Raw genomic sequence first — 42,249 nt, forward strand, 5'->3', positions numbered from 1 at the left:
CCGCACGGTGTCGCGGTACCACAGCGCGCTGCGCTTGGGGGTGCGGCGCTGCGTGTCGTAGTCGACCCGGACGATGCCGAACCGCTTGTCGTAGCCGTACGCCCACTCGAAGTTGTCCAGCAGCGACCAGGCGAAGTAGCCGCGCACGTCGGCGCCTGCGGCCCGGGCCCGGGCCACCGCCCGCAGGTGCTCGGTGAGGTAGCCGACCCGGTCGTCGTCGTTCACGAACCCGTCGGCGTCCGGCTCGTCGTCGAACGCGGCGCCGTTCTCGGTGATGACCATGGGCGTGCCCGGGTAGTCGCGGTGCAGCCGCACCAGCAGGTCGGTGAAGGACTCCGGCACGATCTCCCAGTCCATCGCGGTACGCGGCAGGTCACGGCGGACCACCCGGCGTACCGGCTTGCCGTCGTCGTCGCGGTCCCGGCCCTGCTCGTCCACCCCGGAGTGCAGCTGCCCGAAGTAGTAGTTGACCCCGAGCACGTCGATCGGGGTGGCGATGACGTCGAGGTCACCGTCCTGCACGGGGATGCTCACCCCCTCGGCGGCCAGGTCCGCGATCACGTCCTGCGGGTACTCCCCGCGCAGCACCGGGTCGAGGTACAGCCGGTTGGCCAGCCCGTCGGCGGCCCGCGCCGCGTCCCGGTCCGCCGCGCTGTCGGTGGCCGGGTCGGCGGTGGACAGGTTCAGCGTCAGGCCCAGCTCGATCGGGGACCGGGCCGCCTCGCGCAGCCGCCGCGTCGCCAGCCCGTGCCCGAGCAGCAGGTGGTGCGCCGCGGCGATGCCGTCACCGAGGTTCCGCCGGCCCGGGGCGTGGTCGCCGTAGGCGTACCCGAGCATCGCCGAGCACCACGGCTCGTTGAGCGTGGTCCAGGTGCGGACCCGGTCACCGAGCGCGGCGAAGACCAGCTCCGCGTAGTCGGCGAACCGGTACGCGGTGTCCCGGTTCGGCCAGCCGCCCGCGTCCTCCAGCTCCTGCGGCAGGTCCCAGTGGTAGAGCGTCACCCACGGCTCGACGCCCCGGCCGAGCAGCTCGTCCACCAGCCGGTCGTAGAAGGCCAGCCCGGCCACGTTCGCCGGACCGCGCCCGCCCGGCTGCACCCGGGGCCAGGCCACCGAGAACCGGTACGTGTCCAGTCCCAGGTCCGCGATGAGCGCGACGTCCTGCGGCATCCGGTGGTAGTGGTCGCACGCCACGTCGCCGTTGTCGCCGTTCGCCACCGCGCCCGGCACCCGGCAGAACGTGTCCCAGATGGACGGGGCGCGGCCGTCGGAGGCCACCGCGCCCTCGATCTGGTACGACGACGTCGCCACCCCCCACCGGAAGGTCGGCGGCAGCGTGTCGATCGGGTCCGCGCCGGCGACCGACGACGGGCGGGTGAGATCGGTGTCCATGGTTCTCCTCGCGGGTAGCGGGTGGTGGTGTCGGGCGGGTCAGCGGGACAGGGGCGCGACGGCCGGGTGCAGCCGGCACGCGACGGCCCGCGCCGGGTCGTCGACGCGCGGTGCACCGAGCACCGGCACCTGCTCGTCGCACCCGTCGAACGCCTTCGGGCAGCGGGGATGGAACGCGCAGCCGGACGGCATGGCGCGCAGGTCCGGCGGGGAGCCGGGGATGCCGGTCAGTTCGCGGCGCGGTCCGTGCAGCGCCGGGAACGAGTGCAGCAACCCCTCGGTGTACGGGTGCAGCGGTTCGGCGTACAGCCGGGCGGCGGGCGCCTCCTCGACGATCCGCCCGCCGTACATGATCGCGATCCGGTCGGAGAACTCGACCAGCAGCGACAGGTCGTGGGTGATGAACAGGACCGCGAAGCCGAGGCGTTCGCGCAGCTCGGCGAGCTGGCCGAGGATCTGCCGCTGCATCACCACGTCCAGCGCGGTGGTCGGCTCGTCCATGATGACCACCTGCGGTTCCAGCGCCAGCGCCATCGCGATCATGACCCGTTGCCGCATGCCGCCGGAGAGCTGGTGCGGGTAGCTGTCCAGCCGGTCGGCGGAGATGCCGACCAGGCGCAGCAGATCCTTGGCCCGGGCCGACCGGCTCGCCGCCGTGCTCTTCGGCTCGTGTGCCCGGATCACGTCGAGCAGCTGGGTGGAGACCCGGTGCACCGGGTTCAGCGAGTTCATCGCGCCCTGGAACACGATCGACGTCTCCGCCCAGCGGAACTCGCGCAGCTTCGCCGGGCTGAGCGTGAGCACGTCGACCGGCGGGCCGTCGGCCGGGTGGTAGATCACCTGGCCGCCGCTGACCACGCCGGGCGGGGGCAGCAGCCGGGTCAGCCCGTACGCGAGCGTGGACTTGCCGCTGCCGCTCTCCCCGGCCAGGCCGAGCACCTCGCCGCGGTGCAGCGTCAGGTCGACGTCGCGGACCGCGCGGACCGCGTCCGCGCCGACGCCGTAGTCGACGCACAGCCCGCGGATCTCCAGCACCTGGTCGCTCATGAGGTCGCGTCCTCTCGGGTGGGGTCCGCCGGCCGCTGCATCGGGACCGGTGCCGGGTTCGGCGCGAGCACCGGGGTGAAGCCGACGCGCATCGCGACGACGCGGCCGTCGGCGGTACGGATGCGGGTCCGGCCGCCGGTGCGCAGCCGGGGGCTGACGAACTCGTCGATGCCGAAGTTGATCAGCGCGAGCGCGGTGCCGAGCAGCGCGATGGCCAGCCCGGCCGGCACGAACCACCACCAGGCGCCCTGCGCCAGGGCCTGCTGTCCCTGGGCCCAGAACAGGATGGTGCCCCAGTTCCACGACGTCATCGACGAGATGCCGATGAACGCCAGGGTGATCTCCGACATCACCGCGAAGATGACGGTGCCGACGAACCCGGAGGCGATGATCGCGGTCAGGTTGGGCAGGATCTCGAAACCGATGATCCGCCAGGTCCGCTCGCCGGTGGCGCGGGCGGCCTCGACGTAGTCGCGGCGGCGCAACGACAGCGTCTGGGCACGCAGCACCCGCGCGCCCCACGCCCACGAGGTGAGGCCGATGATGAGCGCCACGAGCATGTCGCCGGCCTGGTCGACCAGGGACGTGACGATGATGATCAGCGGCAGCGCCGGGATCACCAGGAACACGTTCGACACCGCCGACAGGCCCTCGTCGGCCGCGCCGCCCAGGTAGCCGGAGGTCACGCCGATGAGGATGGACAGGATCGTGGCGAGCACGCCGGCGATCAGGCCCACCACCATCACGCTGCGCGCGCCGACCAGGATCTGACTGAAGATGTCCTGCCCGAGGTGGGTGGTGCCGAACCAGTGCCGGGCCGAGGGCGCCTGGAGCACGTCGGCGCTGCGCGCGTCCGGGTCGTACGGCGCGATCCACGGCCCGATCACCGCCAGGAGCACGTACACCCCGAGGACGCTGAGGCCGGTCGCGGCCTTGGCGTTGGCGACGAAGCGGAACCGGCGGCGGCGGGCCCGGGCCGACGGCTGCGCCATCGCTCCCTGGCAGGGGATGACCTGCTCGATGCTGGACGGGGAGAGTGTCATCGCTCAGCTCTTTCGGGTCCGCGGGTCGAGGAGCAGGTACGCCACGTCGGCGAGCAGGTTCGCCACCAGCACCGAGATCGTGATGATCAGGAAGATGCCCTGCATCAGCGGATAGTCCTTCGCGCCGACGGCCTGGAAGAGCTGGAACCCCAGCCCCGGGTACGAGAAGACGATCTCCACGAGCAGCGTGCCGCCGACGATGAAACCGAGCGACAGCGCGAACCCGGACACGTTCGGCAGCAGCGCGTTGCGGGCGGCGTAGCTGAGCGCCACCCGGCGCTCGGAAAGCCCCTTGGCGTGCGCCACGGTGATGTAGTCCTCGCTGGCGACGGTGACCATCATGTTGCGCATGCTGAGGATCCAGCCGCTCATCGACGAGACCAGGATGGTCGCCGCGGGCAGGATGCTGTGCTGGATCGCGCTCGGCACGAAGTACGCGTCGAACGCCGGCACCAGGCCCGGCTCGTAGCCGCCGGAGGAGGGGAAGAAGCTGCCCGGCCCGGCGAACAGCGCGATCGCGACCAGGCCGAGCCAGAAGTACGGGATCGAGGACAGGAACGTGGTGGCCGGCAGCAGCCCGTCGATCCACGAACCGCGCCGCCAGCCCGCGCCGACGCCGAGCGCGGTGCCGAGCAGGAAGCTGACGATCGTGGTGACGCCGACCAGGCCGACCGTCCACGGCAGGCTGTCGCCGATCACCTGCGACACCGGGGCCGGGAAGAACGTGAACGACAGTCCCAGGTCGCCGTGCAGGAGCTGCCCCCAGTAGGCGACGTACTGCTCCCACAGCGAGCGGTCGGAGTCCAGCCCGAACAGCACCCGCAGCGACGCGATCGCGTCGGCGCTGATCCGGCCCTGGTTACGGGAGATCAGCGACTGGACGGGGTCGCCGGGCACCATCCGCGGGATGAAGAAGTTGAGCGTGATCGCCGCCCAGGCGGTGAACAGGTAGAAGGCCACGCGTTGCAGCAGGAACCTCACCGGGCCGCCTCCGTTCCGGCCTTCTGCGTCGCGACGGTCTCGGCGTCGAACAGCCAGCACGCGGCCCAGTGCCCGGGCGCGTCGTCGACCGGGATCGGCGGCGGCAGGTCGGTGGCGCAGCGCGGCATGGCCGCGGGGCAGCGCGGGTGGAACCGGCAGCCGGCCGGCGGGCGGATCAGGCTGGGCGGCTCGCCGTGGCCCCGCTCGCCCGCCGCCGCGCCGTCGCCGCCCGCGCCGGTGATCCGCTCCGGGTCCGGCGCCGATTCGATGAGCAACCGGGTGTACGGGTGGGCCGGGCGCTGGGTGACCGTCTCGCTGTCGCCGCCCTCGACCATCCGCCCGGCGTACATGACGATCGTCTCGTCGGCGAAGTAGCGGGCCGAGGCGATGTCGTGGGTGATGTAGAGGACGGCCAGGTCGAGCCGGTCCTTGAGGTCCTGGAGCAGGTTGAGCACGCCGAGGCGGATCGACACGTCGAGCATCGACACCGGCTCGTCGGCGAGCAGCACCTCCGGGTCGGCGCCGAGCGCCCGCGCGATAGCGACGCGCTGGCGCTGCCCGCCGGACAGCTCGTGCGGGAACGCGTCGAGGTAGCGCTCCGGCGGGGTGAGCGCGACCCGGGTCAGCAGGTCGGCGAGCGCCTTCTCCAGCCCGTCCGGCCCGGTCCCGGCGTTGCCGTGGATGCGCAGCGACCGGGTCAGGTGGTAGCGGACCGTGTGCACCGGGTTCAGGGACGCGAACGGGTCCTGCAGGATCAGCTGCACCCGGCGCACGTACGCCCGGAACCGCCGCCCGCCGCGTACCCGGGTCGAGCGGCCGTGCAGCCGGATGTCGCCGGCGGTGCGCGGGTAGAGCTGGGCCAGCAGCCGGGCGACTGTGGACTTGCCGGAGCCGGACTCGCCGACGAGCGCTGTCACCCGGCCACGGCGCAGCGCGATCGATACGTCGTCGACGGCGTGCACCACCGCCGGGGTGCGGGAGAGGAGGTCACGCAGCCGCCGGCGGACGGGGAAGTGCTTGGTCAGGCCGACGGCCTCCAGCACCACCTCGTCGGCCGGCGCCGGTGCGCTCTCGGTCAACGTCATGCCGCATTCCTGTCTCAGGGTTGCCGAAGAGAGGGGCGGGCGCCGCCGGCCCGGCCGGGGGATCGTGGCCGGGCCGGCGGCGCCGGGTCAGCCGGCGGCCGGCTTGAGGTGCAGCACCACGTCCACCGCGTTGGGCTGGGTGGGCTGGAGCGCGCCGTACGGGTTCGCGTCGTCCGGCCAGCCGGTCCAGTTCTTCGTGCTGTACGCGCCGCCGATGTTGTCCGCGCCGACCGGGATCATCGGCACCTGCTCGACGAAGATCTTCTGCAGGGTGGCCATGGCCGTGGTGCGGGTGGCGTCGTCGGTGGCGTTGGCGTACGACACCAGTGCGTCGGTGGCCTCCTTGCTCTGGAACCGGCCGAAGTTGCCCGCCGGGGAGGCGGTGCCGATCGGCTTGAGCACGCGGCCGTCCATGATGGTCCGGTAGATGTCGTACGGCGTGGCGCCGGACTCGGTCCACCGGAACGTGGCCTCGAAGTTGCCCTGCTCGACGTTGCGGAACCAGGCGTCCTGGTTGGCCTTGTCGATGGTGGCCGCGATGCCGATCTTCGCCAGGTTGCCCTTCACGATCTCCAGGCTGGTCTGGTAGTCGGACCAGCCGGCCGGGTCGGTGAGCCGGATGGTGACCGGCTTGCCGCTCTTGTCCTTGAGCGTGGTGCCGTCGAGCTTGTAGCCGGCGCCGGTGAGCAGCGCCTTGGCGCCCTCGACGTCGACCTTGTGCTCCTGGCCCCTGTACTCGGGCGCGATGAACGAGTCACCGGCCGGGCTGGGCAGGCCGGTGACGCTCTTGACCTCGGGGTGGAAGTAGCCGGCCTCGGCGGTGGTGAAGATGTCCGCCCGGTCGATCACCATGTTCATGGCCTTGCGCAGCGCCGGGTCGTCGAACGGCTTCTTCGTGGTGTTCACGTAGAGGCCGTGGATGCCCAGCACCGGCGGCGCCCACATCTTGTGGTTCTTCTGGTCCTTCGCCACGAACACGGTCTGGTAGTTCGGGATGAAGACGAAGCTCCACTCCGACTCGCCGTTGGCGAGCGCGGTGGTCTGCGCGCTGTTGTCGGTGTACGACGTGTACCGCAGCTCCTTGACCTTCGGCGGGTCCTGCCAGTAGCCGCTGTCGCGTACGGAGAGCGTCGTGGTCGCCGGGGTGAACGACTTCAGCGTGTACGGGCCGCTGCCGACCGGCTGCTTCACCGGGTCGGTGGCCGGGTCGGCGATCTTCTCCCAGAGGTGCTTCGGCACGATCGGCACCCGCCACAGCACCTTCTGCTGGTTGACGAACTGCGGGCTGGCCATCGAGATGGTGACCTCGTTGCCGCTGGCCACGGCGTCGGTGTACGGCACGCCCTGGTCGTTGAGGGCCGGGAACTTCTTCACCAGGTTGTAGGTGAACGCGACGTCCTCGGCGGTGACCTTCCGCCCGTCGGACCAGGTGGCGTTCTCCCGGACGGTCACCTTGACCGTCTTGTAGTCCGACGACCACTCGGCCTTGGTGGCCAGCCACGGCTTGAACGGCTCGGCCGGCTTGACCGGGTTCCACATCATCAGCGGCTCGTAGATCTGCCACCGGTAGCCGAGCGACGCGGCGGCCGAGGTGGTGAGGAACGGGTTGTTGTTCTCCGCCTGCGGGCCGTTGGGCATGCCGACGTTCAACACCGTCGCGGCCTGGCCGCTCGTCTTGTTCGCGTTCGGGCTGTCGCCGCAGGCTGCGGCGCCGGTGACCATCGCGCCGGCCAGCGCGAGGGCGAGGAGTTGCCGTCTTCTCATGGAGGTCTCCCTCGGTGGTCCCGCAGTCCTCGGGCGGGATGTGGTGGATGGAGGGTGTGCGGTGGTGCCACCGGCGGGCGGGCCCGCCGGCGTGGTCGCCGGGTTCGGCGGTGTGGGGGTCAGGTGACGCGGGCGCCCGTCGGCCCTCGCGTGTCTGTCGGGTCCGGTGCGGTCGGGTCGCTCGTGGTCGTCGAGTCGCGGGTGGTGAAGCCGGTGGGGATGACGGTCGGGGTGTCCGGCAGCGGCGTGCCGGCGAGGTGGCCGATGAGCAGGCGGGCGGCGGCCGTACCCATCTCCCGCAGCGGTTGGCGCACGGAGCTCAGCGGCGGGTGGGTGTGCCCGGCCAGCGGGAGGTCGTCGAAGCCGACCACCGCGACGTCCTGCGGGACGCGCCGCCCGGCGTCGCGCAGCGCCTGCAACGCCCCGGCCGCCGACAGGTCGTTGTGGGCGAAGACGGCGTCGAAGGGTACGCCGTCGGCGAGCAGCCGCCGCACCGCCGCGCGCCCGCACTCGAAGGTGAAGTCGCCCTCCACCACCCGGCCCGGCTCGACCGGTACGCCCGCGTCGGCGTAGGCGCCGGCGAACCCGGCGAGCCGTTCCCGGGTGCAGCCGAACCGGCGCAGGCCGGTGACGACGAGCGGCCGTCGCCGGCCGAGCGCCAGCAGGTGCGTGGCGGCGGCCCGCGCGCCCGCCTCGTTCGTGGTCCGCACCGACGGGAAGCCGGGCTGGTGACCCCGGTCGTCGATGAGGATCACCGGCAGGCCGCGCCGGTGCAGCTCGGTGATGTAGTCGAGCGTCCCCTCGGGCTCGACCACGAGCAGGCCGTCGAACGACTTGGCCGAGACCTGGGAGGCGAACCGGCGCATCGACTCGTCGCCGTGGGTGCAGGTGAACAGCAGCATGCCGTACCCGGCGTCTTCGACCACGTCGGCCGCGCCCTGGAGCACCTCGCCCATCCAGGGCCAGGTCAGTGCCGGTACCAGCATCCCGACCACCCGGGTACGGCCCCGGGCCAGCCCGACTGCGCGGGCGCTCGGCACGTACCCGAGGTCGCTGATCACGGCGCGGACCCGGTCGGCGGTACGCACGTGCACCTCGCCCTTGCCGTTCAGCACCCGGGAGACCGTCGTCTTGCTCACCCCGGCGCGGGTGGCGACGTCGGCGATGGTGATCGGCACGTGACGCTCCCGGGTCGCAGGGATGAGCGGGGTGTTTCGGAACCGGTTGCGGAAGCGGTTCCGTGGCAGTCAACCCAAGTGGTGTCTGTCACGTCAATCACAGACGGATAACGATGTATGACTAAGTTCGAGCCTTGAAAAAAGCATTTGGGCTGCGACTCCGCCGATCACGGCGATGAGCAGGGTCGATGCCTCGCGCTCCCGTCCGGGAGATCCGAAATGGACGATCAGGGGCGGGCGTACACGTCCCCGGAGTTGGCCTCGTCCGGCAGCGTGCGCAGGTACGCGGCCACAGCGGCCGCCGGACGCCAGCCGGGCAGCGCGAACTCCATCTCGTCACCGATCGCCACGGTGAACCGGGTGAAGCCGAGCGCGGTGAGCCGGTCCAGGCAGCGCGCCGCCGCCACCCGGGCGATGGTGGTGAACTCGAACGACAGCGCGAGGACCGGCCGGCTCAGCCCGGACAGCACGGCGTCCTCGAAGCCCTCCACGTCGATCTTCACGAACGCCGGTACGCCGTACGCGGCCACGAGCGCGTCGAGCGTGGTGCCGGGCACCTCGATCTGCGCGTCCCAGGTCTCGCCCGCCCAGCCGGGCGCGCCGTCGGCGGCGCGGACGAACCCGGGGGAGGCGGTGGAGACCGTCGGGTTGGCCGAGTTCACGTGCAGTCGCACCGGCCCGGCGGTACGGCCGCACGCGGCCTCCACCACTGTCACGCCGTCGTCGCCCGCGTACATCTCGCGCAGCACCCGCGCGCACAGCGGCTGCGGCTCGACCGCCACCACGCGCGCGCCGAGGCGGCGGAAGCTGCCCAGCCGGTCGCCCACGTGCGCGCCCACGTCGAAGACCAGGTCACCGGCGCCGACCAGCGGGGCGTAGAACGCGTCGAGGGCGGCCTCGCGCGCCGGGTCACCGTGGTAGAAGTCCAGCGAGCGGCGCAGACCGGACATCGCCGGGTCCGCCTTGAGCGTCTCGATCACCCCGTCCCGCACCCCTCCGACGCTAGCCAGCGCCGCAGTGGCGCGAGCCGCATTCGCATCCTTCCCGCCGCCGACGTTGCGCGATCACCCCACCCTCCTAGGATGCTCTAGAGGTGGTGAGGCCTCTCGCGCGGGTGGCAACGCCGATCGCCCGCCGCGAACGGGCAACTGGCCGCTGTGGGGGCTGGCCGCTGCCGTGAGGTGCCGGTCTCGCGGCGGCTGGGCCCTCATGGCAGTGCGCCGCCGGCGTTCGCCGGTTCAGACGCGCGCCTTCGGCTCGCGGTCGGGGGCCCGCGAGATCTTGGTAGGAAACGGCCCTCAGAGGGGCCACTTCGTACCAAGATCTACATGCTGTCTCGTATCGCGGGACACGGATCCTGGTTGCCGAGATGCTCGCGAGTGGTCCTCGACCGCGAACGTCACGTCGCCGCGCGACTGTGGTGTGAGTGGAACGCCATGGGTGTCAAACAGGGCGGGAGACACCCATGGCGTTCCAGTGGCCGGCGAATTCCCCGTGGCTGGGAAGGGTGGACGGCCGGGGCAGGGGATCGGCGGGCCGATCCGTCAGCCGCGCCGACCGGCGGCGACACCGCCGCCTGCCTGCAACTGGCGGTCGGCCATCCAGCCGTGCCGGCCTACGCTGGTCAGTCGGCACGGCCCGCCGCTGCGGTTACGGCGTTTCGACGACCTCCTGGCCGAGCGGCCACAGCGCCGCCGGGACCAGCTTGAAGTTGGCCACCCCGAACGGGATGCCGATGATCGTCACGCAGAGCGCGATGCCGGCGAGGATGTGCGACAGGGCCAGCCACCAGCCGGCCAGCACCAGCCAGAGCACGTTCGCCAGTCCGGAGGGGAGCCCCGCACCCGGCTTCGACACGAGGGTGCGGCCGAACGGCCACAGCGAGTAGGAGGCGAGCCGCAGCGAGGCGACGCCGAAGGGGATGGTGACGACGAGGACGAAGCAGATCAGGGCGGCGATGCCGTAGCCGAGGGCCAGGACGAAGCCGCCGCCGAAGACGAGCCACAGGAGGTTCAGCAGAAAGCGGATCACCACTCCATGGTCGCTCGCGCGGGCAAACCCGCCAACGCCGCCCGTGCGCGAGCAGCGCCGCCACCAGGTACACCGACGTCGCTCAGTCCGCCAGCAGCGCCGCCACCGCGTGCGCCGTCGCCGGGTGCGCGGCGACCAGCACCGACTCCGCGTCCACCGATGCCGCCTCGCCCGGCGCCGAGCCGACGTCGGGCTGCCAGTCGCCGGCGCAGCCGAGCAGCGCCGCCATCGCGTCGACCGCCTCCGGATGGGCGACCAGCAGACCGTGTACCGGACCGGTTCCCGGGGACGGCGCGAGCGGCGTGGACGGGGTGGACGCGGCCGCCCACGGCGGTGACCAGGCGTCCAGCGCGGGCAGCGTGGCGGGGAACGTGCGTTCCGCCTCGCGGACCAGCAGCGGCACCAGCTCCGGCCCGTGCTCGCGCAGTGTGGTGATCAGCATCGGCAGCCAGGGCAGCAGCACCGGGTCGGGCAGTCCGGCGAAGGCGGACGACATGGTCTCCACCACGAACGGCGCGAGCCCCGGCACCGGTTCGAGCGCGTGCACGAAGCCGGAGAGGTACTGCGGGAACGCGGGCACCACGAGCGGATTGGCGAGCAGCTCGGCGCACTGTTCGCGCAGGCGTGCCAGCGGCAGCAGGCCGAGCTGGTGGCGGGCGGCCCAGAGCAGCGCGACCTTGGCCGGGGCCTCCGGGTGGGCCTGCGCGACAGCCAGTTCGAGCTGGGAGCGGTCGCACCCGAGCGACAACGCGAGACTCTCCATGCTGAACAGGAAGCCGAGCATCGCGCCGACCTGCCGTACGCCGGTGGACTCGTCCACGAACGCGGTGGGCAGCAGCGTGCAGTAGTGGGCGTACCCGGTGGTGACGAACGTCCGGCACCAGGCGGGCAGCGCCGGTGCGGTGGTGCGGTGGTGGGCGAGCAGCCGCCGGATGCGGCGCAGCACCTCCGGTGCGTCGTCCACTGTGCGTTCGGCGGCGAGCAGCTCCACCGCCCGCGCGCCGAGTTCGTCGACGAGGCGCGGGCTGTCCAGCAGCCGGATGGCGTCCTCGACGGCGGCGAGAGCGCGGGCGGCTGTCGCGTCGGGGCCGCGTACCGCCCGGCGCAGCCGCTGCTCCAGCACCTGCTCGACGGTGACGCCCTCGTATCCCAGCTCGATCAGGGCGCGCTGGTTGCGGCCGAGCGCGAGGTCCCAGCTCTCCTGTTCGGAGCGGTGGCCGAGGCGGCGCTCGCCCATGATCGGGCGGACCGCGTCGGCGGGCAGCAGGTGCCGCAGCATCCACAGCAGATCGGAGCAGGGTGCCAGCGCCGGGTCGGCGCGCAGGTCGAGCAGGGCCCGCTGCACGGTGCGCCGTTCCAGGTCGAGGCCGAGGGGGCGCAGCCGGTCCAGGACGTCGCGGGCCAGCGGCGGCAGGGAGTCGTACCCGACCTGGCCGACGCGGTCGCCGCCGAGGAGGATGTCGCAGAGCCGGCGGACGTCGCGGCGGCCGGGCACCACGTCCTTCTCGATGCAGGTCACGGCGGCGTCGGCGAAGTCGTACGGCGTGGGCCGCGCGCGGTTGCGCATGGTGGCGAGCAGGATCGACGTCTCGAACACGGCGATCGCGTCGGCGGTGCTGGCGAAGTAGCCGTTGCGGCGGGCGAGCCGGACGATGTCGACGCACCAGCCGCGCAGTTCGGCCTCGTCCAGCTCGTCGAGGACGGGCGGGGCGGCGAGGAACCCGCTGAGCCGGTCCGCGGTGGGGCCGGTGGTGGCGGGCGCGGCGGCGCGGGCCCGGCGGCCCTTCTTCTCGGTACGCTGCCCGGCCAGGCGGTACGGCGTGAGCCGGGTGCGGGTGAGCGCGGCCGTCCAGTTCGCGGCGGCGATGGACACGGTGCCCGAGGCCAGCCCGAACTGCGCCTCGATGGCCGAGTGGCTGGACGGGATGAGGCCGTAGCGCCAGCGGGTGCCGGTGCGCGGGCTGATCGGGAAGTCCGGCGCAATCGAGTCGAGGCCGAACTGTTCCACGTGGCTGGCGGCGTGGAAGGCGCCGCAGACGTAGAGGCAGTCGGCCGGATCGGCGCCGCTTCCGGCGAGGTGCTGCCGCATCCGGGTCCACATGTACCGTTCGCGGTCCTCGTCGCGTTCGTCGCGGGCGGACCGGGACGGGCGCAGCCGCCGGAACAGGCTGCCGATCAGCACCATGACCTGCCGGTAGGTATCGTGGTCGGCGTCGGCGAGCGGCCGTTCGACGTACTGGTCCCACCATTCCGACCAGTGGCGCACCTTGCCGTGGTGCAGCAGGTGGGCCTCCAGTTCGGCGAACCGGGGGCGCAGGTCGCCGATCTCCACGCCGACCGCGTCGCCGTGCAGTCCCGCGTTCTCGTCCGAGGACGGAGGGTCGGAGCCCCGTTCGGGGCCGGTGTCGTCGCGGGGGGTCCACTGGAAGACGTGGTCGGTGGAGCGGTCCACGAGCACCAGCTCCACGCCGGGCGTGTCCAGCGCGTACGCGATGGCCTGGTACTCGGCGGACGCCTCGGTGATCGGGGCGACCACGCTCAGCGGGCTCCACTCGGCGGGGAAGCCGTCGAGTTCGGTGGCGAACGCCTGCACCGCCACCGGCAGGCGGCAGTTGCGCAGCTCGTCGAGCAGCGGCCGTAGGTCCTCGCACAGCTCCAGGTAGATCACCTTGGGCGGGCGGGCGCGCAGGCGGCGTGCCATGGCCAGCGCCGAGGCGGGGGAGTGGTGGCAGACGGGGAAGATCTCCAGCCGTTCGCGCAGCGCCCGGTCGACGTCGTCGACCATGCCGGTGAGGATGCCGGCGAGCGCGTCCGGGGAGCCGGCGAAGGCGGCGGCGGCGTCGGTGAGCTGGTCGCGCAGCGGGCCGAACAGGCCGGTCGGTGCGGGCGCGGTCATGACAGCGACGCGATCGCCTGGCGGCCGCCGTCGAGGAAGCCCTCCCAGTCGCCGCCGTCGGCCTTGGCGCGGGGCTCGACCACGCCGTGCAGGTACTTGTTGAGGATGGCCAGGTCCTCCGGGGCGCGGCGGGCCAGCGAGCCCATCAGTGAGCCGGCGAGCGTCTGGGCGCGCAGGGTACGGTCGCCGAAGAACTGGCTGTGCAGGATCGCGTCCTCCAGCACGCCGATCTGCTCGGCGGTGGACAGCGCCGACTCCAGCTTCTCGTCGTCGCTGGTGGCGGCGGACGCGGCGGCGCGCAGGTCGGCGAAGCTCTGCAGCAGGATGTCGAGCAGGGTGGGCGGCACGTCCAGTTCGATGCGGTGCCGGCGCAGCAGCTCCTCGGTGCGGAAGCGGACGATCTCGGCCTCGCTGCGCTTGTTGGTGACCACCGGGATGCGGATGAAGTTGAACCGCCGCTTGAGCGCGGAGGACAGGTCGTTGACGCCCCGGTCGCGGCTGTTGGCGGTGGCGATGATCGAGAAGCCGGGCTTGGCGAAGACGATGTTGTCGTGGTCCAGCTCGGGGATGGAGACGTACTTCTCGGACAGGATCGAGATGAGCGCGTCCTGGACGTCGCTGGTGGAGCGGGTCAGCTCCTCGAACCGGCCGATCACGCCCTGCTCCATGGCGGTCATGATCGGCGAGGGGATCATCGACTCGCGGGACTGGCCCCGGGCGATGACCATGGAGACGTTCCACGAGTACTTGATGTGGTCCTCGGTGGTGCCGGCGGTGCCCTGCACGACGAGCGTGGAGTTGCGGCAGACCGCTGCGGCGAGCAGCTCGGCGAGCCAGCTCTTGCCGGTTCCCGGGTCGCCGATGAGCAGCAGGCCGCGGTCGGAGGCGAGCGTGACGATGCTGCGCTCGACGAAGCTGCGGTCGCCGAACCACTTCTGCGGGATCTCCCGGTCGAGGCCGTCGGCGCGTTCGGAGCCGAGCACGAACAGCCGGACCATGCGGGGGCTCAGCCGCCAGGAGAACGGCTTCGGCCCGGTGTCGACGGATTCGAGGTAGGCCAGCTCGTCGGCGTACTTGACTTCGGCGGGGGCGCGGAGCATGTCGGACATCAGGGGTGCTCTCCTAGGTGAGGAAGTTCTTCAGCTCGGCGACGAGCTTGCGGATGTGGCCGGAGATGACGGGAGTGCCGAGGTCGGAGAAGCGCTGCCGGAACCAGGGGTTGACGCTCTGGTTGCCGGAGCTGCTGACCGAGCCGACCGGGATGAACTTCACGCCGGAGCGGTGCACGGCCTCGATGCCGTCGAACAGCGGCTGGGATCTGTCGAACTCGTAGAAGTCGGAGATCCAGACCATGACCGTGTTCCGCGGCTCGACGATCTTGGGGCGGGCCAGGGCCATGGCGACCGGGCCGTCGTTGCCGCCGCCGAGCTTGGTGCGCAGCAGCACCTCGAACGGGTCGTGCACCCACGGGGTGAGGTCCAGCGCCCGGGTGTCGTACGCGATCAGGTGCACGTCGACCTTGGGCAGGCCCGCGAAGATCGAGGCGAGGATGGTGCAGTTGACCATCGAGTCGACCATCGAGCCGGACTGGTCGACGACCACGATCAGCCGCGACGGGGTGGTCCGCCGGGCGGTCTGCCGGTAGTAGAGCCGGTCGACGTAGAGGCGCTCGTCGTCCGGGCTCCAGTTGGTCAGGTTCTGCCAGATGGTGCGGTCCAGGTCGAGGTTGCGGAAGACCCGCTTGGGCGGCACGGACCGGTCGACGGCCCCGACGGTGGCCTGCGCGACCTGGGTACGCAGCACCTCGGCGACCTGGTCGACGTAGCGGCGGATCAGGGACTTGGCGTTCGCGAGCGCCACCCCGGACAGGTTGGACTTGTCCCGCAGGAGTTGCTCGATCAGGGACATGCTCGGGGTAAGCCGGGCGGCGAGCGACGGGTCGGCGAGCACCTCGCGCAGCCGCATCCGGGCCACCAGGTCACCCTCCAGCCCGGCGAGCGTGGCACCCAGGCCGGTGCCCTCGCGGCGCAGTTCACCGGGCTGCGCGCCGCACGCCTGCTCGAACCAGCCGGCGTCGGCCTGCCAACGGGCGAGCTGCCCGGCGCTGACCTGGCCGCCGCCGGTGGCGAACACGTTGAGCAGCAGCTTGGACGCCAGCGCGGCGCGGCGTACCTCGGTCTCGGCCGGCTGGAACGGCCCGGCGGCGGCCGTGGTGTCGTCGCCGGGGGTGAGCAGGCCGCGCAGCTCGCCGGCGAGGGCCGGGAAGCGCTGCACGACGGTGTCGACGGAGACGGCCGGGTCCAGCAGCGCGGCCGGCAGGCCGAGGTCGTCGACGACGGCGACGCTCGCCGACTCCAGCCCGGGCTGCTCGTCGGGGTGGAACAGGCGGGCGAGCAGCCGCCAGTAGAGCACCTGGCGGCGGTTGGCGTGGGTGCGGTCCTCGGTCATCGGCGCAGCAACCGTCCCGCGCGTTCGCGCAGCACCGCCACGGCGTCGCCCGCCTTGGCCTCGGCCTTGGCCGTCTTCGGGTCGGTGACGCCGCACGCCCAGTCGCCGTTGTGCGCCTCGGCCGTCTGCCGCTTGACGGTGGCCCGGACCGCGAGGGGTTGCAGCAGCCAGCGGCCGTCGTCCCAGCGGAGCAGGCCGAGGCAGGCGGTGGAGGCGGCGACCAGCGCGGGGGTGAGCGGACCGGCGGCGGGCAGCCGGTCGGTGGCCAGGTGCAGGGACCGGCCGTCGAGGTCGAGCACCGGGACGCCGTCGTCGTCGCGGACGGTGTAGCCCTCGACCAGTACCGGTTCGGCGATCGCGGCGGGGTGGCGCAGCAGCGGTGGGGTCGCCGCGGCGGTGGCGCCGGCGAGCAGCACCCGGGCCGTGGCGAACGGGTCGGCCGGCTCGCCGAGGGCCGCCCGGTCCTCGGCCCAGCGCAGGTCCGCGCCGTGGGCGGTCAGGTCGGTGACGGTGATCGCCCGCCGCTGGGCCAGGGCGGTGAGCAGGACCGGGTACGCCTCCAGCAGCCGCCAGCAGGCCGGGCCGACGATGGTGGCGACCTTCGCCGCGACCACTGTGACCCGGACGAGCCGGGGCGCGCCGCCGCCGGCCGGTTCGAGCAGGGCGTGTACCTGCGCCTGGAAGGCGGTGTCGTGCTCGTGCAGGTCGACGCCGAGGGGCAGCAGCCGGCCGGACACCGCCTCGCCGGGCGCGGTCTCGCCGTGCGCGCCGAGGGTGAGCAGGACGGCGCGGGTCCACAGGTCGGCCCACCGGCGGGCGGGCACCTGCGGCAGTGACGCCACCGGCAGGGCGGCGCGCAGTTCGGCGGCGAGGCCGTCGAGGAGCACCGCGATGCGGCGTGACGCCGGGTCGGCGAGTGCGGCCTCGACCGGCGCGGCGGCGGCGGAGACCAGTTCGTGGTCGGTGCCGCGCCAGCCGGCGAGCGCCAGTTCGTGCAGCCAGGCCCGCGCGCCGGCCACGGCGGGCGGGGAGACGGTGGTGCCGTCCGGTGCGGCGGTCCACGACGCGCGGGGCCGGCCGAGCGCGGTGTCGAGGTGGTCGAGCAGGGCGTCGTGTGCCGCGCCGAGCAGTGCGGCGCGGGCTCCGGCGAGGGCGGCCAGGTGGTCCTCGGCGAGCGCGCCGGTGCGGACCGCGCCGGCCGCCGCGTCCGTCCGTCCGGCCAGCGGCGTGCCGCCGACCGCGGCGGCCAGCGCGGCCCAGGCGGCGGCGCCGGGCTCGTCGGCGCGGGCCAGCCCGGCGGTGAGCGTGTCGTCGGCGCGGTCGACGACGGCGAGCGTCTCGGCCAGGCCGGGGATCGTCCCGTCGTGGAGCCGGGTCAGGTGCGCGGCGAGCATCAGCGCACCGCCGCCGTGGCCGGGAACCAGTGCAGTTCCGGCACCGCCGTGGTGGCGGCCGGGATCTCGAGGTAGGCCAGGTGGCGCAGGAAGCGGCTGAACACCACGGCGGCCGGGCCCGGCTCGTGCCGTGCGTCGGTGCGGGCCAGCAGGGCGGTGCCGCTGTCGACGCCGTCGCCCACGTCCACCCGCAGGTAGCGGGCGACCTGCGTGGCGCCGTACTGCAGCACCGCCTCGTCGGCCAGCGCGTGCAGGTGCTTGCAGAGCATGGTGCCGCGCAGCCCGCCGCAGGGCCGGTTGTTGTTGGTGCTGCAGTTGACCGCGTGCGTGCCGGCGGTCACCGAGGAGACGTAGACGCGTTCCACGTCGGAGCCGCTGGACACCACCCCCTGCAACCGCCCGTCGGCCAGCTCCACGAAGGGCACCTTGGCCAGCTTGCGGGCCCGCGCGGGCGGCGCCACCCGCAGCACGCTGCGCCGTCGCCACGAGGCGTCGTTCGCCTCCGTCATCTTCCCGACCTCCCCGCCGGCCGGCCGTCGCCGGGCACGCCGGGACGCCGTCGCCGGCCGTGATCCGTGCCGCTGTGACGACAAGGATCATGGACCACGGGTACGACAGGAGCGCCGTCGCGGGCGGCACCGGGAATACCGTGCGGCCCGGCGGGTAGAGGGGGGCGTGATCGAGCCCGGACATCGCCCGGGCGCGGGCTCGGGAGGCCGCGCGTGCCGCCGGTCTGGGTTTCTCCGGCACGATCGTGGCCTCGCAGCTGTTCATCGTGGTCGGCGAGTTGCTCCAGGCATCGGGCATGACCAAGATCGAGGCGGACCGGCTGGCCGGCGTCTGCGGGCATCGCCCGGACTCCCGCCCGTACCCAAACGACCGTTAAGCTTCGGGGTGTGGGAATCGAGGAACTGTACCCCGCCGGGCGTCTCGTCGCGGCCCAGCGCGCCACCGCCGCGGCGGGCCTGGACGCGCTGCTGCTCACCCCGGGTTCCGACCTGCGCTATCTGACCGGCTACGACGCCCGCGAGGGGGAGCGGCTGACCTGCCTGGTGCTGCCCGCCGAGGGTCAGCCGACGCTGATCGTGCCGGTGCTGGAGCGGCCGGACGCCGAGGCCGCGCCCGGCACCGGGTACCGGATCGTCGACCACGCCGACGGCACCGACCCGTGGCCGCTGGTGCGCGCGGCGCTGCCCGGTCCGGTCCGCGCCGTCGGGCTGGCCGACCGGATGTGGGCGCAGCAGGTCCTCGCGCTGCGCGACGCGCTGCCCGGCGCGGCCCAGCGGCTCGCCTCCGACGTGCTGCGGGAGATGCGGATCCGCAAGTCGCCGGCCGAGGTGGCGGCGCTGGCCGAGGCGGGCGCCGCGATCGACGCGGTGCACCTGCGGATGGGGGAGTGGCTGCGCCCCGGCCGCACCGAGCGTGAGGTCGCCGCCGACCTCGCCGCCGCGATCCGGGCGGCCGGGCACGCCGCCGTCGACTTCGTCATCGTCGCCGCCGGCCCGAACGGCGCGAGCCCGCACCACGGCACCTCGGACCGCCCGATCGGCGCCGGCGAGCCGGTGGTGGTCGACATCGGCGGCACCATGCCGTCGGGCTACCGCTCCGACTGCACCCGCATGTACGTCGCCGGCGGCCCCGCACCGGCCGAGTTCGTGGACTACTACGCGGTGCTGCGGGAGGCGCAGCGCGCCGCCGTGGCCGCCGTCGCGCCGGGTGTGACCGCCGAGGCCCTCGACGCGGTCGCCCGCGACGTCATCGCCGCCGCCGGTCTCGGCGACGCCTTCCTGCACCGCACCGGTCACGGCATCGGCCTCGACGGCCACGAGGAGCCGTACGTGGTGACCGGCAACCCCCGGCCGCTCGAGGCCGGCATGGCTTTCTCGGTCGAACCCGGGATCTACCTCGCCGGGCGGCACGGAGCCCGGATCGAGGACATCGTCGTCTGCACGACGGACGGCGGGCAACGGCTCAACACCACCCCCACGGAGCTCATCGCGCTATGAACGTCGACCGGATCCTGCCCACCGACGAGGCCCACGACCTGCTGGACCTCGCCACCGAACTCGCCGACCGGGAGCTGGCCCCGGCCGCCGCCGGTTTCGAGGCCCGCGCCGAGTTCCCCCGGGAGGTGCTGCGCACCCTGGGCCGGGCCGGCCTGCTCGGCCTGCCGTACGCGGAGGAGCACGGCGGCGCGGCCCAGCCGTACGAGGTGTACCTCCAGGTGCTGGAGATCCTCGCCAGCCGGTGGCTGGCAGTGGCCGAGGCGGTCAGCGTGCACACGCTGTCCTGCTACCCGCTGGCCCAGTTCGGCACCGACGAGCAGCGCGAACTGCTGCCGGACATGATCGGCGGGGAACTGCTCGGCGCGTACTGCCTCTCCGAGCCGCAGGGTGGCTCGGACGCGGCGGCGCTGACCACGCGGGCGGTGCGCGACGGCGACGCGTACGTGGTGACCGGCACGAAGGCGTGGATCACGCACGCCCGGGTGGCCGACTTCTACAACATCTTCTGCCGCACCGGCGGCCCCGGCCCGAAGGGCATCTCCTGCCTGCTGGCGGACCGGTCCACGGCGGGCATCCACCCGCAGGCCGCCGAGCGCACGATGGGCCTGCACGCCTCGCCGATCGCGCAGATCGCCTTCGACGACGCGCGGGTGCCGGCGCAGCGGCTGATCGGCGGTGAGGGGGCCGGGTTCACCATCGCGATGTCCGCGCTGGACTCCGGCCGCCTGGGCATCGCCGCGTGCGCGGTGGGCCTGGCCCAGGGCGCGCTGGACTACGCGGTCGGCTACGCCCGGGAGCGCCGCCAGTTCGGCCGCGCGATCATCGACTTCCAGGGGCTCGGGTTCAACCTGGCCGACGCCGCCACCCAGATCTCCGCCGCGCGGGCGCTCACGCTCGCCGCCGCGCGGCTGCGCGACGCCGGCCGCCCGTACTCGATCGAGGCGGCGAAGGCGAAGCTGTTCGCCACGGACGTGGCGATGCGCGTGACCACCGACGCGGTGCAGGTGCTCGGCGGCGCCGGGTACGTCGCCGACCACCCGGTCGAGCGGTACATGCGGGAGGCCAAGGTGCTCCAGATCGTCGAGGGCACCAACCAGATCCAGCGGCTGGTCATCTCCCGCGCGCTGGCGAAGGGCTAGCCTGTCGCGGTGACCTTCCCCCGGATCACCGTGGACCCCGACGTCATGGGGGGTGCGCCCTGCGTACGGCAGTCGCGCATCCCCGTGGCCACCCTGCTGGCCATGATGGCCGAGGGCATGTCCGTCACGGACATCCTCACCGACCTGCCGTTCCTGGACGAGGAGGACATGGCGGAGGTGCTGAACTACGCGGCGGACGCGGTGCGCGACCGGACGGCGCGCTGAGCGTCACCGCGGCGGGCCGGGTGCGGCGTGGGAGCGCTTTTCCGGCTACTGTGCAGCGCGTGGAGGAGATCGACCGCGCCATCGTCGCCGCGCTGACCGGGGACGGTCGGCTGTCGTACACGGATCTGGCCGAGCGGGTGGGCCTGTCGGTGTCGGCCGTGCACCAGCGGGTCCGCCGGCTGGAGCAACGCGGGGTGATCAAGGGGTACGCCGCGCGGGTGTCGTTCGAGGCGCTGGACCTGCCGCTGACCGCGTTCGTGGCGATCCGGCCGTTCGACCCGTCGCAGCCGGACGACGCGCCGGAGCGGCTGGCGCACCTGCCCGAGATCGACTCGTGCTACTCGGTGGCGGGGGAGGACTTCTATCTCCTGCTGGTGCGGGTGGCCGGCCCGGCCGACCTGGAGCGGGTGCTGCAGGAGATCCGTACCGCCGCGAACGTCACCACGCGCACGACTGTGGTGCTGTCCACGCCGTACGAGAACCGGCCGCCGAAGATCAGTGGCGAGCTGACCGGCCGGGGGCGTCCCCGCCCGTCGGCGGAGCCGGCAGGTTCCACCGCCTGAGCACCCGCCGGCCGTGCTCGTGACCGAGCACGCTGAGCGTGGCGGTGTCCAGCCGCAGCAGCGCCCCGGCCGAGGGCGGCAGCCCGATCCAGCGCGCCCCGAGCACACGAAGGCTGTGCCCGTGCCCGACGAGCGCGACGTCGCTCTGTTCGAGCAGTGGCGCGATCCGGTCCAGCACGCGGTCCAGGCGGGCGCCCACCTGCTCCGGTGACTCGCCGCCGGGGCCGCCGTCGGTCCAGATCGACCAGCCGGGCCGGTCGGCCTGGATGTCGGTGGTGGTGCGGCCCTCGTACTCGCCGTAGTTCCACTCGGCAAGGTCCGGCTCGATGGCGTCGACGGTGAGCCCGGCCAGGGCGGCGGTGCGGGTGGCGCGCTGCCGGGGGCTGGACAGCACCCGGGCGAAGCGCCGGCCGGCGAGCAGCGGGGCCAGCGCGCGGGCCTGCCGCTCGCCGTCGGGGGTCAGGTCCAGATCGGTGTACGAGGTGTGCCGGTGCGCGGCGCTCCAGGTGGTCTCGCCGTGCCGGATCAGCAGGATCTCGTTCACCGGCCCAGTCAACCACGCCGGGGCGGGTCCGGCCCGCCGACGGTTCACCGGGGAAGGCGGGCGCTACCGGGCCGCCGGCGTGGGTTCGATCAGGCCGTCGCGTGCCGGGACCGGCCGGCCGGACGCCCGTTCCCGGGCGCGTGCGTCGCCGGGACGCAGTTGCAGGACCGCGACCGAGGCCAGCACCAGCGCGCCGCCGGCGAGCTGCGCGGGGGTCAGTGCCTCGCCGAGGGTGAGCGTGGCCAGCGCGGCGGTGACCACCGGCTCGAAGGTGGACAGGATGGCCGCGGTCGACGGACCGGTGCGCTTCAGCCCGGCGAAGAAGGCCAGCATCGCCACGACCGTGGAGATCAGGGCGATGGCGGCCAGCCAGAACCATCCCCGCCACCCGAAGCTCAGGTCGGCGCCGCCGGTGACCAGGGCGCGAGCGCCGAGGGTGCCGGCGGCGCCGGTCATCACCAGCGCCGACAGCGCCACGGGTGCCAGCCGGTGCACGACGGTGTCGGAGACCAGGATGTAGACCGTGTAGGTGACGGCGGCGGCGAAGGCCAGCAGCGCCCCGAGCGGATGGAAGCCCGCGCCACCGGCGCCGAGCAGGACCAGCAGCGTTCCACCCGAGGCGGCCACCAGCGCCGCACCGCGTCGCGGGCTGAGCCGGTCCCGGCCGAGCAGGACCGCCGCCACCGTCACCAGGACCGGGTACGTGTAGAGGATCAGCGCCAGCAGGGACGCGTCCATCAGTTCGAGCGCGGAGAAGTACAGGCTCGCCTGTGTCGCGTACCCGATCGCGCCCAGTCCGAGGGCGACGGCCACCACCCGTCCACGCCTCGTCGCCGGCCGCCCACCTCCGGCGTCGCCCGGCACCGCGCGGCGCAGGCCCGGCCGGGTGAGCAGGACGAGCCCGAGCAGGACGGCGGCCAGGCCGAACCGCACCAGCAGCAGAGCCGTCGGGGAGACACCGGCGTCGTACGCGAGCTTGCCGAAGACGGCCATCGCGCCGAAGCAGGCGGCGGAGAGGAGACACAGTGCGGCACCCACGCGCCAAGGATCACCGGCACCGACTGCCCGGGTCCAGCGATGAATTCCGCAGGTGAATCATTAGGATTCCCGAATGATCGAGCTGGACCTGCGGCGGTTGCGCTTTCTTCGGGAGTTCGAGGAGCGCGGCACGATGGCCGCTGTCGCCGCGGCTCTGGGCTACAGCCCGTCGACTGTGTCGCAGCAACTGGCGCTGCTGGAGAAGGAGGTGGGCGTCCGGCTGCTGGGCCGGGCGGGCCGGGGCGTACGGCTCACCGAGGCCGGGCACGTGCTCGCCCGGCACGCCCGGGTGCTGCTGTCGGCGGCGGAGGCAGCGGAGGCCGACCTGGCCGCCCTCGACGGTGACGTCCGTGGGACCGTCCGGGCGGGCGGTCTGCAGTCGGCGGCGCGTCGCCTGCTGGTACCGGCCGTGGCCCGGATGAGAGCCGAGCACCCGCGGGTCCGGATGGAGATCTTCGAGCTGGAACTCGAACAGTCCCTGCCGGGCCTGCGCCTGGGCACCGTCGACCTGGTCATCGGCGACGAGTACGACAGCCAGCCCCGCCCTCGCCCGGCGGGGCTTCGCTTCACGGTCCTGCTCGAGGAGCCGTTGCGGCTCGTGCTTTCCGCCGCGCATTCCCTGGCCGGGCCCGGGGGACACGTCGCGGTCACCGACCTGCGGTCCGAGGTGTGGACCGCGTCCGCCGAGGGCACCGGGCACCACGCCATGGTGGTCGGGACGTGCCGCCGGCTCGGCGGCTACGAACCGGACCTGCGGCACCGTTCCAGCGACGCGGACGTGCAGCTGGAGCTGGTCCGGGCCGGGGCGGCCGTCGCCCTGATGCCGGCGCTGGCCCTGCCCGGGGACGACCCGGCGCTGGCGGTCCGGGGCATCGCCGAGACCGCCCTCCGGCGCCGCCTGGTGGCTGTCACCCGGGACACGCCGCCGGCGCCCGCCCTCACCGCGTTCCTGGCCGCCGTCACGGAGCGGGTCCGCGACCTCGACCGGTAGTCGCACCCCTTCAACCTATTATCCTAGGACGCCGCACGCGATGCGCGCCGGTCAACAGCGTTTGACACGACACTCACCGGGGACGCGACAAGGGCAAGGCGCAGCCGGACGAGGGAGGGCGACATGAGCTTCACCGACAAGGCGAAGAACAAGGCCCAGGAGATGAGCGGCATGGCCAAGGAGCGGATCGGCGACGTGACCGACAACGAGCGGTTGCGGGCCGAGGGCGCCTCCGAGCAGAGCACGGCGCGGGCCCGGCAGGCCGGGGAGCACGCCAAGCAGGCCGGCCGCGACGTCAAGGACGCCTTCGACAAGTGAGTACGCGAACGGCGGGCCACCTCATCGCTGAGGTGGCCCGCCGTCGGGTGTCCGGGGTCAGTCGTCGCGGTGGGCGAGCCACCAGGCCTGGCCGGCCTCGGGCAGCGTGTCGATCGGGTCGTAGTAGGCGTAGCGCTTGTTGAGCGCCTCCAGGTCGGCCGACTCGATCGAGGTGCGGTAGTTCTTGGTCCAGTACGAGATGCCGCGCTCACGGTCGTAGTCGGTGAGCATGTGCACCCAGCGCTTGCCGACGAACGGCACGTCGCAGACGATCCGCGGGGTGGCGTAACCGGGCAGGTAGCCCATGATGTCGTGCTGGAGCTGCTGGGCGTGCCAGACCGGGACGCGCCAGTGCTCGGCGTTGGGGATCATGTCGCACATGTAGAAGTAGTACGGCAGGATGCCCGCCTCGCCCTGCAGCGCGAAGCAGAGGTCGAGCAGGTCGGCGCTGGTGGCGTTGACGCCGCGCATGAGCACGCCCTGGTTGCGGACGTCGCGGACGCCGACGTCGAGTGCGGTCTGTGCGGCCTTGGCGACCAGCGGGGTCAGCGACTGGGCGTGGTTGACGTGGGTGTGGATGGCCAGGTTGACGCCGCGGCGGGCGGCGGTGCGGGCGACCCGTTCGAGGCCCTCGACCACGTCGGGCTGGAGCCAGTGCTGGGGCAGGCCCATGAGCGCCTTGGTGGCGAGCCGGATGTCGCGGATCGTCTCGATCTCCAGCAGGCGCATCAGGTACGACTCGAGGTTGCGCCACGGCACGTTGGCGACGTCGCCGCCGGAGACGACCACGTCACGGACCCCCGGGTGGGCCTTGAGGTAGGTGATGTGGGCGTCGTAGCGGTCGACCGGCTTGAGGGTGAGCTTGAGCTTGTCGACGGCGGGGGTGGAGTTGCCGACGAGGTCCATGCGGGTGCAGTGGCCGCAGTACTGCGGGCAGGTGGAGAGCAGCTCGGCGAGAACCTTGGTGGGGTAGCGGTGGGTGAGACCCTCGGCGACCCACATGTCGTGTTCGTGGAGGCTGTCGCGGCTGGCGTACGGGTGGGACGGCCAGTCGGTGCGCCGGTCGGAGGCGACCGGGATCATGTAGCGGCGGATCGGGTCGGCGAGCAGCGCCTCGGTGCTCATCGGCTCAAACGGCACCATGGTGTTGAGCATCTGCGGCGGCACCAGCATGGACATGGTGGCCAGTGCCTTCTGGTCGGCCTCCAGGTCGGCGTAGAAGGTCTCGTCGACGGTGTCGCCGAGGACGGCGCGCAGTTGCTTGATGTTCTTGACGCAGTTGACCCGTTGCCACTGGGCGCTCTCCCACTGTTCGCGGGTGATGTGGCGCCAGCCGGGGAAGCGGGTCCAGTCGGGTTCGACGAGGGGCGCGCGGCGGTATTCGTAGGGCTGTCCGGCGGTCGGAACGGCGACCGGCGCGGGGCGGGGCGTCGGGATGGTCTCCACCGGTTGGGTCTGGGTCACGGCCCCTCCTCGTCAGTGTGCGGTGTGATCAACGGATGCGTAGGCTACTGGAAAATCTGCGGTGAAGAAATTAGTCTGCCGGAAGTTTTCCCGCGACGCGAGCCCTGACCGGGGGTTCGGGCGGCTGGACATAGGGGGTCGGCGTGACGTCACCGGTGGGTCTGCACCGAGTCGTGGAACCGGCGGGGGTGCTCCCGCAGGCGGCCTGGCGGCTGGACCCCGACCCGCGGATCGCGGCGAACGAGGTGCGGATCCGGGTCGAGCGGCTGAACCTGGACGCGGCGAGTTTCCGGCAGCTGGCGGAGAAGCACGGCGGCGACGGGGAGAAGGTCCGCGCCGAGGTGCTGAAGATCGTGTCGGCCCGGGGGAAGATGCAGAACCCGGTGACCGGTTCCGGCGGCATGCTGATCGGCACCGTCGAGGAGGCGGGCCGCCGTTCGCCGCTGGGTCTGAAGCCGGGTGACCGGGTGGCGACGCTCGTGTCGCTGACGCTGACGCCGCTGACGATCACCGACGGGCTGGCCCGCTGGGACGGGCGCAGCGAGCAGGTGCCGTGCGACGGGTACGCGATCCTGTTCGCCCGGTCGATCGCGGCGGTGCTGCCGCCGGACCTGCACCCCGAGCTGTCCCTGGCGGTGCTGGACGTGTGCGGGGCGCCGGCGTTGACGGCGCGGGTGGTGGCCGAGCAGGTGGCGCGGCGCTCGCGTGAGGGTGATCCGCGTCCGGTGTCGGTGGCGGTGATCGGTGGGGCCGGCAAGAGCGGGTCGTTGTCCCTTGCGGCGGCGCGGCGGGCGGGCGCCGCCCGTACCGTCGGGGTGGTTCCGGTGGTCGCGGAGCGGGACTCGCTGACGGCGGCCGGGCTGGCCGACGTGGTGGCGCTGGCCGACGCGCGGGATCCGGTGGCGCTGTCGACGGCGGTGACGACGGCGCTGGGTGTGCCGGCGGACGTGACTGTGGTGTGCGTGGACGTGCCGGGGTGTGAGCACGGCGCGGTGCTGGCCACGGCGGACGGCGGTACGGTGATCTTCTTCTCGATGGCGACGAGCTTCGCGGCGGCGGCGCTGGGTGCGGAGGGCCTGGCGGCGGACGTGACGATGCTGGTGGGCAACGGGTACGTGCCGGGGCATGCGGCGCTGGCGTTGGATCTGTTGCGGGCCGAGCCGGGGGTGCGCGGCCTGTTCGAGGCGCGTCTGACGGCAGACTGAGACCATGACGAACCCCTCGACGCTGTATCGCGGTGGAGTGCTGCACTGTCCGGCGGACCCGAGCGCGACGGCGCTGTTGGTGCGGGACGGGCGGATCGCCTGGTTGGGAACCGACGCGGAGGCGCCGCGGGCGGACCGGGTGGTGGAGCTGGGCGGTGCGCTGGTGACGCCGGCGTTCGTGGACGCGCATGTGCACGCGACCGATACCGGGTTGGCGTTGTCGGGGCTTGATCTGTCGGCGGTGCGGTCGGCGGGTGAGCTGCTGGAGGCGGTGTCGGCGTTCGCGGCGGGTCTGCCGGGTGACGCGGTGGTGCTGGGGCACGGCTGGGACGAGTCGGGCTGGGCGGATCCGGTGTTGCCGGATGCGGCGGCGCTGGACCGGGCGGCTGGTGGGCGGCGGGTGTATCTGTCGCAGGCGTCGATCCATTCGGCGCTGGTGTCGGCGGCGTTGCTGGCGGCGTGCCCGGAGGTGGGGTCGGCGGCCGGGTACGAGGCGTCGGGGTGGTTGCGGCGCGACGCGCATCACGTGGTGCGGTCGGCGGCGTTCGCGTCGGTGTCGCGGGCGCAGCGGGTGGCGGCGCAGCGGCGGGCCTTGGAGCACGCGGCGTCGCTGGGTGTCGCGGCGGTGCACGAGTGCGGTGGTCCGGACATCTCCGACGAGGAGGACTTCACCGGGCTGCTGGCGATCTCGGGGGCCGGGGTGCCGGAGGTGTACGGGTACTGGGGTGAGTTGCTGGGTGCGGCGAAGGCCCGGGAGCTGGGCGCGGTGGGCGCGGGTGGTGACCTGTTCGCCGACGGGGCGCTGGGGTCGCGGACGGCGCATGTGTCGGCGGCGTACCTGGACGGTGAGGCGGGGGCGTGCGGGCACGGGTACGTGTCGGCGGAGCAGGTTCGTGATCATCTGCTGGATTGTGCGGCGCACGGGTTGCAGGGCGGGTTCCACGCGATCGGGGACGCGGCGATCGGGACGGTGCTGGAGGGCTTTGGTCTGGCGGCGCGGTCGCTGGGTGTGGACCGGTTGCGGGCGGCCCGGCACCGGGTGGAGCACGCGGAGATCATGAGCAAGGCGTTGATCGCCGGGTTCGTGGAGTACGGGATCGTGGCGTCGATGCAGCCGGCGTTCGACAGGTTGTGGGGCGGCGCGGGCCGGATGTACGAGTCGCGGCTGGGGTTGGCGCGGTCGCTGGAGTCGAATCCGATGGGTGCGATGCACGGCGTCGGGGTGGCGCTTGCGTTCGGATCGGACTCGCCGGTGACGCCGATCGATCCGTGGGGGTCGGTGCGGGCGGCGGCGGCGCATCACAGCCCGGCGCAGCGGATGAGTGTGCGGGCGGCGTTCGCGGCGCACACGCGCGGCGGGTGGCGGGCGGTGCACCTGGACAACGAGGGTGTGCTGGCGTTGGGGGCGCCGGCGACGTTCGCGGTGTGGGACTCCCCGGCGGGCGTGGAGCGGGGGCTGCCGGTGGTGCTGGCCGAGGATCCGGAGTTGCGGGGCGCGGACGATCCGACGCCGCTGCCGGTGTGCCGGGCCACGGTGTTGCGCGGTGACGTGATCTATCAGGAAGGGTCTTCGTGACAGGGAAGCTTGGGCTGGATCCGGCGCTGGTGGGGCGGGCGCGGGAGTTGGCGCGCCGGGCCGGGCAGCCGGTGGTGGATCTGGCGCGTAGTCACACCACGGTGTCGGTGGAGCGGGCGGTGCTGCGGCTGGCCGGGGTGACCGGCGCGGACCCGGACGGTATTCCGTGGGTGAACCGGCTCGTGGACGCGGTGGTCGCGGACGTGGGGCTGGGGCACGGGGTGGCGGCGCCGGTGTTCGACGCGCTGGCGCGTGAGGGCATCACGGATGTGACGTTGCTGGCGCAGAAGGCGGCGGCCGGGTCGGTGCGGTTCGCGCAGCCGTCGGGCAAGGCGGCGACGGCGGCGCGGCGGGCGTCGCGTAAGGCGGTGGCGGCGGGGATCCGCGGCATCGACAGGCGGCGCGCGGAGCGGGACCGCCTCGTGAAGCGGTTCGGTGATCCGGAGCGGCGGCCGTGGATCTATCTGATCGTGGCGACCGGTGACATCTACGAGGACATCCCGCAGGCGCAGGCGGCGGCGCGGGCCGGCGCTGACGTGATCGCGGTGATCCGGTCGACGGGGCAGTCGCTGCTGGACTACGTGCCGGAGGGGGCGACCCGGGAGGGGTTCGCGGGTACGTACGCGACGCAGGAGAACTTCCGGTTGATGCGGGCGGCGTTGGACGAGTCGTCGCGGGAGCTGGGCCGGTACGTGCGGTTGACGAACTACGCGTCGGGTCTGTGCATGCCGGAGATGGCGACGCTGGCCGGGTTGGAGCGTCTGGACATGATGCTCAACGACTCGATGTACGGGATCCTGTTCCGCGACATCAACCCGATCCGGACGTTCGTGGATCAGCGGTTCTCGCGGCAGGTGCACGCGCGGGCGGGCATCATCATCAACACCGGTGAGGACAACTACCTGACCACCGCCGATGCGGTGGACGAGGCGCACACGGTGACGGTGTCGCAGTTGCTGAACGAGTTCTTCGCGCACGAGGCGGGGCTGGCGGACTGGCAGCTGGGGCTGGGGCACGCGTTCGAGATCAACCCGGATGTGCCGGAGTCGTTCCGGTTGGAGCTGGCGCACGCGTTGCTGGCGCGGGAGTTGTTCCCGGACGCGCCGTTGAAGTGGATGCCGCCGACGAAGCACATGACCGGTGACGTGTTCCGGGGCAACCTGCTGGACGGGTTCTTCAACCTGGTGGGCACGATGACCGGGCAGGGGATTCTGCTGGTGGGGATGATGACCGAGGCGGTGGTGACGCCGTGGTTGTCGGACCGGGACATCGCCCTGCAGAACGTGCGGTACGTGCTGGGCGCGGCGGGCGGGTTGCACGAGGACTTCGTGCCGGCGCCGGGCGGGTTCATCCAGGAGCGGGCGCACCGGGTGCTCGGTGAGGCGGTGGATCTGCTGGAGCGCATCGGGGACCAGTCGTTGCTGACGGCCATCGCCGAGGGCACGTTCGGGATCATGAAGCGGCCGGCGGACCGGGGCAAGGGCCTCGACGGGGTGGCGCGGCACGAGGCGGACTACTACAACCCGGCCACGGAGATCCTGGAGCAGACCCTGTGAGCGAGAAGACGGTCGTGCGGCCGTACGGGGACACCACCGGTGACGGCATGGTGCAGGTGTCGTTCACGTTGCCGGTGCCCCACGACAAGCGGGCCGAGGGCGCGGCGGTGCAGCTCGCCAACAAGATGGGCATGGACCCGGCGATGCTGGTGCACGCCAAGCCGATCGGTGACGGGTTCACGTTCTTCGTGGTGTATGGGCGGGTGAACCACCTGGTGGACCTGTCGAAGGTGCAGGTGGTGGAGCGTGACTATCCGCTGCTGTCGGCCAAGGAGGTCAACGCGGTGGTGAAGCGGCGGCTGCGCCGCAAGCTGTCGGTGGTGGGCGCCTGCATCGGCACCGACGCGCACACCGTGGGCATCGACGCGATCCTCAACGTCAAGGGCATCGCCGGCGAGAAGGGCCTGGAGTACTACCGGGAGCTGAAGGTCACGAACCTGGGCGCGCAGGTGAGCGTGCCGGAGCTGGTCGAGGCGGCCCGTCGGGAACGCGCCGACGCGGTGCTGGTGTCGCAGGTGGTGACGCAGCGTGACGCGCACCTGCACAACACGCGGGAGATGTCGGCGGCGTTCCGGGAGGCGATGCCGGCCGGGCGGCGGCCGCTGCTGATCGTCGGCGGGCCGCGGTTCGACGAGACGATGACCGGCGAGCTGGGCGTGGACCGCATCTTCGGCCGTGGCACCACCCCGGGCGAGGTCGCCAGTTACCTCGTCCACGCTCTGATCACCTCCAGGAAGGCGAACGTCGCATGAGCGATCCGCGTGTCGGTCTGACAGTCACCCACCGCCGGTATGTGCCGTACTCCCACGCCCATTACGCGGGCAACCTGGTCGACGGGGCGTACGCGCTGGGGTTGTTCGGGGACGTGGCGACCGAGGTGTGCATCCGCACCGACGGCGACGAGGGGTTGTTCGCCTCGTACGCCGACGTGCAGTTCCGGGCGCCGATGAAGGCCGGTGACGTGCTGGAGGTGACGGCGACGGTGACCCGGGTGGGCACCCGCAGCCGCACCGTCGACTTCGCCGCGACCGTGGTGTGCCGGGGCCGCCCGGACAGGGGCGAGTCGGCCGCCGAGGTGCTCGACGAGCCGATCGTGGCGGTCACCGCGACCGGCACGGTGGTCGTACCCCAGCAGCCGTGAGCGCCGTCGTCTGCGCGGACGTCGGGTCGACGTACACGAAGGCCGCGGTGGTGGACCTCGACGGCGGCCGGCTGGTCGCGGCGGCGTCGGCGCCCACCACGGTGGGCACTGACGTCCTGCACGGCCTGGACGCCGCGGTCGGCGCGGCCACCGCGTCGGCCGGGGTCGCTGAGGTGCCCTGGTACGTGTGTTCGTCGGCCGGGGGTGGGCTGCGCCTCGCGGTGGTGGGTTACGAGCCGCTCGTGACCGCTCAGGCGGGCCGGCGGGTCGGTCTGTCGGCGGGCGCGAACGTGGTGCACGTGGCCGCCGGGCGGCTCGCCGGGGCGGACGTGGCGGCGTTGCGGGCGGCCCGCCCGGACGTGGTGCTGCTGGTGGGCGGCACCGACGGCGGCGACTTCGAGACGGTGACGCACAACGCGACGCGGCTGGCGAAGGCCCGCTTCCGGGTGCCGGTGGTCCTGGCGGGCAACGCCGACGTGCGCGCCGGCCTGCACGCGCTGCTGGCGGGCGCGGGGGTGCCGGTGACGGTGGCGGACAACGTGCTGCCCCGCATCGGGGTGCTGGAGCCGGCGTCGGCGCGGGCGGCGATCCGGGAGGTGTTCCTGCGGCACGTCATCGGCGGCAAGAAGCTGTCCCGGGGTACGCGGTTCGCGCGGCTGGTCCGCGCCGCCACCCCCGACGCGGTGCTCACCGGCGTGGAGGTTCTCGCCGGCACGCTCGGCGGTGACCTCGCCGTGGTGGACGTCGGTGGGGCCACCACCGACGTGTACTCGGTGCTCACCCCCGACGAGCGCGACAGCGGCCCCAGCCAGGAGGTCGCCGGGACGCTGTGGCGGGCCCGCACCGTCGAGGGCGACCTGGGCATGCGGTGGAGCGCGCCGGGTGTGGTGCGCGCCGCCGCCGAGGAGCGGCTGCTGGACGCGGCCGAGGAGGCGGAGCTGACGGTCGCGGCGGCGGTACGGGCCGCCGACCCGGGGTTCCTACCCGCCGGTGACGGCGAGCGGGCCGTGGACCGGCGTATCGCGGCGCTGGCGGCGACTGTGGCGTTGCGGCGGCACGCGCGGGGTGCGGCGACGGGGGAGCGGGCCGGGCGGGACCTGCGAGAGGTGAAGCTGCTCGTCGGCTCCGGCGGGGTGCTGCGGCACGCCGACCCGGGTGACGCGGCGGCGGTGCTCGACGCCGTGCTCACCGACCACGCCGGCGGGTGGGCGTTGCCACGGGCGGCCCGCCCGGTCGTCGACGTGGACTACGTGCTGGCCGCCGCGGGGCTGCTCGCCGACGACCATCCGGGTGCGGCGGCGGCGATGCTGCGGCACCACCTCGGCGCCTGAACCGGCCTCACGAATCGAGACGCGCCGACGCGACACGCCGTGTCGCAACACACGACAGGCCCGGGTGGGTTGACAGCGGCGGGGGTCTACGCCGTACCGTCTTTGAGTCCTACCACGGGAAGCGGCTGTTGTTCGCTTCGTCCCTTCGTCCGCTGGCCGAGCGACCGGAAGGTTGCGGCGGCCAGGTCCAGCGGGCGGGGGTCGGCGGGGCGGCGCGAACCGGCCGCGGTTACCGGTGTACGGGCAGGGTGAGAGGCACGGCCAGTAGACAACGGCCAGGCGGGGGCAGCCAGTCCACGTCGGGTCGGTCCGAAGGTCGGCGCCGATCGTCTTCGCCCCACCGGCCGGGAAGGGCCTGGGAGCATCGGGGCGCGGCTTCGGCCGCGCCCCGATTTCATCCCCCCGATACTCCGGCCCTTGTCAGCGGCCCAGCCGCCGGTAGCGGCGCACCGCCGCCGGTGCGGCCACCGCGATCAGCGTCAGCGGCCAGGCGATCGCCAGTTCCAGGGCGTGCCGGGCCGGCCACGAGTCGCCGCTCAGGCCCGGGTTGCCGAACAGGTCCCGGGCCGCCGCCACCGTCGCCGACAGCGGATTCCAGGCGGCGATCGCGCCCAGCCAGTCCGGCATCAGCTCCGGCGCCACGAACACGTTGGACAGCGCGGTCAGCGGGAACGCCAGCGGGAACACCACCACCGCGACCGTGTCCGGGTTCGGCACGAGCAGCCCGAACAGGATGCCCACCCAGGTCATCGCGACGCGCAGCAGCAGGATCAGCGCCACCGCGGCCAGCGCCGGGCCGGTGCCCTCGCGCCACTGCCAGCCCACCAGCAGCCCGCACACCACCAGCGTGGTCATCTCCAGGCAGGCCCGTACCAGGTCGGCGCCGGCGCGGCCGGACAGCAGCGCCGAACGGGCCATCGGCAGGGACCGGAACCGGTCCACCACACCCCGGCCGGCGTCGGCCGCGATCGCCGACGCGGTCGCGCCGAGGCCGTAGAGCATCGTCATGACGAACACGCCCGGCAGCAGGAACTCCCGGTAGCTGCCGTCGCTCGGCACGGACATGCCGCTGCCGAACACGTAGCCGAACACCAGCACGAACATGATCGGCAGGCTGAAGTAGATGATGATCTCCTCGGGGGCGCGCACCACGTGCCGCATGTTCCGCCCGGCCATCAGCCACCCGTCGGTCAGGGCCCTCACGACGCCACCCCCACCCGCTGCGCGTCGGCGTGGCCGCCGGTGAGCCGCAGGAACGCCTCGTCCAGTGTGGGACGGCGCACCAGCACGTCGTCCACGGCGATCCCGGTCTCGTCGAGGGCCCTCAGCACGGCGGTGAGCACAGCGATCCGGTCGGCCACCGGCGCGTCGACGCGCCGCAGCTCGACGTCCACCGTCGCGGTCGCGCCGGTGGCGCGTTCCACCACCGCCGCCGCGGCGGGCAGGTCCGCCACGTCGCGGACCACCAGTTCCAGCCGGTCGGCGCCGATGCGGGCCTTCAGCCGCTCCGGGGTGCCCTCGGCCACGACCCGGCCGGAGTCGATGACGCACACCCGGTCGGCGAGATGGTCGGCCTCCTGCAGATATTGGGTGGTCAGCAGCACGGTGGTGCCGTCGGCGACCAGTTCCCGCACCGCCGTCCACAGGCCGTTGCGGCTGCGCGGGTCCAGGCCGGTGGTCGGCTCGTCGAGGAACAGCACCCGCGGCGGGACCACCAGGCTGGCCGCCAGGTCCAGGCGGCGGCGCATCCCACCGGAGTAGCCGCCCGCCGACCGGTCCGCCGCCTCGGTCAGGCCGAACCGGTCCAGCAGCTCGTCGGCGCGGCGGCGGGCCCGGCGCGCCGACAGCCGCCGCAGCCGTCCGAACAGCACCAGGTTCTGCCGTCCGCTGAGCACCTCGTCGACCGCCGCGTACTGCCCGGTCAGGCTGATCGCGGCGCGGACCCGGTCCGGGTCGGAGGCGACGTCGTACCCGGCCACCCGGGCCCGGCCGGCGTCGAAACGCAGCAGCGTGGTGAGGATCCGCACCGCAGTGGTCTTGCCCGCCCCGTTCGGGCCGAGCACCCCGTACACGGTGCCGGCCGGCACGGCCAGGTCGAAGCCGTCCAGGGCGGTGGTGCGTCCGTACGTTTTCCGTATCCCGTCGGCCAGTACGGCCGTCGCGTCGTCGGTCATGGGAGTCAGCGTCACCGGCGGCGCTGACCGGGCGCGTACCGCGCGCGCACCGGGTGGCGTCGCGCCGGTCAGCGCCCGTCGACCAGCGCGAGGGCCCGCTGCCGGGGCAGGTCCGCGCCCCGGGCGTACGCGGTGGCGAACGCCGCCTCACCCAGGTGTTTCCGCAGCTCGGCGGCGGTGGGTGTGCCGGCCGGGGCGTCGGCGGCGCCGGTGCCGGCGAGCAGCGCCGACGCCGCGCCCAGCAGCCGGGCCGCCGACTCGGGGTCGCCGTCGCGCAGCAGCGGCCCGGCCAGCCCGTCCGCGGCGGCGGCCACCACCGGCACGTCCCACACACCGACGCCGGCGGTGAGGACCTGCCGGTAGTGGGCGCGGGCCGCAGCCGGGTCGCCGGTGGCGTGGGCGAGCTGCCCGAGCGTCACCAGCGCCGCGAGCCGCACCACGTCGGCGCCGAACCAGCCCGACGGGCATTCCGCGACCGCCCGCTCACACAACGTCCGCGCCCGCTGCGGGTCGCCGTCGCGGCGGGCGATCTCGCCGAGCCCCAGGTACGCGGCGGCGACCAGCTCCGGCGCGCCGGCCGGCCCGGCGATGCGCCGTACCCGCCGGAAGTCCTCGGCGGCGCCGGTCAGGTCACCGGCGGCGAGCCGCCCGTCGGCGCGGGTCCGCAGCAGTTCCGCCAGGTCCAGGGTGGAGCCGAGCTGCTCGGCCAGCTCCAGGGCCTCCGCCATCGGCGCGGCCGCCGACGTGACGTCACCGGTGCGGTAGGCCGCCTCGGCGTGGGTGGACAGTGTCACGATCATGCCCCAGCGGTCGTCGAGGGCCCGGAAACCGGCAAGCGCGCCGTTCAGGTCGGCGTGGGCCTGGGCGTGACGGTCGTGCAGCAGGCTGACCATCGCGGTGCCCAGCAGGCCCAGCGCCCGGCTCCACGGGTCGGTGCCGAGCAGCCGGTCCCGGACGGCCTGCTCGTGCAGCGCCGCCGCGTCCTCCGGTGACGGGGGCCCGCTGGCCATGCCGGACAGGTACAGCAGGAACGGATGCCGGGGCGGCCGGGCCAGGGTCCACAGGATCCGCGACGCGGCGTCGACCTCGCTGCGGTCGCCGCCACCGGCGAGCGTGGCGATCAGCAGCGCCAGCGCGTACTCCTCAGCCACGCTGTCGGGCGGCCCGTCGAGCCGGTCGACCAGCCGCCGGGCCAGCGCCGCGCCCTCCCCGCGCAGGCCCCGCAGCCACCAGTAGAACGCCAGCGCCGCGACCAGCCGCAACCCGGTCGCGGTGTCCGCGTGCCGCAGCGCCGCGTGCAGGTCGTCGCGGGCGGCGTCGAGGCGGCGCAGCCACCGCTCCTGGCCGCCGCCGCGCAGCGCCGCGTCGCCGGCCTGTGCCAGGTCCAGGAAGTACGCGGCGTGCGCGTCGCGTACCCGCCCGGTGCCGCCGTGCTCGGCGAGGCGGGCCGCCGCGAACTCGCGGATCGTCTCCAGCATCCGGTAGCGCCCGCCGGTGGCCTCCACCAGCGACTTGTCCACCAGGCCGGTGAGCACGTCCAGGACGTCGCCGGCGTCCGGCGCGCACACCGCCTGCACGGCGGCCAGGTCGGCGGCGCCGGCGAACACGCTCATCCGGGCGGCCAGCCGCCGCTCCGGCTCGTCGAGCAGGTCCCAGCTCCACCCGACGACCGCCTCCAGCGTGCGGTGGCGGGGCGCCGCGGTGCGGTCGCCGCGGCGCAGCAGCCGGAACCGGTCGTCGAGCCGGGCCGCGACCTGCGTCACCGGCAGGGCCCGCAGGCGCGCCGCGGCCAGTTCCAAGGCCAGCGGCAGCCCGTCGAGGGTACGGCAGATCCGCAGCACCGCCGGGGTGGTGGCGGCGTCGAGGGTGAACCCGGGCGACACGTCGGCGGCCCGGTCGGTGAACAGCCGCACCGCCGGGTACGCGGCCGCGGCCTCCGGTGCGGCCGGGCCGTCCGGGGCGGGCAGCCCGCCGACCGGGCACAACGCCTCGCCGGTGAGGCCCAGCGGTTCCCGGCTGGTGGCGAGCACCCGCAGTCCGGGCGCGGCGGCGAGCAGCCGGCCGGTCAGCCGGGCCGCATCGTCGATCACGTGTTCGCAGTTGTCCAGCACCAGCAGCAGCCGCCGGTCGGCCAGCGCCGCCACCAGCCGGCCGGTCAGGTCGGCGGGGCCGCCGGGGATGCGCAGGGCGGCGTCGCGCAGGTCCAGCGCGGCCAGCACCGCGGGCGCGACGGGCGCGCCGGTCGCCACAACGGCCAGTTCCACCAGGCACACCGGCCCGTCGTGGCCGGACGCGACGGCGGTGGCCAGGCGGGTCTTGCCGGCGCCGCCCGGGCCGTGCAGGGTGACCAGCCGCGCCGCGCCGAGCAGCCCGTGCACCCGCCGCAGCTCCGGTTCCCGGCCGACGAAGCTGGTGAGCGGGCTGGGCAGCCGGGCGGCCGGCGCTGCGTCGTCGCGCAGCAGCGCCGTGTGCAGGGCGGCCAGGTCCGCCGACGGGTCGGTGCCCAGTTCCTCGGCCAGCACCCGGCGGGCGTCGGCGTAGACGGCGAGTGCCTCGGCGCGGCGGCCGGCGCCGTGCAGGGCCCGCATCAGCTGCCCGTGCAGCCGTTCCCGCAGCGGATGCGCGGCCACCAGATCCCGCAGTTCGGCGATCAGCGGCGCGCCGGCCGGCGTCAGCGCCAGCTCCGCCTCCACGCGGTCCTCGACCGCGGCCAGGCGCGCCTGGCGCAGCCGGGCCGCCTCGGCGCCGGCGAACGGCGCGTCCGTCACGTCCGCGAGGGGTTCGCCGCGCCACAGGCCGAGCGCGTCGCGCAGCAGGGCCGCCGCGCCGGCCGGGTCACCGGCGGCCAGCGCCGCCCGCCCGGCCGCGGCCAGGCCGGTGAACCGGTGTACGTCGACCCGCTGCGGATCGACCGCCAGCCGGTAGCCGGCCGGCCCGAACTCGATGGGCGCGCCCGGCAGCAGCCGGCGCAGCCGCGACACCTGCGACTGCAGCGCGTTCGCGGCCTGCTCGGGTGGCCGGTCGCCGTACACGCCGTCGACGAGACGCTGCGGCGCCACGGTGCGGCCGGCGTCGAGCAGCAGCAGCACCAGCAGCGCGCGCAGCCGCCCACCGGCGACGGGCAGCACGCTGCCGTCGGCCGCGTACGCCTGGGTCGCGCCGAGCACACCGAACCGCATACGCCCGATTGTCGCCTGTCCCCGGTGACGCCCACACTCCCCACCCGCCGGTCACAGGTGACGCCGGCGCCATTCGGACTGCTCCCGCTCGGCGGCGACCTGCTCGTCCAACGCGGTCCGGCGCACCTGGCGGCGCCACGGGTCACCCGCGCGCAGGCCGAACAGCACCAGGAAGACGCTGACCGCCGCCAGGATCGCCAGCGCGGCTACCACCGGCAGCCGGCCCGCCCACGGCAGCCCCACCGCCAGCACGAGCACCACACAGGTGGCGACCGCCGGAATCCGGTGGGTCGCCCGCACCCCCAGCGCCAGCAGTCCCACCATGTAGATGATCACCCCGGCGAACAGCACCCGGCTGTCCAGCACGGCGGCGCGTTCCCGCCAGGGATCGCCGTGCGGGTGGGAGACGACGGTGAGGTAACGCTTGAGGCCGAGGGCGAACAGGATGATCCCGGTGATCAGCGGCAGGTGCAGGTAGGCGTAGGCGTCGCGGGCGAGCGCCGCCCGTGCCCGGACGTCGCGGGTGCGGTGCAGCCGCTGCTCCAGCGCGGGTGCCAGAGTGTCGAAGTACAGCCACCACAGGGCCGCGATGATGGTGACGCCGAGCACCGACGCCACGATCACCGGCCACGTGGCCGGCAGGCCGGCGCTCAGCTTCGGTCCCAGCCCGAGCGAGATGATCGACTCGCCGAGCGCGATGAGCAGGATCAGCGCGTACCGCTCCGCCCAGTGGGCGGCGGACACGACTGTCAGCCCGGCGCTGGGGGCGAGGCCCCCGGAGGTGTACTCGATGCAGACCGCGGCCAGCCACAGCGCCAGCGGCAGCCACGTCCCCCAGGGCGGCCGGAGTGAGTCGGGCAGGGCCGCGGTGGCGAGAATCAACGCCACGCTGGTCAGCGGCGGCAGACCGAGACGTACGGCGGTCCGTCCGCGGCGGCTGCTGCGGGCCAGGAACACCAGCACCTGGGCCGCCCGGATGATGAGGTAGCAGCAGGCGAACAACACCAGACCGGGCGGACCGGACTGCCCCTGCGCCGGCTCCTCGGCGAACGCCGACGGTGTGGTCAGCGTCAGCACGAACAGGGCGGCCACCGTCACCGCGCCGACCAGCGGCATCACCCCCTGGTCGGTGCGCACGACGTTGCCCAGGGCGGCGAAGGACACCCAGCACCACCACAGCAGCAACAGCAACAGCAGTCCCGCCAGCAACGACCTGCCGCTCAGGGTTTCAGAGAGGACGTTCGTGACGTTCAGGAACGCGAACACGAACACCAGGTCGTAGAACAACTCCACCCGGGTGACGCGCGAGCCGGGCGCGGTCGGCAGGACACGGCCGCGTCCCCGCTCAGCGCTCATGCTGCCGAGCATGGCAGCGGGCTCCGCGCGCCGGGGCGCAGTTGTCCGATCGGTGGCGCAGGGGCGCGGGCCGGCGACCGGTACGGACGGGTAGCCTTCGGCCCGTGATCGTGGGGAGAAGCCGGTGACGACGCTGGAGCAGGAGCAGCCGCGCACCATCGCCGCGGGGGCGCGTCCCCTGCCGCTGACGCTCGCCGTGCCGGCCGCCGTGCTGGCCGGGATCGCGTTGCTGCTGGCGTTCCCGCCGTACGGCTGGTGGCCGCTCGCGCCGGTCGGTGTGGCGTTGCTGGCCGCCGCGGTGCACCGGCGGCGGCTGCGCGGCGGCGCCGGGCTGGGCTTCCTGACCGGGGTGGCGTTGTTCGCGCCGCTGCTGGAGTGGACGAACCTGCACACCGGCTACCTGCCGTGGGCGCTGCTGTCGCTGCTGCAGGCCGCGTATCTGGCGCTGCTGGGCGCCGCCACCGCCTGGGTGTCGCCGCTGGCCGACCGGCACCGGGCGGCGTGGCCGCTGCTCACCGGCGTGCTGTGGGTGGGGCAGGAGGCGCTGCGTGACCGCACCCCGTTCGGCGGGTTCCCGTGGGGCCGGCTGGCGTTCAGCCAGGACACGTCGCCGCTGCTGAAACTCGCCGCGCTCGGTGGCGCCCCGCTGGTCACGTTCGCCGTCGCGGTCGCCGGTGGGCTGCTGGTGACCGCCGCGTGGCGGGACTGGCGGCGCGCGCCCGGGCAGTGGCGGCCCGTCGCCGGGCTCACCGCCGCGCTGGTGGCGCTGCTCGCCGCCGGCACGGCCGTGCCGACCGGGGTACGCGGCGCGGGCGACACCGTCACCGTCGCGATCGTGCAGGGCAACGTGCCGCGCCTCGGGCTGGACTTCAACGCCCAGCGGCAGGCGGTGCTGAACAACCACGTCGACGCGACGCTGGAGCTGGCGCGGCGGGTCGCCGAGGGCGGCCAGGACCGTCCGGACGTGGTGGTGTGGCCGGAGAACTCCAGCGACATCGACCCGCTGCGCAACCCGGGCGCGGGGGAGCGGATCTCCCAGGCCGCCGACGCGATCGGCGCGCCGATCCTGGTCGGCGCGGTGCTGGTCGGGCCCGGGCAGGGTGAGGTGCGCAACGCGGGGCTGCTGTGGCGGCCGGGCACCGGCCCGGATCTGGACCAGGTGTACACGAAGCGGCATCCGGTGCCGTTCGCCGAGTACGTGCCGCTGCGGTCCATCGCCCGCAAGGTCAGCTCCCAGGTCGACCGGGTCCGGTCCGATTTCGTCCCCGGTGACCGTCCCGGCGTGCTGAACACCGGCCCGGCCGTACTCGGCGACGTGATCTGCTTCGAGGTCGCCTACGACGGCATCGTCCGGGACACCGTCACCGGCGGCGCGCAACTGCTGGTGGTGCAGACGAACAACGCCACGTTCGACGTGGCCGAGGCCCGACAGCAGCTGGCGATGGTGCGGCTGCGGGCCGTGGAGCACGGCCGGGCCGCGTTGATGGCCTCCACCGTCGGGGTGTCCGGGTTCGTTACCCCGGACGGGCGGGTAGACGGTGCGACCGGGTTCAACACCGCCGCGGTGGTGGTGCGGCAGATGGAACTCGGTGACGGGCGTACCCCGGCGACCACGGCCGGGGTGTGGCCGGAGGTGGCGCTGACGGCGCTGGCGGTCGCGGCCCTGGCCGGCGCGGCCGTGCTGCGCCGCCGCCGGGAGGTCGCTCCCGGCTGAGCCGACGAGCGGGAGGCGGTGCGACGGTGGGCGTGGCAGCCGACAGGCGGACGGTCGGCCATCCCGGGGTGGGGCGGGTCCTGGTGGTCATCCCCACCTACAACGAGGCCGACAACGTCGGGCGCATCGTCGCCCGGGTACGCGAGGCGGCGCCGGCGGTGGACGTCCTCGTCGCCGACGACAACAGCCCTGACGGCACCGGAGCGATCGCCGACACGATCGCCGACGCCGACCCGGGGGTGCACGTGTTGCACCGGGCCGGCAAGGAAGGACTCGGCGCGGCCTACCTGGCCGGGTTCGCCTGGGCGCGCTCCCGCGGCTACGACGCGGTGGTGGAGATGGACGCCGACGGCTCGCACGCCCCGGAGGATCTGCCGGCGCTGCTGCACGCCGCCCGCGACGCCGACGTGGTGATCGGCTCCCGGTGGACGCGCGGCGCGCGGGTGCTGAACTGGCCGTGGCGGCGGCTGCTGCTGTCCCGGGTCGGCAACCTGTACGCGCGGCTGGCGCTGGGCATGCCGGTCAGCGACGCCACCGGCGGCTACCGGGTGTACCGGGCCAGCGCGCTGGACGCGATCGACCTGGACTCGGTGCGGTCCCAGGGCTACGCGTTCCAGGTGGAGCTGTCGCGGCTGGCGCACCGTGCCGGGGTGCGGATCGTGGAGGTGCCGATCACGTTCGCCGAGCGGGAACACGGCGACAGCAAGATGAGCCCGCTGATCGTGGCGGAGGCGTTGTGGCGGGTCACCCGCTGGGGGGTGCGGGACCGCCTGGCGACCGCCCCCGCCCGCCCGGACGCGCTCGCGCGCTGGCCTTGAGCCGGGGCGTGTCATGCTTGAGGGGCGTGATGACCCCGGGCTGATGAGGTGAGATGCGCCGAGGACTGAAGTACGTACCGCCGGCCCTGCTGCTGTTCGCGCTGCTGGAGCTGACCGTTTTCGTGCTGGTCGGCCGGGCCGTCGGGTTCGGCCCGGCGGTGCTGATGGTGTTCGGGGCGTCCCTGCTGGGGCTGGTGCTGCTGCGCCGCGAGGGCATGCGGGCGTGGCGCGGTTTCCGCGCGGCGGCGCAGGCCGGCCGTCCGCCGGGCGCCGAGGTGACAGACGGCCTCGTCGGTCTGCTGGGTGCGCTGCTGCTGGCGCTGCCGGGCCTGGTCAGCGGCGTGGTGGGCCTGCTGTTGCTGGTGCCGCCGCTGCGCCGGCTGGCCGGTGGCGGGGTGCGCCGGGCCACCGAGCGGCGGGTGTCGTCGATGGTCGCCGGTGACCTGTTCGGGCCGCGCCGGGTGCGTGTGTACCGGGGTGCGCCGCAGCCGACCCCGGAGCCCGCGCCGTCACCGTCGCCTTGTCCGGCGCCGTCGCCCCAGCCGGTCACCGACCCGGGCAAGGCCATCGAGGGCGAGATCGTCGACCGCTGACGCGCGTCGACCCTTGATCAACACCACTTCGCCGAGGTGGTGGCATCAGACCCCGCCCG

At 73.7% G+C, this 42,249-nt stretch carries 37 protein-coding genes; 16 read left to right on the plus strand and 21 right to left on the minus strand.

Annotated elements, in window-relative coordinates:
• From ACPCK6_RS20070 to ACPCK6_RS20135, 14 genes are all read right to left on the minus strand, one after another.
• Window positions 1-1,392, minus strand: a 1,392-nt coding sequence (locus tag ACPCK6_RS20070; RefSeq protein ID WP_423481875.1) for a GH1 family beta-glucosidase, incomplete at its 3' end; no start/stop codon positions are given.
• Between the two features lie 39 nt (window positions 1,393-1,431).
• Window positions 1,432-2,439, minus strand: coding sequence for an ABC transporter ATP-binding protein (locus tag ACPCK6_RS20075; RefSeq protein ID WP_423481876.1), 1,008 nt, complete (start codon window positions 2,437-2,439; stop codon window positions 1,432-1,434).
• Window positions 2,436-3,482: an ABC transporter permease gene (locus ACPCK6_RS20080; protein WP_423481877.1), complete on the minus strand. Its 1,047-nt coding sequence runs from the start codon at window positions 3,480-3,482 to the stop codon at window positions 2,436-2,438. Before ACPCK6_RS20080 ends, ACPCK6_RS20075 begins: the two co-directional genes overlap by 4 nt.
• 3 nt (window positions 3,483-3,485) lie before the next feature.
• Window positions 3,486-4,463: an ABC transporter permease gene (locus ACPCK6_RS20085; RefSeq protein WP_013286255.1), complete on the minus strand. Its 978-nt coding sequence runs from the start codon at window positions 4,461-4,463 to the stop codon at window positions 3,486-3,488.
• Window positions 4,460-5,548: an ABC transporter ATP-binding protein gene (locus ACPCK6_RS20090; RefSeq protein WP_423481878.1), complete on the minus strand. Its 1,089-nt coding sequence runs from the start codon at window positions 5,546-5,548 to the stop codon at window positions 4,460-4,462. The genes ACPCK6_RS20085 and ACPCK6_RS20090 overlap by 4 nt, the downstream gene beginning before the upstream one ends.
• An 87-nt stretch (window positions 5,549-5,635) precedes the next feature.
• A complete protein-coding gene (locus ACPCK6_RS20095; RefSeq protein ID WP_423481879.1) occupies window positions 5,636-7,312 on the minus strand; it encodes an ABC transporter substrate-binding protein in 1,677 nt (558 codons plus the stop codon).
• Between the two features lie 119 nt (window positions 7,313-7,431).
• Entirely contained in the window at window positions 7,432-8,490 is a 1,059-nt protein-coding gene (locus ACPCK6_RS20100; protein WP_423481880.1) for a LacI family DNA-binding transcriptional regulator, read from the minus strand.
• A 227-nt stretch (window positions 8,491-8,717) separates the two neighbouring features.
• Window positions 8,718-9,440, minus strand: coding sequence for an FkbM family methyltransferase (locus ACPCK6_RS20105; protein ID WP_423481898.1), 723 nt, complete (start codon window positions 9,438-9,440; stop codon window positions 8,718-8,720).
• A 700-nt stretch (window positions 9,441-10,140) separates the two neighbouring features.
• Window positions 10,141-10,521 carry a YccF domain-containing protein gene (locus ACPCK6_RS20110; RefSeq protein ID WP_175438877.1) on the minus strand — a complete coding sequence of 127 codons (381 nt, stop codon included), beginning with the start codon at window positions 10,519-10,521 and terminating at the stop codon, window positions 10,141-10,143.
• 82 nt (window positions 10,522-10,603) lie between these two features.
• Window positions 10,604-13,417, minus strand: a complete 2,814-nt coding sequence (locus tag ACPCK6_RS20115; protein ID WP_423481881.1) for a DUF5682 family protein — start codon at window positions 13,415-13,417, stop codon at window positions 10,604-10,606.
• Window positions 13,414-14,526, minus strand: a complete 1,113-nt coding sequence (locus ACPCK6_RS20120; protein WP_091327872.1) for an ATP-binding protein — start codon at window positions 14,524-14,526, stop codon at window positions 13,414-13,416. The genes ACPCK6_RS20115 and ACPCK6_RS20120 overlap by 4 nt, the downstream gene beginning before the upstream one ends.
• Before the next feature lie 13 nt (window positions 14,527-14,539).
• Window positions 14,540-15,865: a vWA domain-containing protein gene (locus tag ACPCK6_RS20125; protein ID WP_423481882.1), complete on the minus strand. Its 1,326-nt coding sequence runs from the start codon at window positions 15,863-15,865 to the stop codon at window positions 14,540-14,542.
• On the minus strand, window positions 15,862-17,259 hold the full coding sequence (locus ACPCK6_RS20130) for an amino acid adenylation domain-containing protein (RefSeq protein WP_423481883.1): 1,398 nt from the start codon (window positions 17,257-17,259) through the stop codon (window positions 15,862-15,864). The genes ACPCK6_RS20125 and ACPCK6_RS20130 overlap by 4 nt, the downstream gene beginning before the upstream one ends.
• Complete coding sequence (locus ACPCK6_RS20135) at window positions 17,259-17,729, minus strand: hypothetical protein (protein WP_396883146.1); 471 nt, start codon at window positions 17,727-17,729, stop codon at window positions 17,259-17,261. The genes ACPCK6_RS20130 and ACPCK6_RS20135 overlap by 1 nt, the downstream gene beginning before the upstream one ends.
• A gap of 284 nt (window positions 17,730-18,013) precedes the next feature.
• Here ACPCK6_RS20135 and ACPCK6_RS20140 point away from each other — a divergent pair, with 284 nt between their 5' ends.
• Genes ACPCK6_RS20140 through ACPCK6_RS20160 form a run of 5 tightly spaced genes read left to right on the plus strand, consistent with a single transcriptional unit; the run spans window position 18,014 to window position 21,192 of the window.
• Window positions 18,014-18,145, plus strand: a complete 132-nt coding sequence (locus ACPCK6_RS20140) for a hypothetical protein (protein ID WP_396883025.1) — start codon at window positions 18,014-18,016, stop codon at window positions 18,143-18,145.
• 10 nt (window positions 18,146-18,155) lie between these two features.
• Complete coding sequence (locus ACPCK6_RS20145; protein ID WP_423481884.1) at window positions 18,156-19,265, plus strand: M24 family metallopeptidase; 1,110 nt, start codon at window positions 18,156-18,158, stop codon at window positions 19,263-19,265.
• Window positions 19,262-20,404 (plus strand): acyl-CoA dehydrogenase family protein, encoded by a 1,143-nt coding sequence (locus tag ACPCK6_RS20150; RefSeq protein WP_318334016.1) that lies wholly within the window; start codon window positions 19,262-19,264, stop codon window positions 20,402-20,404. Before ACPCK6_RS20145 ends, ACPCK6_RS20150 begins: the two co-directional genes overlap by 4 nt.
• 9 nt (window positions 20,405-20,413) lie before the next feature.
• Window positions 20,414-20,629, plus strand: a complete 216-nt coding sequence (locus ACPCK6_RS20155) for a DUF433 domain-containing protein (RefSeq protein ID WP_013286269.1) — start codon at window positions 20,414-20,416, stop codon at window positions 20,627-20,629.
• 59 nt (window positions 20,630-20,688) lie between these two features.
• Entirely contained in the window at window positions 20,689-21,192 is a 504-nt protein-coding gene (locus ACPCK6_RS20160; RefSeq protein ID WP_128138189.1) for an Lrp/AsnC family transcriptional regulator, read from the plus strand.
• Here ACPCK6_RS20160 and ACPCK6_RS20165 read toward each other — a convergent pair.
• The gene (locus ACPCK6_RS20165; protein ID WP_423481885.1) at window positions 21,125-21,736 is read right to left on the minus strand and encodes a histidine phosphatase family protein; all 612 of its coding nucleotides are present in this window, start codon (window positions 21,734-21,736) and stop codon (window positions 21,125-21,127) included. The genes ACPCK6_RS20160 and ACPCK6_RS20165 overlap by 68 nt on opposite strands.
• Window positions 21,737-21,799: 63 nt before the next feature.
• Complete coding sequence (locus tag ACPCK6_RS20170; RefSeq protein WP_423481886.1) at window positions 21,800-22,774, minus strand: DMT family transporter; 975 nt, start codon at window positions 22,772-22,774, stop codon at window positions 21,800-21,802.
• Between the two features lie 73 nt (window positions 22,775-22,847).
• Between ACPCK6_RS20170 and ACPCK6_RS20175 the strand changes: the two genes are divergently transcribed.
• Window positions 22,848-23,765: a LysR substrate-binding domain-containing protein gene (locus ACPCK6_RS20175; RefSeq protein ID WP_423481887.1), complete on the plus strand. Its 918-nt coding sequence runs from the start codon at window positions 22,848-22,850 to the stop codon at window positions 23,763-23,765.
• A 123-nt stretch (window positions 23,766-23,888) separates the two neighbouring features.
• Window positions 23,889-24,083, plus strand: a complete 195-nt coding sequence (locus ACPCK6_RS20180; protein WP_018784383.1) for a CsbD family protein — start codon at window positions 23,889-23,891, stop codon at window positions 24,081-24,083.
• Window positions 24,084-24,140: 57 nt separating this feature from the next.
• Here ACPCK6_RS20180 and ACPCK6_RS20185 read toward each other — a convergent pair whose 3' ends face one another.
• Window positions 24,141-25,547, minus strand: a complete 1,407-nt coding sequence (locus ACPCK6_RS20185) for a KamA family radical SAM protein (protein ID WP_194802508.1) — start codon at window positions 25,545-25,547, stop codon at window positions 24,141-24,143.
• A 143-nt stretch (window positions 25,548-25,690) separates the two neighbouring features.
• Between ACPCK6_RS20185 and kdd the strand changes: the two genes are divergently transcribed.
• From kdd to ACPCK6_RS20215, 6 genes are read left to right on the plus strand one after another with little or no spacing between them, the layout of a single operon-like run.
• Window positions 25,691-26,752: an L-erythro-3,5-diaminohexanoate dehydrogenase gene (gene kdd / locus ACPCK6_RS20190; RefSeq protein WP_423481888.1), complete on the plus strand. Its 1,062-nt coding sequence runs from the start codon at window positions 25,691-25,693 to the stop codon at window positions 26,750-26,752.
• A 4-nt stretch (window positions 26,753-26,756) separates the two neighbouring features.
• Window positions 26,757-28,328 carry an amidohydrolase gene (locus ACPCK6_RS20195; RefSeq protein WP_423481889.1) on the plus strand — a complete coding sequence of 524 codons (1,572 nt, stop codon included), beginning with the start codon at window positions 26,757-26,759 and terminating at the stop codon, window positions 28,326-28,328.
• Window positions 28,325-29,884: a lysine 5,6-aminomutase subunit alpha gene (gene kamD / locus ACPCK6_RS20200; RefSeq protein WP_396883016.1), complete on the plus strand. Its 1,560-nt coding sequence runs from the start codon at window positions 28,325-28,327 to the stop codon at window positions 29,882-29,884. Before ACPCK6_RS20195 ends, kamD begins: the two co-directional genes overlap by 4 nt.
• Complete coding sequence (gene kamE, locus ACPCK6_RS20205; RefSeq protein WP_396883015.1) at window positions 29,881-30,636, plus strand: lysine 5,6-aminomutase subunit beta; 756 nt, start codon at window positions 29,881-29,883, stop codon at window positions 30,634-30,636. Before kamD ends, kamE begins: the two co-directional genes overlap by 4 nt.
• Window positions 30,633-31,025 carry a 3-aminobutyryl-CoA ammonia lyase gene (kal, locus tag ACPCK6_RS20210; protein ID WP_423481890.1) on the plus strand — a complete coding sequence of 131 codons (393 nt, stop codon included), beginning with the start codon at window positions 30,633-30,635 and terminating at the stop codon, window positions 31,023-31,025. The genes kamE and kal overlap by 4 nt, the downstream gene beginning before the upstream one ends.
• Window positions 31,022-32,356 (plus strand): glutamate mutase L, encoded by a 1,335-nt coding sequence (locus ACPCK6_RS20215; protein ID WP_423481891.1) that lies wholly within the window; start codon window positions 31,022-31,024, stop codon window positions 32,354-32,356. The genes kal and ACPCK6_RS20215 overlap by 4 nt, the downstream gene beginning before the upstream one ends.
• A 420-nt stretch (window positions 32,357-32,776) precedes the next feature.
• Here ACPCK6_RS20215 and ACPCK6_RS20220 read toward each other — a convergent pair whose 3' ends face one another.
• The 4 genes from ACPCK6_RS20220 to ACPCK6_RS20235 all read right to left on the minus strand — a co-directional run bounded on the left by ACPCK6_RS20220 (window position 32,777) and on the right by ACPCK6_RS20235 (window position 39,077).
• Window positions 32,777-33,559, minus strand: coding sequence for an ABC transporter permease (locus tag ACPCK6_RS20220; RefSeq protein ID WP_423481892.1), 783 nt, complete (start codon window positions 33,557-33,559; stop codon window positions 32,777-32,779).
• Window positions 33,556-34,530: an efflux ABC transporter ATPase subunit, DrrA-related gene (locus ACPCK6_RS20225; protein WP_396883011.1), complete on the minus strand. Its 975-nt coding sequence runs from the start codon at window positions 34,528-34,530 to the stop codon at window positions 33,556-33,558. Before ACPCK6_RS20225 ends, ACPCK6_RS20220 begins: the two co-directional genes overlap by 4 nt.
• Before the next feature lie 68 nt (window positions 34,531-34,598).
• The gene (locus ACPCK6_RS20230) at window positions 34,599-37,709 is read right to left on the minus strand and encodes an ATP-binding protein (protein WP_423481893.1); all 3,111 of its coding nucleotides are present in this window, start codon (window positions 37,707-37,709) and stop codon (window positions 34,599-34,601) included.
• Between the two features lie 51 nt (window positions 37,710-37,760).
• Window positions 37,761-39,077: a low temperature requirement protein A gene (locus ACPCK6_RS20235; RefSeq protein ID WP_423481894.1), complete on the minus strand. Its 1,317-nt coding sequence runs from the start codon at window positions 39,075-39,077 to the stop codon at window positions 37,761-37,763.
• A gap of 112 nt (window positions 39,078-39,189) precedes the next feature.
• Between ACPCK6_RS20235 and lnt the strand changes: the two genes are divergently transcribed.
• From lnt to ACPCK6_RS20250, 3 genes are read left to right on the plus strand one after another with little or no spacing between them, the layout of a single operon-like run.
• A complete protein-coding gene (gene lnt / locus ACPCK6_RS20240) occupies window positions 39,190-40,779 on the plus strand; it encodes an apolipoprotein N-acyltransferase (RefSeq protein ID WP_423481895.1) in 1,590 nt (529 codons plus the stop codon).
• Between the two features lie 26 nt (window positions 40,780-40,805).
• Window positions 40,806-41,597 (plus strand): polyprenol monophosphomannose synthase, encoded by a 792-nt coding sequence (locus ACPCK6_RS20245; protein ID WP_423481896.1) that lies wholly within the window; start codon window positions 40,806-40,808, stop codon window positions 41,595-41,597.
• Window positions 41,598-41,650: 53 nt separating this feature from the next.
• Window positions 41,651-42,190: an FxsA family protein gene (locus tag ACPCK6_RS20250; protein ID WP_423481897.1), complete on the plus strand. Its 540-nt coding sequence runs from the start codon at window positions 41,651-41,653 to the stop codon at window positions 42,188-42,190.
• The last annotated feature ends 59 nt before the right edge of the window (window positions 42,191-42,249 follow it).

This window comes from Micromonospora sp. AB353, from assembly GCF_049538395.1.
Lineage (GTDB): Bacteria > Actinomycetota > Actinomycetes > Mycobacteriales > Micromonosporaceae > Micromonospora > Micromonospora aurantiaca.

Bases quoted from the DNA above. Each gene is read 5' to 3' on its own strand.
- ACPCK6_RS20075 (WP_423481876.1), bottom strand. From the start codon at position 2,439: ATGAGCGACCAGGTGCTGGAGATCCGCGGGCTGTGCGTCGACTACGGC.
- ACPCK6_RS20080 (WP_423481877.1), bottom strand. From the start codon at position 3,482: ATGACACTCTCCCCGTCCAGCATCGAGCAGGTCATCCCCTGCCAGGGA.
- ACPCK6_RS20090 (WP_423481878.1), bottom strand. From the start codon at position 5,548: ATGACGTTGACCGAGAGCGCACCGGCGCCGGCCGACGAGGTGGTGCTG.
- ACPCK6_RS20095 (WP_423481879.1), bottom strand. From the start codon at position 7,312: ATGAGAAGACGGCAACTCCTCGCCCTCGCGCTGGCCGGCGCGATGGTC.
- ACPCK6_RS20105 (WP_423481898.1), bottom strand. From the start codon at position 9,440: ATGTCCGGTCTGCGCCGCTCGCTGGACTTCTACCACGGTGACCCGGCG.
- ACPCK6_RS20115 (WP_423481881.1), bottom strand. From the start codon at position 13,417: ATGACCGCGCCCGCACCGACCGGCCTGTTCGGCCCGCTGCGCGACCAG.
- ACPCK6_RS20120 (WP_091327872.1), bottom strand. From the start codon at position 14,526: ATGTCCGACATGCTCCGCGCCCCCGCCGAAGTCAAGTACGCCGACGAG.
- ACPCK6_RS20125 (WP_423481882.1), bottom strand. From the start codon at position 15,865: ATGACCGAGGACCGCACCCACGCCAACCGCCGCCAGGTGCTCTACTGG.
- ACPCK6_RS20130 (WP_423481883.1), bottom strand. From the start codon at position 17,259: ATGCTCGCCGCGCACCTGACCCGGCTCCACGACGGGACGATCCCCGGC.
- ACPCK6_RS20150 (WP_318334016.1), top strand. From the start codon at position 19,262: ATGAACGTCGACCGGATCCTGCCCACCGACGAGGCCCACGACCTGCTG.
- ACPCK6_RS20175 (WP_423481887.1), top strand. From the start codon at position 22,848: ATGATCGAGCTGGACCTGCGGCGGTTGCGCTTTCTTCGGGAGTTCGAG.
- ACPCK6_RS20180 (WP_018784383.1), top strand. From the start codon at position 23,889: ATGAGCTTCACCGACAAGGCGAAGAACAAGGCCCAGGAGATGAGCGGC.
- ACPCK6_RS20195 (WP_423481889.1), top strand. From the start codon at position 26,757: ATGACGAACCCCTCGACGCTGTATCGCGGTGGAGTGCTGCACTGTCCG.
- kal (WP_423481890.1), top strand. From the start codon at position 30,633: ATGAGCGATCCGCGTGTCGGTCTGACAGTCACCCACCGCCGGTATGTG.
- ACPCK6_RS20225 (WP_396883011.1), bottom strand. From the start codon at position 34,530: ATGACCGACGACGCGACGGCCGTACTGGCCGACGGGATACGGAAAACG.
- ACPCK6_RS20230 (WP_423481893.1), bottom strand. From the start codon at position 37,709: ATGCGGTTCGGTGTGCTCGGCGCGACCCAGGCGTACGCGGCCGACGGC.
- ACPCK6_RS20235 (WP_423481894.1), bottom strand. From the start codon at position 39,077: ATGCTCGGCAGCATGAGCGCTGAGCGGGGACGCGGCCGTGTCCTGCCG.
- ACPCK6_RS20250 (WP_423481897.1), top strand. From the start codon at position 41,651: ATGCGCCGAGGACTGAAGTACGTACCGCCGGCCCTGCTGCTGTTCGCG.